The organism is Halorubrum sp. Atlit-26R (genome assembly GCF_003666015.1).
Classification (GTDB): domain Archaea; phylum Halobacteriota; class Halobacteria; order Halobacteriales; family Haloferacaceae; genus Halorubrum.
Genome location: NZ_QPLT01000002.1, coordinates 168,372 through 224,514, shown reverse-complemented (window position 1 = coordinate 224,514; position 56,143 = coordinate 168,372). Strand labels below are relative to the sequence as shown.

Sequence of the window (56,143 nt, the reverse complement as noted above, 5' to 3'; positions counted from 1 at the left end):
CCCGGACGACGCCGACCGGCTCGACCCGGAGTCGGTACTCGAACGCGACGAGCCCTCCCGGCTCGAGGTGCGTCGTCGGACTACGGACGGGTTGCGAGACTTCATCCTCCACGTGATCCCGGTCACGGAGCCTGACGAGACCGTCATCTACAGCGTCTACGCGGACATCGGCGAACAGAAGCGCGTTGAGCGGACGCTGCGTCGGCTCCACGAGACGACCCGCGAGATGTTCGGGGGCGAGGACCGCGAGGGGGTCGCGGCGGTGGCCACCCGAGCGGCGATCGACATCCTCGAGTTCCCGAGCAGCGGCGTCAGGCTGTACGACCCCGAGGCGAACGTCCTCCGCCCGACGGCGATAAGCGAGGAGGCGACCGCGGCGTTCGGCGACCGGCCGTCGTTCGGTCCGGGCGACGGACGCATCTGGGAGGCGTTCGACGACGGCGAGCCGATCGTGGTCGACGACCTCGACGCTGTCGACAGCCCGATCGGGTACGGAGACCACCGGAGCCTCCTCGTCGTGCCGCTCGGCGAGCACGGCGTGATGCCGCTCGGGTCGCGCCAACCGGACTTCTTCGACGAGACGGACCTCCAGCTGGCCCGCGTCCTCGCCGCGAACGTCACGGTCGCGCTCGACCACGCCGAGCGGACCGAGCAGCTCCGCGACCGCGACGCGGCGCTCCAGCGGGAGATCGATCGGCTGGAGAAGTTCGCGGGGTTCGTCTCCCACGACCTCCGGAATCCGCTCAACGTCGCCGCCGGGCGGACCGACCTGGCCCGGTCGCTGACGGACGACGCCGCCGTCATCGAAGAGCTCGACCGGGTCGAGGACGCGCACGACCGGATGACGCAGCTGATCGACGACCTCCTCGCGCTGGCTCGGCAGGGCCGGACGGCCGACGAGATCGAGTCCGTCCCGCTGGACGAGGCCGCCGAGCGCGCGTGGCGCACCGTCGACACCGACGACGCGACGCTCGACGTCTCCGAGGCGACGGCCGCGATCGAGGCGGACCCGGAGCGGCTCCGCACGTTGTTCGAGAATCTGTTTATAAATAGTGTGGAACACGGTTCCACGAACGGTCGGTCGGAGCCCGACGACAGCCTGGAACACGGCTCGGACACCGGCGCCGAAGGCGACACCGACGCCGCCGACCTCACCGTCTCCGTCGGGTCGCTCCCGGACGGATTCTACGTCGCCGACGACGGGGTCGGCTTCGACATCGACCCCGGGGAGGCGACGGAGTACGGCCGTTCGAGCGCGCCGAACGGGACGGGGTTCGGCCTCGCGATCGTGCGCGAGATCGCGGCCGCGCACGGCTGGGAGCTGTCGATCGACGGCGACGACGGCGCTCGGTTCGAGTTCCGCCAGCGAACCGGTATATAAAAAGCAGGTTGGCGTGCGCACCGGGCGCACAGGCGGGCCACGGTTATGCGCGATTCGCCCCTGTACGTAACGTATGGACGAAGGAACTCGCGAGCTGCTCGAACCGCTCCCGCCGAGCGCCAAGCTGGTCTACTACGTGCTCGACGCCGAGGGTCGGTTCGACCAGACCGGCCTCGCCGAGGAGACGCGCCTCTCGACGCGCACCGTCCGGTTCGCGGTCGAGAAGCTCACCGAGGTCGGCCTCGTCGAGGAGGGGCTGTGCCCCCGCGACGCCCGCCGCTCGGTCTACCAGGCCGTGCCGCCCGCCGAACGTGACCCCGTCGACGAGCCGGAGGCGACCGCCGAGTCCGCCTCCGAGGCCGACGCGCCGGCCGCCGCGGTCGCCGAGGACTGAGCCCCGCAGGCCGCCGAACTGACGCCCCGCCGACGAACCGACGCCCCGATCCGTCGCGCTTTTGCCCCCGGGACCGGTAGTAAGCGCACTCCGATGGCGACGTACCACATCGAAACGTACGGCTGTAGCTCGAACCGGGGAGAGAGCCGGGAGATCGAGCGCGCCCTCCGCGACGGGGGGCACCGCCCGGCCGACGGCCCCGAAGACGCGGACGTCGCCATCCTCAACACCTGTACCGTCGTCGAGAAGACCGAGCGAAACATGCTCCGCCGCGCCGAGGAGCTGTCGGATATGACGGCCGAGCTCGTCGTCACCGGCTGTATGGCGCTCGCGCAGGGCGAGATGTTCGCCGAGGCCGACGTCGACGCCGAGATCCTCCACTGGGACGAGGTCCCCTCCTACGTGCTCAACGGCGAGTGCCCGACGGTCACCCCCGACGCCGAACCGGTCCTCGACGGCGTCGTCGGCATCCTCCCCATCGCCCGCGGCTGTATGAGCAACTGCTCGTACTGCATCACCAAGTTCGCCACCGGCCGCGTCGACTCCCCGTCGGTCGAGGAGAACGTCGAGAAGGCCCGGGCCCTGGTCCACGCCGGCGCGAAGGAGATCCGCGTCACCGGTCAGGACACGGGCGTCTACGGCTGGGACGACGGCGACCGGAAGCTCCCCGAACTGCTCGACCGCATCTGCGACATCGACGGCGAGTTCCGGGTCCGGCTCGGGATGGCGAACCCCGGCGGTATTCACGGCATTCACGAGGATCTGGCCGACGTGTTCGCGGAGAACGAGGAGCTGTACGACTTCATCCACGCCCCCGTCCAGTCCGGCTCCGACGACGTGCTGGAGGACATGCGCCGGCAGCACCGGGTCGAGAAGTTCCGCGAGGTCGTCGAGACGTTCGACGACCGGCTCGACCACTGGACGCTCTCGACCGACTTCATCGTCGGCTTCCCCACCGAGGACGAGGCCGACCACGAGCTGTCGATGGACCTGCTCGCCGAAGTCCGCCCCGAGAAGATCAACGTCACCCGCTTCTCGAAGCGCCCCGGCACCGACGCCGCCGACATGAAGGGACTCGGCGGGACCGTCAAGAAGGAGCGCTCGAAGGCGATGTCCGAGCTGAAGATGGAGGTCGTCGGCGAGGCGTACGAGTCGATGGTCGGCGACCGGTTCGAGGTCCTCGTCGTCGAGGAGGGGACCGGCGACTCGGTGAAGTGCCGCGACGGCGCCTACCGACAGATCATCGTCCAGAACGCGAGCGACCGCGGCGTCGCGGTCGGCGACTTCCTCACCGTCGAGGTGACCGGGCACAACACGGTGTACGCGTTCGGCGACCCGGTCGACGAGGCGCGTTCCGACGCCGCCGGCGCCGACGGCGCCGACCCGGTGCCGAGCGACGACTGACTGAGCGGGAGGTCGCCCTCCCCAGACGCTCAGGACTCTTCGTATATCATCTCGACCTCGTCGGCGAACCGGTCCAAGATGTTCCGCCGCTTCTTCTTCATCGTCGGCGTGAGCAGGTCGTTGTCCTCGGTGAACTCCTCCTCGACGAGCCGGAACTGCTTGATCTTCTCGTACGATTCGAACTCCTCGTTCACGCGGTCGACCTCCGATTGAATCCGCTCGCGGACGCGGTCGTCCCGGCAGACCTCGGCGCGCTCGTCGGGCAGGTCGATACCCTCGGCGTCGGCCCACGCCGCGACCTTCTCGAAGCTGGGCACGATGAGCGCGGAGACGAACTTCCGGCCGTCCCCGAGGACGACGCACTGCTCGACGAACTCGTTGGCGGCGAAGCGGTCCTCGATCGGCCCGGGCGCGACGTTCTTCCCGGTCGAGAGCACGAGTAACTGCTTGGCGCGCTCGCGGAAGGCGACGTACCCGTCCGGTCGGAGCTGGACGATGTCGCCGGTGCGGAACCACGGGTCCGCGGCGGCCGCCGCCGCGTCGGCTTCTCGGGCGGTCTTGCCGTCGTCCGCGTCGTCGGTTCCGTCCCCGTCGACGCCGACGCGCTCGTCGGGCGGGGTCCCGGCGGTGACGGCGTCGTCCGGGAGGTCGTCTGCGTCGACGAACGCCTCCGCGGTCGCGTCCGGGCGGTTCCAGTAGCCGTCGGTCACCTGCGGCCCGCGGACGAGCAGCTCGCCGACGTCGCCCGCCAGGTCCGCGACCTCCTGGCCCACGACGGAGCCGTCGATCGCGATCTCGGTGTTCACGACCGGCGGGCCGATCGTGCCGACCTTCGGCGCCTCCGGCGGGTTGACGCTGATGACGGGCGAGGTCTCCGTGAGGCCGTACCCCTCCAAGATCGGGAGGTCCATCGCGTGGTACAGCGCGCACAGCTCCGCCGACAGCGACCCGCCGCCCGAGATGAAGAAGTCGACGTTGCCGCCGATCGCGTCCCGGACCGACGAGAAGACGAGGCGGTCGGCGACCGCGCGCTTGGCGTCGAGCAGGGCGCCGGGGTCGTCGGCCTCGTGGTGGGCGCGCCCCACGTCGACCGCCCACTCGAAGATGCGCTCCTTGACCGGCGACTCGCTCGCCTGCTCGCGGATCGCGTCGTACAGCTTCTCGTAGACGCGCGGGACGCTGGTCGTCGTCGTCGGGCGCACCAGCCCGAAGTCCTCCCGGAGCGTGTCGGGGCTCTCCGCGTACGCGACCGTCGCGCCCGCGGCGAACATCATGTAGTGGCCCGCCATCCGCTCGAAGACGTGCGCGAGCGGGAGGAACGAGAGGGTGGTCGTCTCCGCGGAGATCCCCGGCACGTCCGGGTCGCGGTCCGGTCGGTCCGCGAACCGCCGGTAACACTGCGAGACGTTGTCCCGGAAGTTCGCGTGCGTGAGCCGGACGCCCTTCGGCTTCCCGGTGGTCCCGGAGGTGTAGATGAGGCTGGCGAGGTCGCCGACGTCGGCCGCGTCGATCCACCCCTCGTAGGCCGCCTCGTCGAACGCGTCGGCGCCGCGCTCGTGGACCTCGCCGAGAGTGTACACGTCGTCGAGCGCGCCGTCGTCGAGCGCGTCGGCGTCGATCCCGACGTCCGCGGCCGAGATCTCGTCTGCGTCCACGTCGTCGACGGTCACGATCGCGTCGAGGTCGTGGTCGAGGTCGCCGCGCACCGCGAGCACGTCCTCGAGCATCTCGCGGCCCTCGGCGACGACGACGGTCGCCTCGGGGTCCTCCAGCAGGTAGCGCAACTGCCTCGGCGACGACGAGGCGTAGACGGTCGTCACGACGGCGCCCGCGGCCAGCGCCGCGAAGTCGGTCTGGGCCCACTCCATGCGCGTCCGTGAGTACATCGCCACCCGCGTGTCGTCGTCGACGCCGAGTTCGCGGAAGCCCGCGGCGAGGTTCCGGACGATCCCGCGCATCTCGGTATACGTCAGGTCGGCGTACTCGCCCGCGGGCGCCTCCGGAACGACCCCGGCGGCGACGAGCGACCGGTCGTGGATTCCCCCCTTGTACCGCTGCGCGATCCGGTCCGCGTGTCGCTCCGCGGTGCGTTCGAACATCTCGGGGAGCGTCTCCCGGGCGACCGCGTCGTCCGTGAACGCTCGTTCCGCCGCTTGCCAGCTCATACACGCTCAGTCCCGCCCTACCTTCATAAACAATCCGGTAGTTTTGAGTTTCTCTCCGCTCGGAGCGGCCGTTGGGCAGTCAGTAGGCGCTCAGCGGACGAACCGCGACTACCAGGCGGTCAGCGACCGCCGGCGATCCGCGTACTGACACGGTCTCTGTCCGCGCGGATCCCGTCGGCGACCTCCGCGATCTGCGCGAGGACCGGGTAGCGCGGCCCGTCGGTGGAGCCGTAGAGGTAGTCGTAGAACGGGCGCTCGTGGTCGCCGTCGAGCGCCGTTTCGGGGGTCAGCGGCGGGTCGTCGAGCGAGCGCTGCCGATCGGCGGCGAGGTCGTCGCACTCCCCTTCGAGTTCCGCTAACCGGTTCCAGACGTCGATCGCCGCGTCGGTCTCCCGGCCGGAACGGATCCCTTCCAAGTGACCGATCAGCCGGCGGCGGCGGCGGTCGATCGACGACAGCGTCGCCTCTCGGTCGCCCAGCTCGCCGATCTCTTCGTCTATCGCGTCGGCGAGTCGCTCGCGCGCCTCGGCTGCGCGGCGACTCCGGTCGACGAGCGCCGACCGCGCGCCGCTCGACAGCCCGCCGTCGGACGCCAGCGCGGTCGCGGTGTCCGGGCCGAGCTCCGCGGCCAGGCTCTCCGCGGCCGACTCGTCGTACTCGGCCCGGTAGTGGGGCAGCGACAACACCGTGTCGTGGTACGCGGCCATCACCCGCCTCAGCGTCGCGTTGTCGGCGGCCGGCCCGCCCCCGGGGCGTCGTCCGCCGGCGGGACCGTCGAGTCCGCGGAGCGCGCCGGCGGGCACGCCCGAGGGCGTCGCGTCCGTCGCGACGGAGACCGTGTCGATCCCCGCGACCCGATCGGCGAACGACTCGAACGCGTCCCGCTCGTCGAGGACGCGCCGTCGCTCGCGGCGGCAGGCCGACTCGGCGTCGCGGACGTACGCGAACGCGACCAGCGCGAGCACGCCGGCGAGCGCGACCGCCGTGATCGCTCCCGGTTCGGTCGCGACCGCCCACAGCTCGCACCAGCCGCTCGCGCAGTTCGCGCCCGTCACCCCCTGATCTGGAATCTGAAAGACCGCCGCCGAACCCGGATGCACGCTCATTGTACCCGTTAACACGGTACACGCACAAAGCGTTTTGGGCTACACGGAGTCGTTCGGCCGGCTACGCGGCGTTCGAGCGGGTACGACGGCGCTCGAGGAGTACGACGATAATCGGTGCGGCACGCGACTTGCCCGTGCCCCGCTCAGTTCCAGACGCCGTCGTCGGTGATCACGATGTCGATCATCCCGATCGGCGTGGCGTCGTAGCTGGGGTTCTCGATCTCCACGTCCTCGACCGGCTCGCGCATCACCTCGACGGCGTCGCGGAACTCGTTCTCGAAGCGGAACTCCTCGATTGTCTTCGCGCCCGAGCCGACTGCCGTGACGGGGACGCCGAGCTCGCGGGCGGTGACCACCAGCGGGAAGGTGCCGATCCGGTTGTAGTAGGTCCCGCCGGTGATACAGGTGATCCCGAGCAGCACGCGGTCGCAGTCGCGGAGGGCATACCCCATCGCGCTGTCGACGACCATCCGCGTCTCGACGCGGGATATCCCGGCGAGGACGCGCGCGGTCTTCCGGCCCAGCGTCCGCGGGCGCGCCTCGGTGACGTAGACGGTGAGGTGCGCGCCGTCGCGCGCGGCGTTCTCGATCGCCTCTAAGACCGTCGTCGAGTAGTCGTGGACGAGCAGCGTGTCGCCGTCCTCGATGCGCTCGGCGGCGTTGGCGGCCGCCTCGCCCTTCGCCGTCTCGATGTCGTCGACGACGCGGGCGATCACGTCCTCCAAGAGCTGCTTCGCGCCCTCGACGCTCGTCGCCTCGCCGACGATGGAGCGTTCCACGTCGCGCATCGCGTTGTGGAGCGCGGCGTGGGAGGGGTTCGACCGGCGCAACACGCCCGCGTTGTGTTCGAGGTCGCGCTCGAACTCGTCGACGGTCACGTACTCGCGGTCGAGGAGGTCCGCGAGCGACCGCGTCGCCTTCACGGCCACCGCCGACGTGCTGTGGGTCCGCATCGCCCGGATCTCGGCGACGGTCTCGTCGATCATGCCCGAACGGTCGACCGCGCCGGTAAAAGGGGTTCCGGGGGCGAGCCGGCGGTGGGGCGCTCCGAGGCGCCAGGGTGCGGTCGCCGCGCCGGCGAACTACTCGAACCCGAGTCGGTCGACCGCGCGGGGTAGGCATCCCTCTTCGGGCTCGACGTACGAGTAGTGGTCCGCGACGAGGTCGGTGACGTCGACGTCCGCGTAGTTCTCGGGGGCGGTCGCGGAGTCCGGGAGCCCGCCGTGCCCGACCGCGCGCGTTCGGTCCGACGCGCGGTACACCCAGCCGAGGACGCGGTCGTTCCGGCTGTGGAAGTTGTAGACCGGCGCGTCGAGCGCCGCGATCGCGGGGCCGTATCGGCCGTCGACGGCGGCGCTGTCGTGCGGGACCGCCCCGCCGAACAGCGAGACCGAGGCGAGGGCGTCCGTTCGCTCCCGGGCCGCGAGTTCGCGGAGCGTCTCCCCCGTCACGCGGGCGCCGAGCGAGTGGGCGAACAGGTGGACCGGCCGGCCGTCGCCGTCCGCCCAGGCGGTCAGCCAGTCGGCGAGCGGGACGGCGTTGGCGTCGGCGGTCTCCTTCGCCGGTCCCCAGTCGACGTTCGACGCCCACGAGTAGCCGATCACGGGGCGGTCGCTGGCCTCTCCGCCGGTTTCCATCGCCGCCGCCAGCCCAAGCCGAGCGGTGTACGCGAGGTCGCGGGCCGACTCGGCGTCCGCGCCGAGACCGTGAACGAACAGGATCACGGAGTCGGCCCCGTCGAACGCCCACGACCCCGACCGCTCCGCCGGTTCGTCGGCGTCGAGGCGGCCGCGCGTCGACACCATCGGCTGCGTCTCGGGCGCCTCGTACCCGCCGGCGTCGCCGTCGAGCGCGTTCGCGACGTAGAGGCCGCCGCCTCCGAGGAGACCGATTCCGCCCGCGACGCCGTACAGGAGTCGCCGTCGCGTGACGAGTCCGGAGGGATCGTCCGATGCGTCGGAATCGTCGGCAGTGGAGGTGTCCGGTGAGATGTCGAACCGTGGTCCCGAGCGATCAAATAGCTGACGCGTCGGCGACGGCTGTTTATAAACGGATCCCCTACGAGCGGTATGAGCTACCCGGTCACGTACTATTGTCCGCACTGCGGGACGCTCGTCGCGCTCGAACGTGAGGGATACCTCGCGGACAAGTCGGTGACGCCGTACCCGCTGGAGGGGTGGACCTACGTCGCGCCGACCGAGCCGTTCGACGCGGAGGGGGGAGGTGGGGGTGCGGACAGCGGCGAGGACGGCGACGCGGTCGACGCGGACGGCGTCCGGTTCGTCTGCGGCGAGAGCGACGGCGTCGACTGGGACCCCCACGACGGGGTTCGGGGGTCCGACGTCGGCGGCGACGAACCGTATCGGGAACCCGACGCCGGCGGCGTCGGCTGCGGCGAGCCCTTCTACCTCTCGTTCGTCCGCTACGAGGAGGGCCGCGAGGTCGACCCGCGAGCGGAGTCGGAGCCCGTCGAGATCAATCCCGACCCGCGACCGAGCGGTCCCCGTGGTCCGAGCGGACCGGGTGGTGGCGGCTCGGGCCGGAGCGGCGGGCCGGACGACTCCGACGGCGGCTTCTGGTGAGCGGTCGGAGCGACCCTCGTTCGGACGGCAGCATCCGGCACGCCGGAAGATATTTCAGTCGAACGTCGGGATCGCCGCGTATGCCCGGCAGCCGATCGAACTCCCCGCTCGGGAGGGCCGTCGGCGCGGCCGTCGCCCTCCTCGCGGTCGCCCTCCTCGCGTTGAACCGCTGGACCGATCTCCCCGTTCCGTACGGCTACGGCTCCGGCAGCACCGCGCTGTTCCTCGTCGGCGCGGCCGCCGCCCTGCTCGCGGTCGGCGCCGTCGGGTACCGGTACGCCACCCGGGAGTAGCCGGGCGTCGGCGCGGCGACCGCCGGTCCCGGCCTCGCCGACGTCCGCGGCGAACGCGGCGTGCGGCGTCAGTCGCGAGTCGGGTCCGACCCCCGCTCGTCGTAGCGGATCGGGAGCGATTCGACGCCGTAGATGAACGAGCTCCGGGTCGGCTGGAGGCGGTCCTCGGCGAGCTCCACGCGCTCCACGCGGTCGAGCAGCTCGGAGAGGCCGACCTCGGCTTCGAGCCGTGCCAGCGGCGCGCCCAGACAGTAGTGGGTGCCGTACCCGAACCCGAGGTGCTGGTTCGGCGAGCGGTCGGGCCGGAACTCCCCCGCCGACTCGAACTGCCGCTCGTCTCGGTTCGCGGAGCCCAGCCACGCGATCACGCGGTCGCCCGCCTCGACGGTCTCCCCGCCCAGCGTCACGTCCTCGGTGGCGACCCGCCCCATCGCCTGTACCGGCGAGCGGTACCGCAGCACCTCCTCGACCGCGCTCGCGAGCGCGCGCTCGTCTCCCCGGAGCTCGTCGAACAGGTCGGCGTCCGCCTCGACGAAACACCGGACCGCGTTCGCGATGAGGTTCGTCGTCGTGATGTTCCCCGCGACGAGCAGCAGCATACACGTCCCGAGCGCCTCCTCGCGGGAGAGGCGCCCGCCCGCCTCGGACTCGGCGGTGACAATGACCGAGAGCAGGTCGTCGCGGGGCTCCTCCCGGCGGGCCTCGATCATCTCCAGGAAGTACTGCGCCATCTCGACCTGCGTCTCCCGCTGGCGGTCCGCGTACGCGTCCGCGCTCTCCTCGGCGCCCGCGGCCTCGACGAGCGCGTCCGACCACGTCTTGAACCGGTCCCGGTCCGTCGGCGGGACGCCGAGCAGCTCGGCGATGACCGTCACCGGGAACGGCGACGCCAGGTCCGCGACGACGTCCATGCGCCCGTCCGCGCCGACGGCGTCCTCGAGGAGTCCGCCCGCTATCTCCCGGAAACGGGGCTCGCGGTCGGCGAGCCGCCGGGGCCGGAACCAGTCGTCCACGACGCCGCGGAGTTCGCCGTGTCGGGGCGGGTCCTCGAACAGCATCGTGTCGAGCATCAGCCCCTCGCCCGGCTCCTCGGGCTCGACGAAGTCGTTCGCCTCTCGGGGGTCGACCGAGAACGTCTCGTCGTCGTCCAACACGCGCTTCACGTCGGCGTACCGGAAGACGTCCCACGAGTGCCGCTCCTCGTCGTACCGGACCGGCGCGCTCTCGCGCATCCGGCGGTACCAGTCGAACGGGTCGAGCCACGACTCGCGGTCACGGAGCTCTTGGGGTACCGCCTGAATCCCCCGAGGACCTGCCGAACTCATATTAGTTGTGTTAGCCCCCAATACGGTAAAATTCACGGGATGGGCGACCTTCGATGACGCTGGCCTTTTTCCGAGACCGAGCGCGAGCCCGGGCGCGTCGAACAGCCAAACCCCTTAAACGGGGAGCGAGTACCCTGGCCCATGGAAAGCATCAACCGGACCGCGATCGAGCTGGTCGACGAGGCGCTCGACTTCGCCGGCGAGCTGGACGTCGTCGGCTACGAGCTGGACAACGGCGCCACCGTCGTCGACTTCGGAATCGACGCGGCCGGCGGCGTCGAGGCGGGACTGCTGCTTGCGGAGATCCAGACCGCCGGGCTGGCGAACCTCCAGACCCGGATGGGCGAGCTCGCGGGCGCGCCGCGCCAGTACGTCGAGCTGTCGACCGACCACCCCGCCGTGGCGCTGCTCTGCTCGCAGAAGGCCGGCTGGGAAGTGACGACCGAGGGCGGCTTCGAGGGGCTCGGCTCCGGCCCGGCCCGCGCGCTGGTCGGCCGCGAGACGGAGTTCGAGCGCGTCGGCTACTACGACTCCTCCGAGTTCGCCACGCTGGCGATCGAGTCGACGACGCTCCCCGACGAGGAGGTGGCCGAGCAGGTCGCCGACATGGCCGAGGTCGACACCGACGGCGTGTTCCTCCCGACGTTCGCCACCGGCTCGACCGCCGGCTCCGTCACCACCGCGGCCCGCGCCGCCGAGCTCGCCGTCTTCCGCCTGCTGGAGGTCGGCTACGAGCCCACCGACGTGCTCCACGCCTCCGGCTCGGCGCCGCTCGCGCCCGCGACCCGCGACGAGACCGAGGCGATGGGCCGGACGAACGACGCCCTCGCGTACGGCGGCGAGGTCCACCTCCAGGTCGCCCGGGACGACGACCGCTTCGACGAGATCGTCTCGACCGCCAGCGAGGAGTACGGCAGGCCCTTCGTCGAGGTGTTCGAGGACGCCGACTGGGACTTCTACGACGTGCCGGAGAGCGTGTTCGCCCCGGCTCAGGTCACCGTCGACGTCGTCGACGGCCCCGTCTACACCGTCGGCGAGACCGACGAGGAGCTGCTCGCGGAGTCGTTCGGCTACCGCTGAGCGCCGCGTAACCCCTCTCACGCTCCCGTGCGACTCAAACCCGTCCCCGAACCCCCGGCCGACCTCGACGCGCTTCGCGAGTACCAGCGCGCGGTGCCGCTCGTCCCCGGCGACACCGACGACTGCTGCGCCCGGCTCGTGCGTCGGTGCGACCTCCCCGACCGCCAGACCGCGAACGACTGGCTCGCGTTCCTCCGCGCGCTCGGCCTCGCCGAGGAGACCTCACGGGGGTTCGTGCGCGCGGACGCCGAACCGACCCCCGAGCGCGTCCGCGAGGGGCTTCGCGAGGGGGTCCTCCTCGTCCCGGAGGCGCTCGCGGCGCTCCGGGAGGCCTCGCCCGACGACCCCCTGACCGCCGCCGACCTCTTCGCGGCCACCCGCGACCGGGTCCCGCGCCACGACCGCGCTCGCGACCCCGACTGGGAGGCGACGTGGCGCGACCGCGCGGCCCGGCTGCTGGGGTGGCTCGCGCTCGTCGACCTCGCGGCGCCGGTCGCCGGTGAACCGAAATCCCCCGAGGAAGGACCGGGATACGCCGCCGGCGACGCGCTCTGAACCGGCCGTCGGGTCCGGACCCACCCGCTCACCGCTCCCGCAACAAGCCTTTTACTCGGTGCCGGAGAGGGAGTCGCATGGGACGCTTCGACGGGCGCACGGTCCGCTACGAGCCGACGAGCGTCAAGGACCTGCTCGTCGAGATGAAAGACACCGCGGAGCTGCTTATCGACCTGTCGTACTCCGCGGTCCTCCACGGGAGTCCGACGGTCGCCCACGAGGTCGTCGAGCTGGAACACCGGATGGACGTGCTCCAGCTTCGCGCCCGGATGAGCCTGATGCTCGCGGCGCGGAACCCGAACGAGGCGGAGACGCTCGCCCCCGTTCTCGGCGTCGTCGGCGCCGCGGAGAAGATCGCGGACGCGGCCGGCGACATCGCCCAGATCGTCACCGAGGAGATCGGGCTCCCCGACGCGATGCGCGGCGCGCTGTCGGCGGGCGTCGAGACGCTCGTTCGCGGGACCGTGGCCGCCGACTCCGCGTACGCCGGGCGGACGCTGAAGGCGATCGACCTCGAATCGGAGACGGGCGTCCGCGTCATCGCCGTCCGGCGCGACGAGGACTGGATCCTCAACCCCGGGCGCGACACCCGGCTGGAGGCGGGCGACGTGACGCTGTTGCGCGGCCCCGAGGCGGGCGTCGCCGACGTCTATCCCGAGCTGAGCGGCGAGGCGTTCGAGCCCGACCCGCCCGCGGAACCCGCGATCGACGACCTCGAACGCGCGGTCGACTCGATCGTGTTGATGAAGAACCTCTCGGAGCTCGCCGTCGACCTCGCCTACGGCTCGGTCCTCTTCGACAACGAGGAGCTGGCCGAGGAGGTGAGCAACCTCGAGATCGAGGTCGACGCGCTCCAGTCGCGCTTCGAGGCGTGGACGCTCCGGGCCGCGGCCGAGGCCGACGACCCCGTGTCGCTGCGCGGGCTCATCCACCTCGGCGTCGCGACCGAGGAGATATCCGACGCCGCGCTGGCGATCACCGAGGGGGTCCGCCGCGACCTCGACGTCCATCCCGTCGTGGAGATGGCGGTCCAGGAGTCCGACGAGATCATCACCCGGACCGAGGTCGCCGCCGGCAGCGACCTCGACGGGACCGCGGTCGTCGACGGCGTGCCCGCGACCGACATCTCGACGAGCGTCCTCGCGATCCGGCGCACGGGCGACGAGTGGCTGGTCGGCCCCGACATCGACACCACGCTCCGGGGCGGCGACGTGATCATCTCGAAGGGAACCCGCACCTCGGCCGAGGAGTTCGATGCCCTCGCGGCGTGAGGGAGGGGAGGGCGAGGCGGTGGCGCCAGCGGACGCGGACCCCGCCGCGCTCGCTCGGGCCTACTACGACGCGCTCGACGCCGGCGAGTACGACCGGCTGGCGTCGCTGCTCGCCCCCGACTTCGTCCAGCGGCGCCCCGACCGCACGTTCGAGGGCCGCGACCGCTTCGTCGCGTTCATGCGCGACGAGCGGCCGAACACCGACACGACGCACGTCGTCGAGAGGGTCTACCCGGCTGGACCCGGCGTGGCCGTCCGCGGCCGGCTGCTCGACGCGGACGGCGACGAGCTGTTCGCGTTCGTCGACGTGTTCTCGGTCGACCCGGAGGGCGGAAAGCTGACCGCGCTGGAGACGTACGCGGCGGAGTCGTCGACCGACTGACCCGCCGCCGCGCCTACCAGGCAGCCCGCAACACGCCGAGAATCCCCTCCGGAGTCGCGTCGAGGTCGGCCGGCGCGCGCTCCATCGGCGGGTCCTCGGCGACGAACTCGGCGATCGCCGGTAGGTCGTCCGCATCGGTCTCGGGGAGGTTCCGGAGCCGGCTCGGGGCGTCGAGCGCGTCGCGGACCTCGGCGATCGCCTCGACGACGTCTTCCGCGATCGCGTCGTCGTCGCGGCCGTCGGTCGGGACGCCCAGCCCGGCCGCCAGCGCCCGGCGGCTCGCGTCGACCTCGTCGAAGAGGTACGCCAGCGCGTGCGGCGCGACGACGGCGTGGATCGCGCCCTGCTGGACGTCGTAGCGCCGCGCGAACCCGTGACCGAACGCGTGGATCACGCTGATCTTGCGATCGAGCTGGACGAGGAGCGATCCCACCACCGCGCGGTCCGTCGCCTCCTCGCCGCCCGGTCGGTCGCCGGCCACGCGCGGGAGGGCGTCAGAGAGGAGGCGGAGCCCGTGGACCGCGGCCGCGTCGCTCACCGGGTCGGCGTCGCGGGCGTACGGCGTCTCGATCCCCTTGTCGAAGCCGTTCATCGCGGAGCCGGCCAGCACCGACTGCGGGGTCGTCTCGAACAGCGCCGGGTCGGCGACGTCCGCGATCGGCCACGCACCGCTCCCGCTGACGTTCACCGGTTGGCCGGTCGGCGACTCGTCGGCCGAGAATATCTCCAGCGAGCCGCCGGTCGAGACGTCCGCGCCGGCGAACGTCGTCGGCACGACGACGGACGGGAAGGCGGGGTCGCTCTCGGGCGCGAGGTCGCCAAGAGCGCCGGGCCCCGCCTCCGCGTCGGCACGGATCTCGCCGAGGTCGCGGCCGTCGGCCGCGAGCAGCGTCGCCTGCCTCGCGACGTCGAGGCTCGCGCCGCCGCCGACCGCGACGAGGGCGTCCGCGCCGACCTCGGCCCGCGCGTCGAGCAGGTCGAAGGCGGTCTCGACCCGCTTGTCGGGGGTGGTCCCGTCGAAGACGCCGGCGAGCCGGTTGCCGAGCCCCTCCCGGACCGGGCCCATCAGCGCGTCGTTCGCGCCCGTGTTCGAGCCGCAGACGACGAGCGCGTCGTCGAGGCCGCGCTCGCCGAGCCAGCCGCCGAGGTCGGCGATCCGCCCTCGTCCGTATCGGATCTCGCAGCCGCGGTGGACGTGTTCGAAGGAGTCCGCGATCGGTAGCATCGGGGAGGGGTACGCGGGGTCGCGGCTTGTAGCTGTGGGAGCTGTAGGCACGCGACTGACGGCGTCTCGTCTCTCACGCCCGCGCGCGTGCGCCGGCTTTATAACCCGACGGCGATTAGCGACGGTAAGTTCCTATGTCAGAGCAGAGCGAATACGGAGCCGGCCAGATTCAGGTCCTCGAGGGCCTGCAGGCCGTCCGTAAGCGACCGGCGATGTACATCGGGTCCACGGACGGTCGAGGGCTCCACCATCTCGTCTACGAGGTCGTCGACAACTCCATCGACGAGGCGCTCGCGGGATACTGCGAGGAGATCGAGGTGCGGATCCACGACGACGGCTCCGTCTCCGTCAGCGACGACGGGCGGGGAATTCCGGTCGACACGCACGAGGAGTACGACCGACCCGCGCTGGAGGTCATCCTGACCGTCCTCCACGCCGGCGGGAAGTTCGACTCCAAGTCGTACCAGGTCTCCGGCGGGCTCCACGGCGTCGGCGTCAGCGTCGTGAACGCCCTCTCCGAGCGTTTGGAGGTCGAGGTGAAGCGCGACGGCGGCGTCTTCCGCCACCGGTTCGCCGGGGGCGAGCCCGCGGAAGACGGCTTCGAGCGCGTCCGCGACATGGAATCGGGCGAGTCGACGGGCACTGAGATCCGCTTCTGGCCCGACGAGGAGATCTTCGAGACGACGGAGTTCAAGACGTCGACGCTCGCGAACCGGCTGCGCGAGCTCGCGTTCCTCAACTCCGGCGTCGAGATCCGGCTCGTCGACGACCGCGACGACACCGAGGAGACGTTCAAGTACGACGGCGGCATCCGCGAGTTCGTCGCGTACCTCAACGAGACGCGCTCGCCGATCCACGAGGAGGTCATCTACTTCGAGGACGAGACCGACGGCGTCCACGTCGAGGTCGCGATGCAGGCGACCGAGGAGCTTCAGGGCTCCGTCCACGCGTTCGCGAACAACATCAACACCCGCGAGGGCGGCACCCACCTCACCGGCTTCAAGACCGCGCTCACGCGCACCGTCAACGACTACGCCAACGAGCACGGGCTCGTCGACGACCTCGACGCGAACCTCAAGGGCGAGGACGTGCGCGAGGGGCTCACGGCGGTCGTCTCGGTGAAACACCCCGACCCGCAGTTCGAGGGGCAGACGAAGACGAAGCTCGGCAACAGCGAGGTCCGCGGCGTCGTCGAGTCCGCGACCCACCAGAAGCTCGGCACCTTCTTCGAGGAGAATCCGGACACCGCGGAGAAGGTCGTCCACAAGGCCGCGGAGGCCGCGCGCGCCCGGAAGGCCGCGAAGAAGGCCGAGGAGCTCACCCGCCGGAAGTCGGCGCTCGAATCCACCGCGCTCCCCGGTAAGCTGGCGGACTGCCAGACCCGGGACCCGACCGAGGCGGAGCTGTTCGTCGTCGAGGGCGACTCCGCGGGCGGCTCCGCGAAGCAGGGCCGGAACCGCGAGAACCAGGCGATCCTCCCGCTGAAGGGGAAGATCCTCAACGTCGAGAAGCACCGCCTCGACCGCATCCTCGAGAACGACGAGATCCGCGCGCTGATCACCGCCATCGGCGCCGGCATCGGCGAGGAGTTCGACATCGACGACGTCCGGTACAACAAGATCATCCTCATGACGGACGCCGACGTCGACGGCGCCCACATCCGGACGCTGCTCCTGACGCTCCTCTACCGCCACATGAAGCCCCTCTTGGAGGCGGGCTACGTGTACGCGGCCCAGCCGCCGCTGTACCGGGTCCGCTACCGCGGGAACACGTACGACGCGATGACCGAAGAAGAACGCGACCGGATCGTCGAGGAGGAGTGCGACGGCAACCCCACGCAGGTCCAGCGGTTCAAGGGGCTCGGCGAGATGAACCCGGACCAGCTGTGGGACACCACGATGGACCCGGAGAACCGCCGGCTCAAGCGGATCACCATCGACGACGCGGCCGCCGCGGACCGCATGTTCAACGTGCTGATGGGTGACGCGGTCGAGCCGCGCAAGCAGTTCATCAAGGAGCACGCGACCGAGGCGGAGTGGGTGGACATATGAGCTCGGAGAGTCCCGACCCGGACCCCGCGGACGTCCGCGCCGCGCAGGTGACGAACGCGCGCATCGAAGACGAGATGGAGCAGTCGTACATCGACTACGCGATGTCGGTCATCGCGGGGCGGGCGCTCCCCGACGTGCGCGACGGGCTCAAGCCCGTCCACCGGCGCATCCTCTTCGCGATGAACGAGGCGGGCGTGACGAGCAACTCCGCGCACCGCAAGTCCTCCTCCGTCGTCGGCGAGACGATGGGGGACTACCACCCGCACGGCGACAGCGCCATCTACGACACGCTCGCGCGGATGGCCCAGGACTTCTCGATGCGCTACCCGCTCGTCGACGGCCAGGGGAACTTCGGCTCCGTCGACGGCGACCCGCCGGCCGCGATGCGGTACACGGAGGCCCGGATGTCCCCCATCGCCGAGGAGCTCATGGCGGACATCGAGCGCGACACCGTCGACTTCCAAGCGAACTACGACGACCGCCTGGAGGAGCCGGAGGTGTTGCCCGCGGCGTTCCCGAACCTGCTCGTCAACGGCTCCTCGGGCATCGCCGTCGGGATGTCGACGAACATCCCGCCGCACAACCTCGGCGAGGTGATCGACGCCACCGTCGAGCTGATCGAGACCCCCGACGCGAGCGTCGAGGACCTGATGGAACACGTCAAGGGGCCGGACTTCCCGACCGGCGCGAACATCGTCGGACGGAACGCGGTCCACAAGGCGTACAAGACGGGGCGCGGGCGGATCCGGGTCCGCGCGGAGTTCGAGGTCGACGAAGAGGAGGGCCGGATCGTCATCAGCGAGCTCCCCTTCCAGCAGAACAAGTCGCGGCTCGTCGAGCGGATCGCCGAGGACGTCAACGAGGGCGCGATCGAGGGGATCCGCGACCTCCGCGACGAGTCCGACCGGGACGGGATCCGGATCGTCGTCGAGCTCAAGCGCGACGCGATGGCCGAGGTCGTCAAGAACCAGCTGTTGGAGAGCCACCTCGAGCGCACGTTCGGCGTCATCAACCTCGCCTTGGTCGACGGCTCGCCGCAGGTCCTCGACCTCAAGCAGACGCTCGAACACTACGTCGACCACCGCCGCGAGGTCGTGCGCCGCCGCTCCGAGCACGAGCTCGCGGAGCGCGAGGACCGCGCGCACATCCTCGAAGGGCGGCTGAAGGCGCTCGACAACGTGGACGACGTCGTCGAGACGATCCAGGACTCCGACGACCGCGACGCCGCGAAGGCCGCGCTGGAGTCGACGTTCGACTTCACCGAGGCGCAGGCGGCCCACATCGTCCGGATGCAGCTCGGCTCGCTCACCTCGATGGAGACGGCGGAAATCGAAGACGAGTACGAGGAAGTGAAAGCGCGGATCGAGCGGCTGGAGACGATCCTCTCGGACCCCGACGAGCTCGACCAGGTGATCGTCGACGAGCTCCGGGAGATCAAAGCCGAGTACGACGACGAGCGCCGCACGAGCTTCATCGAGGACGCGGGCGACGTGACCCACGAGGACCTCATCCCCGAAGAGGAGTGCGTCGTCGTGATGAGCGAGGACGACTACATCAAGCGGATGCCGCTCGACGAGTTCCGCGCGCAGAACCGCGGCGGCAAGGGGATCATCGGCACCGGACTCAAGGAGGGGGACCGCGTCTCCTCCGTGTTCGCGGCCAACTCCCACGACTACCTCCTCGCGTTCACGAACCGCGGGCAGATCTACGAGCTGAAGACCTACGAGATCCCGGAGATGTCCCGCACGGCCCGCGGGAAGTCCGCGGTCAACCTCCTCGACCTCGACGACGGCGAGGAGATCGAGTCGGTCGTCAACACCGAGGACTTGGACGACGACGAGTTCCTCACGATGGTCACCCGCGACGGGTACATCAAGCGGACCGCCGTCGGCGAGTTCAACAACATCCGGTCGACGGGGATCCGCGCGATCCGGCTGGAGGACGGCGACGAGCTCGTCGACGTCGAGGTGACCGACGGCGAGCGCGACATCGTCATCGGCAGCCGGAACGGGATGGCGATCCGCTTCGACGAGTCGGACGCCCGCGCGATGGGGCGCACGGCCCGCGGCGTGATCGGCATCGACCTCCGCGAGGGCGACGCCGTCGCCGGCGTCGCGGCCATCGACGAGGAGTACCACAACTGGGTGCTCACCGTCACCGAGAACGGGTACGGGAAGCGCTCCGACCTCGACGAGTACCGCCCGCAGTCGCGCAACGGGAAGGGGCTCGTCGATATCAAGACCGGCGACCGCAACGGCGAGGTCGTCGCCATCGAGGCGGTCACCCACGGCGACCACCTGATCGCCATGAGCGCGGCCGGCCAGATCATGCGGACCCGCGTCGAGGAGATCTCGACGGTGAGCCGCAACACGAAGGGGGTCATCGTGATGAACCTCGACCCCGACGACGAGGTCGCCTCCGTCGACATCGTCCCCGAGTCGGTTCACGCGGCCGCGGACGAGGACGAGTCGGCCGACGACGAGTAGCCGCCTCCCGCGCAGCCGACCCGTTTTCGCGTTCCCCGACGACCGCGAGCCGCGTGTTCGGGCTTGAAGTCCCGTCGCGACGAGCGACTGCCATGGACCGACGCAGACTCCTCGTCGCGGGGGCGACCGGTCGGCACGAGGCCGCGGTGACGGGCGCCGACTGGGAGGGACGACTCGCGTGGGACGCCGGGACCTGCGCGCTGTACGACGGGACTGTCGCGGTCGACGGCGAGACCGTCGCGGTCGCCGGCGAGTGCGTCGATCCGCGGTAGGTCGCGGAAACATTCAGGAAAATTACTTACGGTCACCGCGAAAACCTCCGGACGAGATGGACGAGTACGAGGGGATAGACGAGGTCGTACACGAGCCGAGCGAGGCGTTCGCCGAGTCGACGAACGTCGCCGCGTTCATGCGCGAGTACGGGATCGACGACTACGAGGCGCTCATCGAGCGGACCACCTCCGAGGTCGAGGGCGAGCCCGCGTCCGGCGTCGACTGGTTCTGGGACGAGATCGTCGACTACCTCGACATCGACTTTTATACGGAGTACGACGCCGTTCGCGACGACTCGAACGGTCCACAGTTCTCCGACTGGTACCCCGGGGGCGAGGTCAACGTCGCGCACAACGTCGTCGACCGCCACGCCGCGGTCGACTCGGCGAACCGAAACCGCGTCGCGCTGCTCTGGGAGGGAGAGCCGGGCGACATCCGGGAGATAACCTTCCACGAGCTCCGCCGGCAGAGCGACAGGGTCGCGAACTACCTGACGGAGGCCGGGATCGAGACCGGCGACACCGTCGGGCTCTACATGCCGATGGTGCCCGAGGTCGTCTCCATCCTCTACGGCTGCCTGAAGGTCGGCGCGATCGCCGTGCCGATCTTCTCCGGCTTCGGCCGCGAGGCGACCGCGACGCGGATCGACGACGCGGAGCCCGAGGTGCTTTTCACCGGCGACGGGTTCTACCGCCGGGGCGACGAGGTACGGCTGAAGGCGACCGCGGACGAGGCGGTCGCCGACGCCGGCCACGTCGAAGAGGTCGTCGTGTACGACCGGCTGGGGGCGACGCCCGCCGGCGACGAGGCAGGAACCGACACCGACGCCGACCCCGTCCCGTGGAACGACGACCGCGACAAGACGTGGGACGAGGCGGTCGGCTCGCAGCCGTCCGCGTACGAGACGAAGCGCCTCCCGAGCGACCAGGAGTCCATGCTGCTGTACTCCTCAGGAACCACCGGCGAGCCCAAGGGGATCGTCCACACCCACGCCGGCGTCCTCACGCAGTGCGCGAAGGAGATCCACTTCGGCTTCGACCGGAAGCCCGCGGACCGGTTCTTCTGGGTCTCCGACATCGGCTGGATGATGGGCCCGTGGACGCTGATCGGCAACCACGCGTTCGGCGGCACGGTGGTGATGTACGAGGGCGCCCCCGATCACCCCGAGCCGGACCGCTTCTGGGAGATGATCGACCGCCACGGGATCACGCAGTTCGGCATCTCCCCCACGGCGATCCGGGCGCTCCGCAAGCACGGCGACGAGTGGGTGGAGGGGCACGACCTCTCTTCGCTCCGAATCCTCGGATCGACCGGCGAGCCGTGGGACCCCGAGTCGTGGCGCTGGTTCTACGACGCGGTCGGCGGCGGGGAGTGCCCGATCGTCAACATCTCCGGGGGCACGGAGATCTGCGGCTGCTTCCTGATGCCGATGCCGAACCAGCCGCTGAAGCCCTGTACGCTCGGCGGGCCGGGCCTCGGGATGGACATCGACATCGTCGACGAGACCGGCGAGTCGGTGAAGGAGTCCGCCGAACGCGGCTACCTCGTCGCGCGCGACTCCTGTCCGTCGATGACGAAGTCGCTGTGGTCGGGCGACGAGCGCTACCTCGAGGAGTACTGGTCGACGTGGCCCGACCTGTGGGACCACGGCGACTTCGCGCAGAAGGACGAGGACGGCTTCTGGTTCCTCCACGGCCGCGCCGACGACGCCCTGAACGTCGCGGGGCGGAAGGTCGGCCCGGCCGAGATCGAGGGCGTGCTCATCGACCACGACGCCGTCAACCAGGCGGCGGCGGTGGGCGTCCCGGACGACACCACGGGCACCGCCGTCGTCGCGTACGTCGTCCTCGAACCCGACGCCGACCCGAGCGACGACCTCCGCGAGGAGCTGCGGGCGCTGGTCGGCGACGAACACGGCAAGCCGTTCCGGCCGCGAGAGCTGCTGTTCGTCGACGCGTTCCCCAAGACGCAGTCGGGGAAGATCATCCGGCGCGCGATCGAGTCGGTGTACGTCGGCGAGGACCCCGGCGACCTCTCCTCGATGGAGAACCCCGAGGCGCTCGACTCGCTCCGCGATCCGGCCTGAGCGGTGCGGCCCCGGGCGGTCGGTCGCGCCCGTCAGGCGGTCGCGTCCGCCACCGCCTCGTCGAGCGCTTCGTAGTCCGGCTCCTGTCCGGCGTTGTCCGCGAGCCAGCGGTACGTCACGGTCCCGTCCGCGTCGATCACGAAGACGGCGCGCTGCGCGACCGTCTCGACGCCGTAGCCCTCGAACGCCTCGATCACGTCGTACGCCTCGATCGCGCGGTGGTCCGGATCAGCGACCAAGGCGAACGGGAGGTCGTACTGGACGCGGTACGCGCCGAGCGCGTGCGGGAGGTCGGTGCTCACGCCGAACAGGGTGCAGTCGTCGCGGTCGAACCCGTCGCGGAGCGCCTCCATCTCGTCGGTACAGGTGTTCGAGAAGGCGGCGGGGAAGAAGGCGAGCACGATCGGCTCCTCACCGATGTGGTCGGCGAGGTCGAAGGGCTCGATGTCGCCGTCTACGAGCGATCCGGTGAAGTCGGGGGCGTCGTCGCCGACGTCTGGCATATCAGACGTCTCGTCGGCCGCGGGTATCACGGTTTCGACGGCGGAACTCCGCCGGACGCTCACCCGTCGAACCGTATCGCGGGGCGACGGGAGCCGGCCCGGTCGGCGGTCCGGGGAGAGAACCAAGTGCCCCGAAGACGAAGGGCCGGTGATGTCCCGCCCTCCACGCCGCCTCTCTCGTCGACGAACGGTACTGCTCACGGCGACCGCGTCACTAACTGCGCTGTCGGGCTGTTTCACGAACGACCAAGCGGACGGCGCCCGCGCGGAGACGGTGCTCCGGCTCGACGAGGCCTCGCCGGTCGGCGTCTCCAACGAGTTCAGCACGCCGGTCGACGCCGTCGGCCACGCGGGACGGGCGGCCGTCCGGACCGCGATCGACGGCGGGGAAGGGACCGTCGACGGGTACTACGGCCCCGGCGTCTCGGCGCCGTACGTCGTCACCGACGGCGCCGAGTACTACCGCGTCGAGACCGAAAGGATCGATTCCGTCGCGGCACCGGGCTACGCGTACACGGTCGAGGTCGATTCCGTCGACTCGTTCCTCCTCGGTCCCCCGTCGAGCGTCCCGTTCGCCGACCTCCCGGAGCACGACCGGAACGCCGTTCGGGACGCCCTCGGCGACGCGTCGCTGATCCACGCGCCGCACTACCCGCCGTTCGGAGTCACGTTCGCGTACGCGTCCGCCGAGCGGCGGGAGCGCTCGCGATTCGTGCCGGAGAACGACGGCCAACGGATCGAGTGGGACGGCGAACTGTTCCGGTTCGCGTTCGAGGGGGAACGGTCGGTCGACGTCGAGACGGTCGCCGTCCGCGCCGACCGCGTCGCCTCGTCGCAGCGCGAGTTCCGTCGGGCCGTCGGCGAGGAGCGCGGCCGGTCGATCGACGATCCGAGCGCGGACCAGCGAGCGGTCCTCGACGAGGCCGTCGATTCGGAGTACGCCGAGTCCCCGCCACACTCGGAGGCGTTCACCACGGTCCTCGACGCGCTCTCGGCCGACGGGGAGGTCGTCCCGCTCGTCCGCTACGACGGCAGCTGGTACTTCACGCATTTTTCCCGGGCGGACTGACTCGGGCGGCCCGCGCGTCGAATCGGACGAGGCAAAAAGACTATAATCGACACAGGGCTACTGCGAGACAGAGATGGTAAGTGCGACACCACTAATCGGCGGCATTCCGGCGGGGCCGGAGCTCCTCATCATCCTGCTCGTGTTGGTCCTGCTGTTCGGGGCGAACAAGATCCCGAAGCTCGCTCGGTCGACCGGGCAGGCGATGGGAGAGTTCAAGAAGGGCCGCGAACAGGTCGAAGAGGAGCTGAAAGACATGCAAGACGGTGAGACGGCGGACTCGACGCTCGACGACGAGGACGACGACCTCGACGAGCTCGAGACCGAGACCGACAAGGAAACCAGCACGTAAGCCGGCCCCCTCCGCCGACCGATCCCCGTAGTTCCGTTTTCTCCATCCGTTCTGGGCGCGTGGCCTAGCGGACAGGGCGAGAGGTTCCTAACCTCTCGATCGCGGGTTCAAATCCCGCCGCGCCCGCTATCTGCGAGCGAAGCGAGCAGTAGCGGCGCAAGCGGGATTTGAAGCAGGGAACGGAGCGAGCGGTCGAGGTGCGAGCAGAGCGAGCACCTCGACGCGAGTGGAGTGACTGAGGTTCGAATCCCGTCGCGCCCGTTCCCTCACTGCGTTCGGTCACGGGCGCGACTGGCTCCACGCTCGCTCACTGCGTTCGCTCGCGTGGATCCCGTCGCGCCCTTTTATTATGTTTAACTGGCGTTCGGCGGAGCTGTTGAGGCTATTTAACTGGCGTTCGGCGGAGCTGTTGAGGCTATTTAACTGGCGTTCGGCGGAGCTGTTGAGGCTATTTAACTGGCGTTCGGCGGAGCTGTTGAGGCTATTTAACTGGCGTTCGGCGGAGTCGACCCTTCCGAGCGAGACTCAGTCAGTACCCTCCCCTAACCGCGGGAACGAGCGCGACGCGAGTGCGACCGACCCAACCGCGATGGCGAGCGTCGCGCCCGCAAGCAGCGGGCCCGGCTCGTACAACAGCGGCGGGTGATAGCCGAACCCGTAGTCGATGACGACGTTCGCGACGCCGAGCGCCAGCGCGGTCGCGAGCGCCCCTCGAGTCGTGCGTCCGAACGCCGGGAACAGCAGCGCGAGCCCGACGAACAGCAGGTGCGTGCCGATCACGCCCCAGTAGTAGATCCAGGCGTCGGGCGCGGCGACGTACTCGCCGAACGCGAGGTTGAGCGAGACCAGCGGCCAGACGCCGAACTGGACCAGCCAGACGAACGCGAGCGTGTGGAGGTACGCCAACGGCCGCGACGCGGGGGCGTCCGCGGTGACGTCGCCGCCGCGTCGCACGGTCGCGACGAGGGTCGCGAGGACTGCGCCGCCGAGCGCGACCGCGACCGCCGAGTCCGCGTACAGCGGCCAGAGCGCGACCGGCACCTCGCCCGCGGTCGGCGCGTAGTACCCGATCCCCACCGCGAGCATGAACGCGGTGAACGCGCAGACGACGGCGAGGCTCCGCGGCGTCCCGAGCAGCTCCTCGGCGATCGCCGCCCGGACCCGCCGCCTGACCGACGGCCGGCGGAGTCGCCGAAGCCGTCGGAGCCGCTCGGTGCGTGACACGGACGACGATCGGTGCGCGGGGACCTAAAATCCGCCCGTCCGCGACGATTATCAATCGCGGTGTTTTGCGAGACACCTTTTTCAACGGACCCGCCGTTCCCCCGACCATGGCCAACGAGGACGCCGAGCGGTCCGCCCCCCGATCCGACCCCGAGGGCGATCGATCGGCGTCCGACGCAGCGGTGTCCGACGCGGCGGAGTCCGAGGCGTACGCAGCGGACCCGGACGCAGAGGGAAACTCGGCCGGAACGGACGCGGACACGGCAGAGGCAGATGCGGTGGAGGAAGATACGGCAGACGCGGACGCAACCGAACCAGACACGGATACGACCGAACCGGAAGCGACTGACCCGGACGTGGCGGACGCGGAGTCGGGAGACCGAGAGGAGAAGGACGGTTCCGACACCGGTGCGTCCGTCCCCCGGGAGTCCGACGAGCGGGACGGAACGAGCGACGGCGCGCCGGTCGTCACCGACCGGTACACCTGGCGATCGCTGCTGGCGGAACGAGGACGCGAGGACGCCGCCGAGCGCGTGTACGCCGACGTACCGGACGCGCCGGTCGTCCCGGCGGACGCGGTCGCCTTCCACCTGCCGAACGGCGTCGACCGGGTCGTCCGCGCCCCGGGCGTCGAGGAGCCCTTCGAGGCGGACGGCGAGACCGACGTCTCCGGCCACGGAACCCCCGATCGGGGGACGCTCGTGCTCGGCACCGACGCCGTCGTCCTCGACGGGGCCGCCGTCGTGCCGACCGGCGAGCGGGTGGCGGCGCCGGCGACGCCCGAACCCGCCGACAAGGACGAGCGCGAGAAAGACACCGCTGACGAGGAGAAATCCGAAAAAAACGCGGACGCCGAGACCGTCGAAGACGCTGCGCCGGACGAGGCGGGATCCGACGCCGACGAGACAGGCTCGGACGAAGTGGGAGATACGGACGAGACGGACTCGGACGAGGCCGAACGCGTTGATACCGGCCCCGAGACGGTCTTCGACGCCCCGGTCGGCCGCGGCGGCGTCTCGGGCGTCGTCGTCGCGTCCGGCGGCGACGTCGAGTCGGTCCCGTCGCGCGCGCCGACTCCGGACGAGTGGGACCGGGTCGAGTTCGACCCGGCGACGCTCCTCGGGTTCGACCCGAGCGAGACCGACTACCGGTTCCGCGCGGCGGCCGCGGTCGGGGACGTCCTCTGGGACCTGTGCGCGGCCCGGTACGACCCCTATTCCGTCCCGGTGTTGAAGGGGTACTACACGTGGGACGACTACCACGAGGAGTTCTTCCTCGACGAGGACGGGAACCCGCCGACCGAGGAGAACGAGGAGGGAGAGGCGGTGCCGCTGGAGTTCACCCACGAGGACAAGACCGAGGCGCTCGGCTTCGACCCGGACCGCACCGAGGAGCTGCTCGGCGCGGGCGGGACCGCCGCGGCCGACCTCGCCGACCTCGTCGACGAGCGGACCGTGGACGTCAACCCCGAGGTCGACGAGGACGCGTTCTTCTCGACCGACGAGGGCCACACCACGCTGACGAACCGGTACGACTTAGAGAAGGCGGTGCCGATGCCGAAGAAGACGCACTTCCAGGAAGAGGAGCGCTACTGGGTGAACAAGCCGTACGCGTTCGTCATCGTCTTCCGGTCGCGCAAGGAGAACGAGGCGAAGTACTACGCCGTCCAGCCGTACCGGACGGAGATCGAGACGGACCTCACGGAGTTCCTCACCGGGAAGCTCCGGACGTCGATCAAGTACGCCGACGAGTCGATCGCGGGCGGCGACGAGGCGTTCCGCGAGGAGGTGATCGTCGAGGAGGCGCGCTCGCTGCTCGACCGCTACGGGCTCTACGAGAACGAGGGCGACGAGCGCGGTATCGCGGACACGCTGGTCGACCGGTTCGGTATCGACCCGACGGAGGGGATCGCCGGGCGGATCGCGGAGTCGCTCGGGTACGAGCCCCCGACTGAGGAGCCGGCCGACCTGCCAAAGATCAGCGCCCGCCCGGAGCCCGCGGTGCTCGCGGAGGACTCTCGGACCCTGTCGGCCCACCAGGTCGAGAAGCTGATCTACTACCTCAAGCGGGACTTCGTCGGCTACGAGCGGATCGACCCGATCAAGTACGACATCAACGTCGAGGACATCTCCTGTGACGGGTACGACTCTCCCGTCTTCGTCTACCACTCCGAGTACGAGCAGATCATCACCAACGTCTACCACGGCACCGACGAGCTCGACGACTTCGTCGTGAAGCTCGCGCAGCGCTCCGGGAAGGGGATCTCGAAGCGCCGGCCGCAGGTGGACGCCACCCTCCCCGACGGCTCGCGGGCCCAGCTCACGCTGGGCCGCGAGGTCTCGGACCACGGGACCAACTACACGATCCGCCAGTTCAACGACGTCCCCTTCACCCCGATCGACCTGATCAACTGGAAGACGTTCTCGCTCGACGAGATGGCCTTTTTGTGGCTCTCCATCGAGAACCACAAGAGCCTGATCTTCGCGGGCGGTACCGCCTCCGGGAAGACGACCAGCCTGAACGCCGTCTCCCTCTTTATCCCCTCGAACGCGAAGATCGTCTCCATCGAGGACACGCGCGAGGTCGAACTCCCGCAGCGCAACTGGATCGCCTCCGTCACGCGCCCCTCGTTCTCCGACGACGACAAGGGCGACATCGACGAGTTCGACTTACTGGAGGCCGCGCTCCGCCAGCGCCCCGACTACATCGTCATGGGCGAGATCCGCGGCGAGGAGGGTCGCACCGCCTTCCAAGTGATGTCCACCGGTCACACCACCTACACGACGTTCCACGCCGACTCCGTCGGCGAGGTGCTCAAGCGGTTCACCACCGACCCGATCAACGTCTCGAAGACGATGTTCACGGCGCTGGACCTGGTCTCCATCCAGACCTCCACCCGCGTCCAGGGCAAAAAGGTGCGACGCAACAAGTCGATCACCGAGATCAACCACTACGACGCCGAGAACGACGAGATCAACGTCCAGGACGTGTTCCAGTGGCAGGCGGAGACGGACGAGTTCCTCCAGATGGGCGACTCGAACACCCTCGAGGACATCATGTTCGACCGCGGCTGGAGCCGGGCGACCCTCGACGAGGAGCTGCGGAAGCGCCGGGTCGTGTTGGCGTACCTCATCGACCGCGGGCTCAACAGCTACGCGCAGGTGGCGGCGACGTTCCAGGCGTTCATCAACGACCCGGAGACGGTGCTCGCGCTGATGGCCAACGAGGAGTTAGAGCGCTCGCTGGAGGACCTCCGGGAGATGGAGTCGGTGCTGATCAACGTCGACCGCGAGAAGGAGGCGCTGGTCCCCCGGCCGAAGCCGGACGCGGACGGCGAGGCGGAGGCCGCGGAGATACTCGACGGCGCCGACGACCTCTTCGAGACGTACCGCGGCGAGGTGCCCGACTCGGTCGCCGACGCCCTCTTAGAGATGGACTACGCGGGCGACGTCGAGGCCGCCCCGAGCGACCGCGAGGCGCTCGCCGAGACGGCTCGGGAGGCCAAAGCGGCCTACGACGAGCCGGCCGGCCCGGACCCGGCGCCCGCAGCGACGGACCAAGACGACCGGGACGGCGACGTCACAGACGCGCCTCCGACCGGCTCCGACCCCTCGACCGGCCCGTCACCGGACCCCTCTCACGGCGACTTCGAGGGCGTTTCCGAGGCGGGGGCGACCCCGGCCGGAGACGGCTCGGGCGACCCGGACGGGATCGACTTCGGGGAGCCGTTCGAGGAGGGGGTCGACGTGCTCTCGTCGCCGGGGGAACCATCGACTGGAGACGCGGCGCCCGACCGAGACTCGGCACCCGATACGAACGGGACATCCGACGAGACGGAGTCCAACTCGACGGCCCCCGACGTGAGCGAGGGATTCAGCACCGCGGACCGCGTCGCAGGCGAGCCGGCCGGCGAAGTCGACGACGGAGAGACGGACGGGGACGGCGGAGAGTCTGAGGGGGAAGCGGGCGAGCCCGACGACACCGTGGACGAAGAAGCGAGCGACGACGGCTCGGGCGACGACATCGACGACTGGGGGTTCGACGCCGTCGAGCCCGCGGAGGACGGGTGATCCCATGCCCGTAGCGAGGGCAGCGCCGTGAGCCTCGACGTGGACGCGGGCGACGGCGGCGTCGACGCGAACGTCCTCGCGGAGTTATGTTACCCCGTCTTCGAGCTGCTGTTCGACCCCGAGGGCGACTTCGTCGGGGACGTCGAGCGCAAGCTGGCGGAGGCGCGGATGCCCGACCAGGTCGAGATGTACGTCTCGCTGGCGCTGGCGGTCGGACTGCTGGTCGGCGGGTCGCTCTGGGCGCTCGGCACGCTGGTCGGCTACGGGGTGTTCTCGCTCGGGCTGATCGCCCCCGAGGCGCTCTCGCTCGGACTCCCCGCCCCGACGCCTGCGATTAGGGAACTGCTCCGGTCGCTCGTCGTGCCGACGGCAGTGCTTCTCAGCGGGCTCGTCTTCGGGTCGATCGGGTTCGCGATCGGGTTCGGCGGCCTCGTCGCGGTCCCGTACTCGCGGGCCTCCGCGCGGAAGCGGGAGATCAACCTCCTGCTTGCGGACTCGGTGTCGTTCATGTACGCGCTCTCCGTCGGCGGGCTCAATCAGCTGGAGATCCTGCGCGCGATGGCGACCGCCGAGGACACCTACGGCGAGGTGTCCCGCGAGTTCCAGAGCATCGTCAACGAGACGGAGTACTTCGGGACCGACTACCGGAACGCGATCCGCCAGCAGTCGATGGAGACTCCCTCAGACGAGCTCTCGCAGTTCCTCGCCGACATGCTCTCGATCGTCAACTCCGGCGGCGACATGGAGGGTTTCCTGAAGGACAAAAAGGAGAAACACCTCCGCACGTCGAAACAGGAGCGCGAGATGACCTTGGAGACCTTAGAGCTGTTCGGCGAGATGTACATGACGCTCTCTCTGTTCCCCCTCCTTCTCATCATCATCCTCGTCATCATGGGGATGATGGGCGAGGCCGACGACCGGCTGCTGTACGCGACCGTGTACGTCCTCATTCCCCTGGTCGGCGCCGGGTTCCTTGTGCTGGTCTCGACGGTGAAACAGGACGAGCCCGGCGACGGCTACCTCCAGCCGGACGGCGGCAGCGAACGGCTCCGACAGACGAGCCAAGAGGGGCTCTTCCACTTCGGGCTCGTGGAGGCGTTCGTCGGGAGCTTCTCCGTCTTCGACCGCATCCGCGACCGCGAGGGCACCCACAAGACGATGCGGATCCTCTCGGCGCCGCACCTCTTCCTCCGCGAGAACCCGCTGTACACCCTCGCGTTGACCGTGCCCGCGGCGCTCGCGCTCGTCGTCGTCGCGGTCGCGGCCGGCTCGGCGCCGACGACGTTCGACGGCTGGGTCGGCCGCCCGGTGTGGTCGGCGTTCGTCTGGCTCTACGTGCCGCTGTACGTCGTGTTGATCCCGCTCGGGATCTTCTACGAGTGGCACCAGCGCTCGCGGCGGGCGGTGACCGGGAAGCTCTCGGAGACGCTCCGGAAGCTCTCCTCCGCGAACGACACCGGACAGACGCTGCTGGAGTCCGTCCAGACGGTCTCGGAGACGTCGACCGGGAAGCTCGCCGAGGAGTTCGAGGTGATCCACGCGAAGGTGAACTACGGGATGAGCCTGCGGGACGCCCTCGTGGAGTTCAACAACTCGTACGCCGTCCCGCGGCTCGCGCGGACGGTGAAGCTGATCACCGAGGCGCAGGAGGCCTCCTCGCAGATCACGGACGTGCTGACGACGGCCGCGCAGGCCTCCGAGAACCAGGACGACATCGAGCGCGAGCGCAAGTCCCGCACCCGGATGCAGGTCGCGATCATCGTGATGACGTACGTCACGCTGCTGGGCGTGATGGCCATCCTCCAGACGCAGTTCATCGACGTGATGGGCGACCTGGTGAGCCAGAGCGACGGGGGCGGCGGGGCGGGGTTCGGCGGCGGCGGGGGCGGCGTCGACCCCGACGTGCTCTCGTTGCTGTTCTTCCACGCCGTGACGATTCAGGCGATCCTCTCGGGCTTTATCAGTGGCTACATCCGCGACGCGGCGCTGATATCGGGCGTCAAGTACGCCGTGATCCTGATGACGCTGGCGCTGGGGGTGTGGATCTATGTCGGATGACCGCGGCCAGACCGTACTCGATTTCGTCGTCGGGATGTCGGTCGACGTGGACTGTACGCGGAGATCGGCCGCTCTGCGGCCGATATCCCCGGTTATCTGTGGCATCTCTTTGAGCAAGTCGATCGTCGTGCGGTACGACGTATCGAGGTGAATCCGGAGACAATGGAGCGAAACGAGTGCGTAGTCGGCGAATCCGCTACTCGCCGCTCCGCAAACTTCTCACCGACGTGAGATTGTCCCCGAGAGCGTGGGTCAGAATTTATCAGAGCTGATATTTTAAGAGCAGTTTTTATACGTCGGCTCTCTCTGAGTATCATGTAATGTTCTATTTCGTACGGAATCACTCTCTCCAAAGCCGGTCCTCCGTTCGACCGAACTCAGATGTATAACGGTAGCGACCATCCCGCGGAACGCGTACACCCTCCGTAACGATCGTAAGGTAACTCGAAGTGACACCACCTCGCCCATCGAAGCGACTCACGTCGGATCGTCGCGGCCAGACGCTCCAAGACTACGTCATCGGGGTGTCGATATTTCTCCTCACGACTGCGTTCGTCGTGGGATTCATTCCGACTCTCTTCACACCGTTTACAGCGCCTGTCGACGCTTCACAGACCGCACAGGCCGACAGGTACGCCGCCGAAGTGCTCTCGGAGGTCACCCAACCCGACTCGAAGAACGTGCTCGACGGCGCTGAAACTGACTCGTTTTTCGCGAACGAGTCTAATTTGGACGGAATACCGACGGCCGAACAGAGCGACGTGAACGTGACGCTCGTGGACGGAAACGGGACGGTCCAACACACGGTCGGCCCGCCGTATCAGGGCGAGTCCACGGCCGCCGCGACACGCGTCGTCGTCCCGGAGTCGGGCTACGTGGGTAACCACACCTGTACCGCTACCTGTCGTATCGAGGTGCGACTATGGTAACCGGTCCGCCGAAACGGCGACCGCCGTCCGACGCGGATCGCGGGCAAGCGTACACTCTCGAAGGCGTTATTTCCGCAGTCGTGATCCTCACGGCGCTACTGTTAGCGACGACTGCGGTGGTGATTACGCCCACCACGGCCGGAACGATCGATCGGGAAACGATGGCGCAGTTGGGGACGCAGACAGACGACGTTCTCGCGGCCGCTCACGAGCGGGGCGCGCTTCGTGAAGCCGCACTGTATTGGGACTCCCAGGACGGACAATCGGGGTGGCCGACCGCGTACCAGCCCGGCGATGCCTGCCCCGAAACGATAGCGGACGAGCCGCTCACGCTGTGTATTCTCCTCGAAGAGACGTTCACTTCCCGGTTCTATCGGTACAACGTCTATCTGGATTATCAGACGCAGGGGAAGACGACGGAGACGGAGCCGCTGTTCGTCCAAGGGGCCCCCGGTCGAAACGCGGTCACCGCGACCCGTTCGATAGCGCTTCACGACGGGATGGAGTTGACACACGCACCCGGCGGTACCCTCGGAGGGAACGTCTCGGAGTTCTACGCCGCGGACCTCGACGACCCGACGCTGGTAAACGTGGTCGAAGTACGGGTGGTCGTCTGGTGATCCCGAAGCTCGACGACCGCGGTCAACTGATGCTCGTGGGGGCGGTCGTGATGGCGGCGAGTCTCTTGGCACTCGTCGTCGTGCTGAACTCTACGATCTACACCCAAAACACCAACCCCGGAAGTTCCCTCGGGGAGATGAACGAGGTGGAGCGACAGTTGGAAGTCGTTCGAACGGACGTGGACCGCCTCACCGACCGACTTGGACAACGAGACGGCTACGTCGACATCCACGAATTGAACGCGACGTTGACCGTTTACGGCGATCGGAAGGCGGAGCAGATCGTCGACCGGCGGCCGGCGTATCTCGATGTGACGCTGAACGAGAGCGCGTCCGAGCTCGAAAGAGAGGCTCTTCGGCAGAGCAACCGCTCGCGAGCCGTCCTCTCGCGGTCGAACCAAAGCGACTGGACCCTCGTGGAGAACGCGACGTTCAACGAATCCACCCCGTTCGAGCTCGTCATCGAACCGCGGAGCCCGACGCCGACGACGTTCATCGCCGAGGGCGAGGACGGCGGCGATTGGCGCCTCAACGTTAGCCAAGGCCCGTCGAATACCGTCAGCGTCGAGGTCACGTACGACAACGGAACCACGGTCAGCGAGTCGGTCTCGGGGAACGCGACTCGGGTGAACGTCACCGGCGGAGCGATCAACGGAACCCAGCGCTTCTCGTTCGCTCCGGGACTGGACGCCCCGTACGACCTCCGCGTGGAAAACGGTCACCGGTCCGACGGTGCGTATCATATCCTCGTCGACGAGGCCAGCGACGTCGACACCGGGAACTTCCACACCGACCCTGGTGACGGTCAGCCGTACGTCGGCCGCGAGCTGTCGACCGCCGTCGTCGACGTCGAATACGCGAGCGACAAAGTGTCCGCGGAGTCGCAGATCACGGTCCGGATCGGGGGAGATTCGGAATGAAAGGCCTCGGTGTAACAGACCGGCTTCGGGGCGACCGGCGGGGGGTTTCGGTCGCGTTGACACACGTACTCACGATGGGGATTACCTCCGTGCTGATCGCCGGGCTCATCATCACTGCGGGCGGCGCGGTCGAAACGCAACGCGAGCGGGCGGTAGAGGGCGAACTCACGACGATCGGAGAACGGATCGGGACGGAACTCACGGCACTGGACCGCGTCGCCGACCCGACGAACTCGACGATGACCGTCGAGACGTCACACCCCGAGCGGGTCGTGAACTCACGCTACCGAGTGCGACTGACATCGAATTACGGAGACTGTCGGACGGACGCCTGCCTCGTGCTCGAATCGCGGGCGATCGAAACCCCGGTCGTGATCCCCGTCCGCGACGACATCGACACCGTCGAGTCGACCGCCTTCGGAGGGGCGATCAGACTCGTTCACAACGGGACCGCGGTCCGCGTGGAGCGTGCGCAGCCATGACTGCGAACGAGCGCGCCGTAAGCGACATGGTCGGATTCGTCCTCTCGTTTTCACTCATCCTACTCGCTGTCAGCGCCGTGTACACCGGCGGATTCGCCGCTATCACCGAGCAACAGCAGGAGGAACAGATACACAACACCGAGCGCGCGATGTCGGTGCTCGCGGAGAACTTTCACGACATCGAGCGGGGAAACGCGCCGACACGGGCGGGCGAGTTCCGACTATCGGGAGGCACGCTATCGCTGGACCGCACCGCGAGGTTCACCGTGTCTGTTGGACTCGATAACGGGACGTTCGCGGAGACCGTCCGAACCGGGTCACTCTCGTACGCGAAAGACGAGACCGAGATAAGCTACGAGAACGGAGCGGTCCTGCGGACGAACGACGACTACGGATTCGTGTCACGCCCACCGACCGTGACGTGTCGAGACGGGAAGGCGATCATCTCGTTGGTCGAGATCGATCCGCGCGGTAACGTCACGTCGACGAGTGGGGACGGATCGGTACTGGTCACGGTCGCGAAGCAGGACTCCGGAATGTACTACCCGAGGCGGGAAAACGGGACCGTCGTCAACGAGGCCGACGTGGCTCGAAACGTGACGATCCGGGTCGAGGAGTCACGTCACGAGAAAGCTTGGGAAGGGTGGTTCGCCGACCGCGAGGGATGGAACCAGACGGCAGCGGGCTACACGTGCGAGGCCGATACCGTGTACGTTCGGACGACCAAGGTGACGGTAGGGTTCCTGCCGTAACAGGCCCGTGACGGCAAGGCCCGGGCGAGGCCGAGACGAGCGGCTCGATTTCGATCGGCTGAGCGATTCGCTCACTCGTTGGTGGTCTCGATGATGACCTCGTTCGTCGTCAGTCTGATCTCGAACCCACCGGCGACCTCCTTGCCCTCCTGGTCTTCTATCTCCAACAGTACGATCGCGTCGTTGTAATTGGGATCGCCGATATCGTCTTTCGCGCTCTCCCACGTAGCGTCCGGGTCGGTGATCTCGAAGAGGAACACCACTTGGTTGTCCTCAAGCTGTAGGTGTCCCGTCTCGTTGAGCAGCGGGCCGAGAACTTCTTCGGCGTTGCGCTGCCGGTACCTCGTCTCTATCACCGGCATCTCGTCGCCGTTCTTGAGCACTCTGACGTTCTCCGGATTCTCACCCGCGGACGCGTCCGTCCGGAGATTCACCGAGCCGAGATCGTCGCAGTTGTAGTGATACCACGTCGCTCCGTCGTACGTGTCCGCCCCGGCGTAGTCGTAATCTGCACACGACCACTGCGTCGCTCGGACCGACACTGTCGCTCCCGCCTCGACTTCGAACTCGTGAGTCCACTCGGAGAGTTGAGTCTCTCGGTCGTTGAGGTTCTGCTCGGCGGTGACGGGGTCACCCGGATCGTACGGTCCGTCGGGCCACGGTCGCATCTGCTCGTCGTCGGTCACGACTCCCATCGTAACCGGGGCCCAGTATTTTCGCATGCCGCCCCACCAGATGGGCGTCTGACTGGACACCTCCGTTCCCAGGACCGTCGTCGAGACAGTCGCGTTCTCCGAGACGCTGATCTCGCTTTCGTTCCCCCCGACGCCGAAGTCCACGCCCTCGGAGATCGTTACCGTCACCGAGTCGTCGTCGGGATCGGCGTTGTCGAGGTCGTACGTCGAATTCGTCGAGACTTCACTTTCGAGGTATCTGCCCCACACGTCGGCGTAGCGGCTCTCGACGGTAACGGTCATCTGCGACGCGTTCGAGCAGTTCGCCATAAGCTGGGAGTACTCGCGAGAGCGTTCACGAGAGTATTCGAGGTTCTTCGTCGCCTGGAGCGTCTCCACCTGTCCGCCGGCGCTGCCGTTGATGTTCACGGACGGGAACGTCAGCGTTCCGTCCTTGTACTCCATATCGGGAGGCGAAACCATCTCGTTGCCGCTCGGCGTCGCTCTCCAGATCCCACCGCCCTGATAGGTGACGGTCGAGTGACCGTCGCTCTCGTAGTGAAGCGATCCCATCGGAATCACGAACGGGGTACAGCTTGGGCCGCCGTCGAGTTCGATCACCATCTCCGCGTTGTCGGCGATGCGTACCGATTGGCCCTCGCTGGGGTCGAAAGCGAGCGTGTGTTGGAGGTTGTCGCTGAACGCGACCTCACTCAGCCGGGAGTCGATCTCCCGCATCGTCTGTTCCGCGTCTTGCCCCTGAATTTCGCCCCTGAGGTCGCCCATCATGGCGGTTCCGAAGTAGAGGGTCACCGACGCTGCTACGACAATCATCCCGATCAACAGGACGAACCCGATGAGGGTCGACTGCCCTCGTTCCCGGCTTCGAGGTGTCGTGGGCGGTGTCATGAGTATTCTCGACGAAGCAGCATCAAGTGCCCCGGCAGGCCGCTACGAACACGTCGTCAATCTGAAACCGATAAGCTTTCGGTCAAAGTATTGGGTATGATAACCACCGCTGTCGATCAGGCCTCAGTGGCCTGTGAAGATCGAACTGAAGTCTCCGGCTTCAACTCCTTTGATTTAGCGGCCCACCTCGCTGCTGTATAACGATTCAACACAGCCGTTCGGAGACGTGAGGGCGCCCGACTCTGCCGCCGCGGGATAGCTTTCCGGCCGGTGCGCCCCGAAGCGGTCGCGGCGAGCCGTGGATATATCTCGCCGGCGCCCCTTCCGGCACCCGTGACAGAGCGACTCTACCTCGCCGACGACGCGGTGACGGCGTTCGAGGCGACCGTCGAGCGCGTCCTGTCGGACCCGGACCGGATCGTCCTCGACCGGACTCACTTCTACCCGACCGGCGGCGGCCAGCCGCACGACGCCGGAACGATCCGGGTCGTCGGCGACGGCGGAACCGCCCGCTGGCGCGTCGTCGACGTCGAGATGCGGGACACGGTGTACCACGAGATCGAACCGGTCAACGCGGCGGCCGATCCCGACGACGGGGCGGTCGACGCGGACGAACCGCCCGCGCTCCCGGAACCCGGTACCGAGGTCGCCTGCGAGATCGACGCCGACCGCCGCGCGGCGCACTCGCGGTATCACACCGCACAGCACCTGCTGTCGGCGCTGCTGCTCGACGAGTTCGACGCGCGGACGACCGGGAACCAGCTGTATCACGACCGCGCGCGCCTCGACGCCGAGTACGACCGGTTCGCCGACGCCGACCTCGACCGGATCGAGGCGCGGCTCAACGAACTCGTCGCGGACGGGCGAGCGGTGTCGAGCTACACGATGGACCGCGAGACCGCGGAGGCGACGCTGGACACCGACCGCACGCGGATCGACCTCCTCCCCGACTCGATCGAGGAGCTCCGGATCGTCGAGATCGCGGGCGCGGACGACGCGAACGAGCCGTACGACCGCACCGCCTGCGCCGGGACCCACGTCTCGAACACGGCCGACATCGGCGAGGTCGTCGTCACCGGGCGGGAGACGAAGGGCCCCGACGAGGAGCGCGTCCGGTTCGCGCTCGCCGAACACGTCGACGCGGACTGACGGCGGCGTCGGCGCCGCGAGGGCCGGTTCGGCGCTCGTCCGCGATCCCGCCGTTTAAATACGATCCGCGGTAGGTTCGGGCATGAAGTTCTGCGACGAGTGCGGATCCATGATGAAGTCCGGCGAGGGCGAGGACCACTGGGTGTGCGACTCCTGCGGCCACGAGATCGGGCGCGAGGACGGCGACGACGAGTGGACCACCGAGTCGCAGGTCGAGTCCGAAATCGTCGACGTGAGCGACGCCGAGGACAAGGGGCTCCCGACGACGACCGCCCAGTGTCCCGAGTGCGACAACGACCAGGCGTACTGGTACATGCAGCAGATCCGCGCGGCCGACGAGTCCGAAACCCGCTTTTTCGTCTGTACCGAGTGCGAACACAAGTGGCGCGAGGACGACCACTGACCGCGTTTTCGCCCGCACGGATCCTCCTCACGCCGCCGATATGACTCCTCGACCGTCGCCGGTCTGACCTCTCTCCCGCCGCCCGTCCGTTTTATTCCCGTCCGGAGAGAGGCGGGACCATGGAGCCACCGGCCGTCCCCGGCGACCGCCTCGACGGCTGGACGCTCGTCGCGGAGGCGACGGAGCGCCCCTTCGAGGCCGGCCCGGTCTCGGTCACGGCCGGGACGACGCGCTACGAGCGCGAGACCCCGTCACCGCGGCCGTTCTTCTTCGCGAGCCGGCTCCGGGTCACGCCGGAGGCCGGACCGAACCCCGCCCTGACCCGGCTCGTCGAGTCACGGGCCCGAGAGGGGTTCCGCGATCGCCTCGCCGACCGCGACATCACCGACCTCGCGCGCCGCGACGAGCGACGCCTCGACGTCGACGACCCGGACGCGTCGCGCGCGACGCTCACCGTGTTTCACGGCCGCTGTGCGGTCGACGGCGAACGGGTTCCCGTAGAGGCCCTGCTCGCGGTGTGGGAGGCCGGCGAGTACCTGCTCGCGGGCGGCGCCTATCCGATCGATGACGGCTTCGAGGCGACGAGACAGGACGTGCTGTCGCTGGTGCGCGGCGTTCGGCCGCCGGACGCCGAGGGCGGTGCCGTCGAGCACTCGGAATAGCCGGTCAGCAGTCGACCGCGCCGGCGCTCGACTCGATCGGCGACCCGTCGTCTTCGTAGCCGGCGTCGCCGACCGAGCCGGCGAACATCGGAAGCTGGAGTTCGTAGGTGTACAGCACGTCGAACGCCGCGAACGGGTCGATTCCGTCGGCGATCGCCTGCCGGGCGGTCAGCCTGACGCCCGCGGCGAGGGTCACGATCGGTTCGCCGTCGAGTCGCCCGGCGGTCTCGACGCCGAACTCGTTGCCCGCGCCGGGGTCGGTCAACACGGAGAGGTGGACCACCGTCTCCATCGTCGCCCCACCCTCGCCGTCGCCGATCGAGATCGGGTACCCGCTGCCGGTGAAACACCGCGTGATCGGGGCGACCTCAGTCCGGTCCGCGTCGACGCCGGGCCCCGCGGTCGCTGGACCGACGACGGGACTTTCAACCGCCGGCTGCGTCGCCGTCGCCCCCGTCGTCACGGGCTGGCCCGCGACCGCGCCGGCGCCGAGGCTCGCGGCGAGGAGCAGCAGCGCGAGCGCGAGGGCGCGTGTCCGTTGCGGGCGCGTCATCGGCCGTCCCTTCGTCGGCCCGGTTTAAATCACCGCGGTCGACGGTATCAGTCGAGAGAATCGCCGCCGAGCAGGCCCTCGACCAGCAGCTCCGCGGACGCGACGTTCGTCGCCAGCGGCACGTCCTTCACGTCGCAGACGCGCAGCAGCGCCGAGATGTCGGGCTCGTGCGCCTGCGCGGTCAGCGGGTCCCGGAGGAAGACGACGCCGTCGATCCGGTCGCTCGCGATCATCGCCCCGATCTGGAGGTCGCCGCCGAACGGCCCCGAGGCCTGCCGGTTCACGGAGAGCCCGGTGGCGTCCGCGATCCGTTTCCCCGTCGTCCCGGTGGTCACCAGTTCGCACTCGTCGAGGACGTCCGTGTGCGACTCGACGAACGCGACCATCTCGTCTTTCAGTTCGTCGTGAGCGATGAGCGCGATGCGCATACGGGGCGGTCGCTCCGGCGTCGCTTAAGTACTCGCCTCCCCGTCGCTTTCGTCGACCTCGTCGCCGCCGAGCCCCCGCCGCGCCCCGAACCGGCCGAGCGCGACGCGGGTTAGCGTCCCGGGGCTGTGTCGGCGGATCACCGACAGGGCGTTTGTCGCGAAAACGGCGACGCCGAGCGTCACCAGGGACGTCCCGGCGAGCGCCGGTCCCCGGGCTCCGCCCCCGAGCGTCGTCCCCGACGCGCCCGCGAGGAGGTCGGCGGCGACGACGAGCGCGGTCCCGGCGAACAGCAAGGCCCCGTCGGCGGCCGCGAGGCGGTCGTCGTAGAGGTCGTCGACCATCGGCACCGCCTCGAACCCGAGGCGGTCGCTGTACCGCTCGACCCAGACGACGAACGGGACGACGTGGTACAGCGTCCCGAGGATCACGGACCCGACGACGCCGAGCAGCAGCAGCGGGGCGCTGCCGGGCCCGCCGAGGACGTGTTCCGGGGCTGTCGGCGACCGCAGCCACGCCGGCGCGGCGGTCGCGACCCAAGCGGCGAGCGCGAGCGCCACGACGGCGTACCGCGTGTGCATCGGCGTGCGCTCGACGCGCATCTCGGAGAGCCGGCGGGCGAGGACGACCGCGAACCCGAGCGCGGCGACGAGGATCAGGCTCGCGCCGACGCGGGCGAGGGTCGGCGCGCCGACCAGCCGCCCCGCCGCGAGCGCGACGACGCCGACCGGGTGGCCGACCTCCTCGACCGCGCGGAAGCGATGGTCGATCCCGCGGAGCTCCGTCTGCGTGAACATCGTGCCGAGCTGGTAGAGGGCGCCGTATATCGTCGTGAGCACCGCGCCGAAGACGGCGAGGGTGACGTGGGCGCCGCGGACGCCCGCGTGCGAGACCCCGACCCGCGCGAGGAGGGCGGATCCGAGGTCCGCCGCGAGGAGGACGCCGAGGACGGTCAGAACGACGAAGAACCCGAGCGCGACGGCGAAACGGCGCTCGGTCACGTCGAACTCCTCGACCGTGGCGAGCGTTCGGCCGACGTTGTAGACGAACGCCCAGAAGCCGCAGAGCATGACGGCGCCGAACCCCGCGAGCCAGTGGAGCCGGCCCAGCGCGAGCGCGGCCGCGAACCCGACCAGTCCCCCCACGACGAGCGCGAGCTGGGCGCTCGCGAGCCGCCGCGAGCGGAGCGTCGTCCCGGACCACACCGGGACGAACTGCGTCATCGCGCCCATGATCGTCACGCACACCCATCCGACTAACAGCAGGTGGACGTGGACGAGCCCGCCCAGCCCCGGCACCGCGTCGACGACCAAGCCGATCCCGACGAGCAGCGCACCGCCGAGGAGGGTCAGCCCCACGAGGAAATGTCGAAGCGGGACCGTCATCGGCGGCCCCCGCGCCGTGTCAATGTCGCCCGGAACTGCTCCCATGGTCGGATCACGGACCGCCGCCGCCCTCCGACTGTTCCCGAAGATGTTCGCGCCCTCGTCGGGTCGCGGGGACGCGGCTCCCGGCCGGCGGGCACCGGGGCGCGCGAGGCGGCCGCACCCCCGGACGGGGCGGTCTTAAGTCCGTCCGGTCACGAGGGGGCTCCATGCCACGCGACCGAGACACCGCGCCGCTCGGCGTCCGGAGCTTCCGCGACGCCGCGGGGGTGTCGTAGATGGACGGGGATTCGGCGGACGGGAATTCGACGGACGACCGAACGGCAGGCGGCCGAGCGATCGGCGTCGACGTCGGGGGGACGTTCACCGACGTGGCGCTCTCCGTGGACGGCGACCTCGTCACCGCGAAGGTACCGAGCACCGACGACCAGAGCGAGGGCGTCGCGGCCGGCATCGAGAAGGCCTGCGAGGCGGCCGGGGTCGACCCCGAGAGCGTGACAGAGTTCTCCCACGCGATGACCGTCTCCGTCAACGCCCTGCTGGAGAACGACGGCGCGCGGACCGCGCTCGTGACGACCGAGGGGTTCCGCGACGTGTTGGAGATCGGCCGACAGACCCGGCCGTCGCTGTACGACCTCGACGCCGAGAAGCCGACGCCGCTCGTCCCCAGGCGCCGCCGGTTCGAAGTCCCGGAGCGGGCGACCGTCGACGGGGTCGAGCGCCCCGTCGAAGACGAGGCGATCGACTCGCTCGTCGCCGACCTCCGCGACGCGGACGTCGAGTCCGTCGCGGTGTGCCTGCTCCACGCGTACGCGCACCCGGAGAACGAGGAGCGCGTCGCGGAGGTGCTGCGCGACGCGCTCGACGTGCCGGTGTCCGCCTCCCACGAGGTGCTCCCGGAGTTCCGCGAGTACGAGCGCACCTCGACGACGGTGGTCGACGCGTACGTCCGCCCGGCGATCGACGGCTACGTCGGTCGCCTCACCGAGCGCGCACGGGACTTAGGCCTCCCGCAGCCGAAGATCATGCAGGCCAACGGCGGCGTCACCGACGCCGGCACGGTCAGGCGGAACGCCGTGACGACCGTCCTCTCGGGGCCCGCGGCGGGCGTCGTGGGCGCGAGCGCGACGGCCGGGGCCGACGCCGACCGCGAGGGGCTGATCACCTTCGACATGGGCGGCACGTCGAGCGACGTGAGCCTCGTCCGCGACGGCGAGGTCGAGCGCACGACGGAGTCGGCGATCGCCGACCGACCGATCGGCACGCCGATGGTCGACGTCGAGACGGTGGGCGCGGGCGGCGGGTCGATCGCGTGGGTCGACGCCGGCGGCGCGCTCCGGATCGGTCCGCGCTCGGCCGGCGCAGACCCCGGCCCGGCCTGCTACGGGAAGGGCGGCACGGAGCCGACCGTCACGGACGCGGACCTCGTGCTGGGCTACGTCGGCGCCGACACCGACCTCGGCGGCGACCTGTCCCTCGACGCGGCGGCCGCCCGCGACGCCCTCGCCGACCTCGCCGACGAGGCGGGGATGGAGGGCCCGATCGAAGCCGCGCTCGGCGTCCACCGCGTCGCGAACGCCGACATGACCCGCGCGATCCGCTCCGTCACCGTCGAGCGCGGCCACGACCCGCGGGCGTTCGGGCTCGTCGCCTTCGGCGGCGCCGGCCCGATGCACGCCGTCTCCATCGCGGACGCCCTCGACGTCGAACGCGTTATCATTCCGCACGCCTCCGGCGTCCTGTCGGCGTACGGCCTGCTCGCGGCCGACGAGACCCGAGACGCCGTGCGGACCCGTCAGGGACCGCTCGCAGAGGTCGACACGGAAGCGGTCGACGCGCTCTACGGAGAGTTGGCCGACGACCTGTTGGACGAGGTCAGCGACCCGGACGCCGCGCGCGTCGAGTACGCCGCGGACCTGCGGTACGCCGGGCAGAGCTTCGAGCTTACCGTCGACGTCGAGCGGCCGTTCGACCCCGCGGACGCCGGCGAGCGGTTCGCGGCGGCCCACGAGTCGGCGTACGGCTACCGGGCGGACGAGCCCGTCGAATTAGTGAACTGCCGCGCGAGGGCGACCGTGTCGCGGCGCCCGCCGGCGCTCGGCGTCGACCCTCCCGCCGACCCCGGGCCGCGGACCACGCGCGAGGCGGTGTTCCCCGACGGGGCCCGCGAGACCCCCGTCTACGACCGCGATCGGTTCCCGGCCGACGAGGGCGTCGAGGGACCCGTCGTTATCGAGGGCCCGGAGAGCACGGTCGTCGTCCCGCCCGCGTGGGGCGTCCGACTGCGCGGCGACGGCGCGCTGGTGGCGGAGGTGAGCGACGCGTGAGCGACGCGGGGCCCGACCCGGACGTCGACCCGGTCACGCTGGAGATCCTCCGGAACCAGCTGGAGAGCGTCGCGAGCGAGATGGGCCACGTGCTGATCCGCGGCGCGTACTCGCCGAACATCAAGGAGCGACAGGACTGCTCGACGGCGCTGTTCGACGCCGACGGCCGGATGGTCGCGCAGGCCGAACACATCCCGGTCCACCTCGGCGCGATGCCGGACGCGGTCGACGCCGTCCTCGAGAAGGACCCGAAGCCGGGCGACGTGTTCGTCGTCAACGACCCGTTCGCCGGCGGGACCCACCTCCCGGACGTGACGCTCGTCTCGCCTGTCGCGCCCGACGGCGAGGTCGTCGGGTACGCCGTGTCGCGCGCGCACCACGCCGACGTCGGCGGGAGCGCACCGGGGAGCATGCCGCCCGGCGCGCGGGAGATCTACGAGGAGGGGCTCCGCATGCCGGCGGTCCGGCTCGTCGACGGCGGCGAGCCGAACGAGGCGGTCCGCGACCTCATCCTCGCGAACGTCCGCACGCCGGACGAGCGCGAGGCGGACCTCCGCGCGCAGCGCGCCGCGAACGCGCGCGCCGAGGAGCGGGTCGGTGAACTGCTCGACGAACACGGCGACGCGCTCCTCGACGCGTTCGACGCCGTCATCGACTACTCGCGCGAGCGCGTCGAGAGCGAGATACGCGAGCTCCCGGACGGAACGTATCGAGCGCGAGACGTCCTCGAAGGCGACGGCGTCACCGACGCGGACGTCCCCGTCGAGGTGGCGGTCACCGTCGACGGCGCAGCGATCGACGTCGACTTCGCGGGCACCGCGAGCCAAGTGGAGGGCAACCTGAACGCGCCGTTCTCGGTCGCGAAGAGCGCGGTGTACTTCGTCGTCCGCGCGGTCACCGACCCGAATATCCCGCCGAACCACGGCTGCTACGAGCCGGTTTCGATCTCGGCGCCGGAAGGGTCGCTGCTCGACCCGCGCCCCCCGGCCGCGGTCGTCGGCGGGAACGTCGAGACGAGCCAGCGCGTCACGGACGTGACGCTGGAGGCGCTCGCGGCGGCGGTGCCGGACGCCGTCCCCGCCGGCGGACAGGGGACGATGAACAACCTGATAATCGGCGACCGCGGCGGCGAGTTCACCTACTACGAGACGATCGCCGGCGGGTTCGGCGCCCGGCCGACCAAGGACGGGATGGACGGCGTTCAGGTCGGGATGACCAACACGCTCAACACGCCGGTCGAGGCGTTGGAGACGGCGTACCCGCTGCGGGTCGAGCGATACGCGCTGCGCCCGTCGAGCGGCGGCGACGGCCGCCACCGCGGCGGTCTCGGCATCGAGCGGACGCTCACCGTCGAGACGGACGCGACCGTCTCGCTGCTGACCGAGCGCCGGCGGACCGCGCCGCGGGGACTCGACGGCGGTGAGGACGGGGCGCTCGGCGAGAACCTGATCGGCGGCGAAGCGGTCCCGGCGAAGGCGTCCGTCGACGTGGCGGCCGGAACGACGGTCTCGATTCGGACGCCGGGGGGCGGCGGGCACGGCGACCCGGCGGAGCGCGACCCGGAGGACCGGGAGCGAGACAGGCGCGACGGGAAGGAGACCGAGCGGGAACGCGGGACGGACAGCGGTCAGGAAGGCGGGACCGATAGCGATCGACCGGACGAGTGCGGCAACGAGTAAAAGAGATTTCCCGCGATTCAGGCCTTCAGTCGGCGGCGTCTTCGAACGTGACGACGAGCCGATCGGCGGCGAGCGCGTACACCGTCATCTCCGTTCCCTTTTCGGAATACCACGTCTCGGTCGGCGTGATCAGTTCGGCGTCACAGAGACGATCGAGGTGGTACGAGACGTTCTGGACCGACTGATCGACCGACTTGGCGATCTCCGAGGCCGTCTTCGGTTTCGCCTTCAGCGTGCTCAGTATCTGCTGTGCCGACTCGGAGGAGAGGACCTGTAACACGTCGGTCGTCTCGTTTTGGTCGACGACGACGTTCGTCTGTTCGCGGGGAGCGTGAGTGACTGGCGGCTGGTGGGGAAAGGCGCTGGGCATGGGTTCGGTGAGTCGCGATCGAGTTATTCTGTTTGTTCGGCTCACTCCGAACGAACGAATCAAACAATTTAATACTTACGCAATCTATGGCCGAAACATGACTCAACACGGGTTCCATCACGTCGCGCGGACGACAGACAGCTATGAGTGAGGACGACCGTAGCGTCGCCCGCGAGCGCGTCATCGAGTCGATGGAGCAGTCGGCGGAAGTCTACGGTCTCAGCCGAAGCGCGGGTCGGATCTACGGCGTGTTATACTTCTCCGAAGCGCCCCTCTCGATACCGGAACTCGTCGAGGAAACGGGCTACGCGAAATCGACGATCAGCAACGTCACGCGGACGCTGACGCGGATCGGACTGATCTACCGCCGCTCCTCGGAAGGCGGCGGACGGCGCGTTCACTACACGGCCGAGCGGGAGATCTGGTTCAGCCTTCAAGACGTCTTTCAACAGTACGTCCACCGAGAGATACAGACGACGTTGCGTGCGATCCAGCGCGCGGAGGCGCAGCTCCCCGACGACGCCGGCACCGAGGCGGAACGGATCGAGGAGCTCCGAGAAACCTACGAGGATCTCCGGGAGATCGTCACGCTCGCGTCGGACTTCACCGCCGCGGAGCTCAGGGACGCGCTCGAATCCTACGACCGGTAGTCACCAGTACACCGCGTACGTACAGGCGTCGTCGCCGTCACGCCGACACGTCTCTCCGGTCTCTTCGATGAAGACGAACGCGTCCACGGACGCGTACTGCTTGGCGACGCCGCGGACGAGGCCCCGATCGAACGGACAGGGGTAGGGGTTGTGACAGGTGAGTTCGCAGCTCCGATCCCCCGTCCGTTCGAACTCGTAGTACCCGATCTCGCCGCCGCGGTGGTTCTGTTGATAGGCGTCGTCGATCGACCGAAGTCCCGCGGCGACGGTCTCGAAGTCGTTCGGCCACGCGGCGATCTCGGGGACTTGTTCCCCGAGCCGGTCGAGGACGTGCGGCTGTAGCTCCTCGGCGATAGTCTCGAAGGCGTTCAACCAAGTCTGCTGCGGGTACCACTCCTCGGGGTCCGGGTCGGTGACCCCTTCCGCGGCGAGCGCCCGTAGCGCCCGCTCCCGATACGCGTCGGAGAAGCGTCCCATCGCTTCTTCGACGATCGTCAGCACGGTCTGCCCGTTCACCTCGACGCCTCGGTCGAACGCCTCATAGGCGGCCATTACCGAACCGACCGTTCGGATCGTAAAAGTAACTTCGATGTCATAGTCGTCGATCCGCCGATTCCCCTTGGGTCGGCGGACGACGGCACGACGGAGCGCCACGCGAGGTGTCGCGCGCCTACTTGAACCGGAACGTCTCCAGGTTCTTCGGCGCGAACGTCCGCATGTTGTAGTCGTGGTACAACGCGGACGAGAGGTCCTGAACGGAACTCTCGTCCCCGTGGACGCACAGCACCTTCTCCGGGCGCGGATTCATCGTCTTCACGAAGTTCTCTAACCCCTGTCGGTCGGCGTGGCCGGAGAAGCCGTCGACGACCTCGGTGCCCATCTCCAGGGTGAGCGTGTCGCCGCGGCTCCCGCCGCCCCAGCCGTCGACCGGGATCTCGTCCCAGCCGTTCTGGATCCGGCGCCCGAGCGTCCCCTGGGCCTGATAACCGACGAAGACGAGGTTCGAGTCCGGGTCGGGGCCGATGTGGCGGAGCCACGACATGATCGGCCCGCCCTCGATCATCCCGGAGGTGGAGATGACGATACACTCGTCGCCGTCGGCGACCTCCTGCCGCTCGTCCTCGCCGGCGTCGATGTGGTTGAACTGGTCGGCGAGGAACGGGTTCTCGTCCTCGTGGAAGATGCGGTCGCGGAGGTCGTCGCGGAGGTACTCGGGATAGGTGGTGTGGATCGCGGTCGCCTCCCAGATCATCCCGTCGAGGTGGACGGGCATCTCCGGGATCTCGCCCTCGCGCATCGCCTCCTCCAAGACGAGCATGATCTCTTGGGAGCGACCAACGGCGAAGGCGGGGATGACGACCTTCCCGCCCTGCTCGTACGTCTCGTTGATGACCTCCTTGAGCGCCTCCTCGGAGTCCTCCTGGTCGGTCTGGTAGTCGTTGCGGCCGCCGTAGGTGGACTCCAGTACGAGCGTCTCGACGCGCGGGAAGTCGTTGACGGCGCCGTTGAACAGGCGGGTGTCCTCGTAGTGGATGTCCCCCGAGAACGCGACGTTGTAGAGGCCGTCGCCGATGTGGAAGTGGGTGACCGCGCTGCCGAGGATGTGGCCCGCGTTGTGGAAGGTGAGCTTCACGTCCGGCGCCACGTCGGTCACGTCGCCGTACTCCAGCGGGATGGTGTGTTTGATCGCGTCGCGGACCTGCGCGGACTCGTAGGGGGGCGTCCGCCCGTCCTTCGCGGCGACGTCGAGGTAGTCGAGCGTGAGCAGGCCCATCAGGTCGCGGGTCGGCTCCGTCGTGTAAATCGGGCCGTCGTAGCCGTACTTGAAGAGGAGCGGGACCAGCGCCGAGTGGTCGAGGTGGGCGTGGGTCAACACGACCGCGTCGAGGGTCGCGGCGCCCGCGCCGAGCGCCTCGGGCACCTGGAGGTACGGCACCTCGCCCTCGGCGCCGGGCTTGTCGCCGCAGTCGATGAGGATCCGCGTCTCGGGCGTCGAGAGGATGAAGGCCGCGCGGCCGACCTCGCGGCAGCAGCCGAGCGTCGTGATCCGGACCCACTCGTCGTCGGACATCTCCTCGCGGTGGATCTGCCGGCCGACGCGCTCGAGGATGTCGCGGCGCTCCTCGCGCTCGTTCTTCAGGAAGCCGCGGACGTTCGAGACGGTGGAGGACTCGATCGGCGGCGTCCGGACGACCTCGGGGGTCCAGCCGACCTCTTGGGTGATCTCGCGGAGCGTCGAGCCGCGGCGGCCGATCACCATGCCGGGCTTCTCGGCCTCGATGACGACCTCGCCGGTGTCCTCGTGGAAGTCGAGGTCCGTGACGCCGGCCTCCTCCGGGATCACCTCGCGGACCTGCTCTTCGGCCCGCGCCGGCGGCGAGAGGGCGCTCGGGTCCGGGCGGACGGTGATCCGCTTGCGGAGCTTCGACGCGAGCCGTCGGATGAGATCGCCGTCGCCCGCGAACCGCTTCGGGTCGCGCGTGTACACGACGAGCTCCGGCCCCTCGTATTTCACGTCGGTGACCGTGATGTCGTTCGGAATCTCCTGTTCGATCTCGGATTTCAACGTATCGAGTTGCTTGTCGACTTGACTCATATCTCACTGCGGGTCGTCGAGGCCGTCGTCGTCGTCGAATCGCGTCGCGCGTCGCGCGGCGACTCGCCGCCGATCGATCGACCGTGACGGGGTAGGCATAGTGGAAGTACTGTCCGTACTGGTTCCGTGCGCGGGAACAGCCAGCGAAAACCCGCTTGGATCGGACTACTGCCCCGCCGTTATAAAAGCCTTCGCAAAGGGCAAGCCGCAGGCGGCACAATCCGGTCCATGCGCGTCACGCCGCAGACGGTCCGCGACGAACGCGACTGGGTCCGCGACCGCGCGGACGTGATCGTCCCGATACTCAACGACACCCGCGACCGCCTCGGCCGGCTCTTCGAGACGGAGGTCGACCCGGTGGCGCCCGACGCGTACCGCCGGGAGGTCGACGCCGTCTTCGCCGACGGCGAGGTCGCGGTCAACGTCGCGGCCTGCGTCGGGCTCCTGCGCGATCTCGACGTCGAGGGCGACTACCCCGGCTTCGTCGTCGACGAGGTCCTCGGTCGAGAACTGGCCGCGACGATAGCGGGCGGGCGCCCGCTCTCGCTGCTCGCGCAGGCGACGTTCCACGTCGCCGACCTCTACGTGGACCGGGACGCGACCGCGACCGAGGTCGACGGGGACGAGCGCGGCGCCGGGACCGCCGGCGCTGACGACCTCGACGCCGCGCTCGCCGCCGGGTTTCAGACGCGGCTCCCGGGCTGGGACTGGCGGGAGGGAGAGAGCCCGTTCGCGGTCGACGCCGGGGGCCTCGGCGACGCTGAGTAGCCGGCCGCTTAGGACGTGAAGTTCCTGACGACCCCGTACGCCTTGTCGAGCAGCGCGTCGGGGAGGAACCGCGCGAGGACGCCGACGCGCGCGACGGTGCCGGGCTGGACGCGCGCCGGGGGTTGCGTCGCGCTCGCGGCGTCGTAGATGGCGTCCGCGACGAGTTCCGGCTCGACCGCGCCGGGCCCATCGCCGCCGATCAGCTTCGCGTCCTCGAACATCGCGTAGAACTCGTCGTACGCGTCGGTCCGATCGATCCCCTCGCGCTCGTCGGGGTCGGCCTCCCGCTCCGCACGCTTCGAGAAGTTCGTCTTCACGGGGCCGGGCTCGACGACGACCACGTCGATCCCGAGGTCCGCGACCTCGTTGCGGAGCGCGTCCGACATCGCTTCGAGGGCGAACTTCGACCCGCTGTACACGCCGCCGCCGGGCATCGACACCCGGCCCGCGACCGACGAGACGTTGACGATGGTGCCGTCGCGCTCGCGGCGCATCGCGGGGAGGACCGCGCGGATCAGCCGGTGCGGGCCGTACACGTTCACGTCGAACTGGTCGCGGACGCGGTCCGTGGTGACGTCCTCGACCGGTCCGAACTGGCCGTAGCCGGCGTTGTTGATCAGCGCGTCGATCGCGCCCTCCTCGTCTAAGACGCGGTCCACGACGCGGTCGACGTCGTCCTGATCGGTGACGTCGAGCGTGGCGAGCTCACAGCCCGCCTCGCCGAGCGCCTCGACGTCCGCGGGGTTCCGCGCGGTGGCGTACACGGTCCATCCCTCGTCGAGGAACGCGTGCGCCGCGGCGCGGCCGATGCCCGAGGAACAGCCGGTGATGAGTGCCGTCTTCTGCACGCCTCTCCGGTCAGTCTCCGAGGGCATAACTCTCCCGACCGGCGGCGAAACGTCGCCGTCGACCGAGAGCGAACGGACGCGTTATTCCTCGCCGTCCGTGGCGTCGTCGTCCGCCGCCTCCTCGTCTTCGTCGGCCGGGAGGAGGTCTCGCTCGTCGAGGATCGCCTCGATCTCGTCAGCGGGGCGCTCGCTGTACTGCGGGTCGTCGACGGTGATCGTCGCGACGCCGACGCCGTCGGGGGACAGCTCGCCGTCGTTCGACTGGGCGAGGGTGTCGAGCGCGAGCCCGACCGCCTCGTCCGTGGAGATACCCTCCTCGTACTCCTCTTCGAGGTAGTCGCGGAGGTCGCTGCGGTCCGACCCGATCGAGAGCGCCTGCCACTCGTAGGGGGTGCCGGAGGGGTCCGTCTCGAACAGGCGCGGCTCGCCGTTCTCGACGCCGCCGACGATGAGCGCGACGCCGAAGGGGCGCGCGCCGCCGACCTGCGTGTACTGCTGGATGTGGTCGGTGATGTTCTTCGTCAGCGTCTCGATCCCGACCGGCTCGCCGTAGCGGAGCTGGTTGATCTGCGCCTGTCGGCGCGCGAAGTCGATGAGCTGGCGGGCGTCCGCGACGTGGCCCGCGCTCGCGACGCCGACGTGGTCGTCGGCCTTGTGGAGCTTCTCGATGCTCTCCGGCTCCATCAGGGGGGACCGGGCGCGCTTGTCGGCCGCGAGGACGACCCCGTCCTCGGCGCGGATCCCGACGCTCGCCGTCCCTCGTTTCACCGCCTCCCGGGCGTACTCGACCTGGTAGAGTCGGCCGTCCGGAGAGAAGATTGTGATGCCGCGGTCGTACGCCTGCTGTTGGGATTGGCCCTGCATGATATCACTCGGTGTCGAACGTCGTCGCGCCGACGCGACCCGACTCGGCCCGCACGTCGCACGCGTCACCGCGCACGGTCGCGGACCGCTCGGCGCCCTCGAACGCGACGTCTCGCTGTGTCGAACTGGGGGTCGCGCGACCCATATATCTTTCCTCACAGGCGCGCACCGTCCCCGAAATCCCTCTGACGCGGATTCCGACCGGCTCGCCGTCGACCTCGCTCACGCAGGCGATCGCGGCGCGCGCGTCGTCGACGTGCCCGTGCCTGACGCGGACGACGGCCTCGCCGGTCCCGTCCGCGTGCGCGAACGAGAGCAGCGTCAGGTCGGCGTCCGCGCTCCCCGCGTCGCCGAGGAGGTTGCCGGCGCTGTACCACAGCGCGCGCTGGAACGCCCGCCGGCCGATCTCCGCGTCGGACCACGTCTCGATTCCGACCGCGACGTACCGCCAGCGCGGTCGGAGGTGCTTGGGGAGGTGTTTCACGACAGGGCCCTCACGCCGGCAGCTCGCGGATCCGCTCGGCGACGATCACCGCCACCTGGTCGTGGACGCGCTCGACCGCGGTCACGGCGAACCCCTCCTCGGTGAACGCCTCGACCAGCGTCCCGACCGTCGCGGGGTCGTCGACCTCGGGGCTGTAGAACGGGGCGTCCGGGTCCGGCTCCTCGAAGAACGCCACGTCGCCGAGGACTATCCGGCGCGCGCCCGTCTCGGCCATCACGCCGATCGCCTCGCGCTTCTCGTCGTCCGCGAGGTGGTGGAGCGCGAAGTTCGACGTGACGACGTCGACCCGCCTGTCCGGGTCGAGCCCGGGGTCGCGGAACTCGCCGTACGCGAACTCGACGTCGTCGAGCCCGCGCTCCTCCGCCTTCCGGCGCCCCTCCTCCATCATCCCCTCGCTGATGTCGCGCGCGAGGACGCGCTCTGCGTCCTCGGCGACCGCGAGCGCGATGGCGCCCGTGCCCGCGCCCAAGTCGAGGACGACGTCGTCCGGCTCGGGCGCGGCGTGCTCGATCACGAGGCTCGCGCAGGCGTGGTACTCGTCGCTCTTCGAGTCGTCGTACGCCGCCGCCTTCTCGGAGAACCGCTCGGCGTGCTCAGCAACCGTCTTCTTCATACCTCCCACGTCGGACCCCCGGCTCTATGAAGGCCTCGGAGCGGCGCTCCCGGTTGCGCTCGACGAGGTCGCCCCACGCCCGGAGCCCCTCGCGGACGGCCTCGGCGTCGAATCCGATCGCCTCGCCGACCGCGACCAGCTTGCGGGGCGCGCGGAGTTCGAGGTGCGAGCGCGCGTTCGCGCTCACGACGTACGGCGCGTCGTAGTGGCCGACGATCTCGCGGAGCTTCCGGAGGTCGGCGAGCGCGCGGACGCGCTTCCCGCCCGTCGCGCGCAGAACCGGTCCGAAGTCGAACTCGACGCGGACGCCGTTGTCGCGCGCCGCCTTCGCGAGGACGTGGTTGAAGTCGCCGCCGTCCGCCGTCGGGCGGACGAGCACGTCGACGCGCGCCTGCTCGACCGCGAAGCGGTTCAGGGCGTCGTCGCCCCCGACGACGCAGACCACGGTCCGGTCGGAGCGGTAGTTCCCGACCGCGCCCGATGCGCTCGTCGGGTCGTCGGCGTCGATCTCGACCGCGTCGACGACGTCGATCCCGTACTCCTCGCGGAGCGCGTCCGGATCGCGGACGGGGCTCTCGTCGCGGTCCGCCGCGATCGAGCCGCGGTCTCCGGGGGATTTCCCTCCGTTGCCGGCCGGATCCAGCGCGTCGCGCGACCGCACCACAATCCCGTCGTAGCCGTGCCGCGCGGCGGTCGCGGCGTGGCGCGCGACGGTCGCCTCCCCGTCGGGGTAGGCGTGAACGGCCTCGTACATGGCCCTTCGTTTCGCGGCCGGGCGTATCGGCGTTGCGCTTCGGGCGCCGCGCGCCGAGCCCTCCCGTCACCAGTCGCCGGCGGACTCCTCTTCCTTTTTCCACTCCCGTCGAGGGTCCTCGCCCGTGAACCACGTCGCGATTCCGTCGGGGTCGGACTCGTGGAACGCCCGCCGCCGACTCCACTCGACGGTCGCCTTCGCGAACGCGATCGGGAGGAGGTACGGGAGGAGGATCGCCCCGGGACCGACGACCGCGGCGACCGCGTCGAACGCGCCCGACCCCGCGAGCGCTTGGACCGCGAGCAGTGCGACCGTGACGGCGGGGACGGCCAGCATCCCGATGACGATATAGAAGAAGACGACGCGCTGTGCGGCCTCGACGACCATGTACGGCGACTGCTCCTCGTACGCGCGTTCGGCGAAGAACTCGCGGCGCACCTCCGCGATCTGCGCCAGACAGACGCCGACGGCGGCGAACCCGACGGTGGGCGTGACGTACGAGACGGCGTCGAGGCCCACGCCGAGAAGCGGGAAGGCGACGAAGTAGAAGACGCCGAGCGAGCGGACGACCACCCCGACGTTCCGGCGGTAGATCGGCGGGAGCCACGAGACGAGGCGGATCGGCTCCGGGTCGGCTTCCCACCGCTCCTCGTCGAGCTCCGTGTTCTCCGAGTAGCCGACGACGTAGAACGAGCGGTCGTCCAGGTCGATCGGCCGCTCCGCGAACAGCGCGGCGACGCTGTACGCCAACACCATCACGACGACCTCGATCCAGTACACCGCGAGCAGCTCGCCGACCCGCCAGTCGAACGCGACGACGCCGGCGAGCGGGAGGAGGTTCGTCGCGACCACGAGCGCGAGCGCCCCGCGACCGGTGGGGTCCAGCGGGCGCGACGGGCTGGGGTCGACCTCGGGCGATCCATCGGAGGGCATCGTCTCGTGTCCCGGCCGCGTCGAACATAAACCTCGCTACCCGACGACCTTTTTGTTCGCTCGCGGGAAGCACGTCGCATGCCCGCCGACTTGGAGGAGAAGACGGACCGCTACGAGCGGATGCTCGCGGACGCCCTCTCCGTCGCCGAGCCGCGCCCGCCGGCCGACACGCCGCTCGGCGAGGCCGCGGCCGACGTGACCGAGATGGCCGAGTCGTACCTCGACGACGGCCGCCACTTCCGCGCGGACGGCGACTCGGTGAACGCGCTCGCGTCCTACTCGTACGGATACGGGTGGCTCGACGCTGGCGTCCGACTGGGACTGTTCGCCGTGCCCGACGACACCGAACTGTTCACGACCTGAGGCGGGCTCGCGCCCCGCCCGCTTCGCCGCGAGGGACGCGCTTAAGCGGTGACGCCCGCCACTGGTGGCATGGACGAACTCGCGGACCTGACCGAGCGGCTCGTCTCGATCCCCTCCCACGAGGACGAGACGGCCGCGGGCGACGCGATCGAGGAGTGGCTGCGCGCGGAGACGGACGCGAGGGTCGAGCGCGACGACGCCGGCAACGTGCTCGCGCTCAAGGGCGCGACCGGCGACCCGGACGCCGACTCGCTCGCGCTGGTCGGTCACCACGACGTGGTCCCGCCGGCGCCCGAACAGACGACCGGCGACGGGCTCAACGGTGAGTACGTGGTCGAGCGCCGCGACGGCCGTATCTACGGCCGCGGAACCGCCGACATGAAGGGGTCGGTCGCGGCCGCGATGTGCGCGTTCAGGGACGCGACGCCGCCCGCGGACCGGGAACTGATATTCGCCTCGTTCGTCGGCGAGGAGGTCGGCGGAGAGGGGGCGCGCCACGCCATCGACGCCGGGTTCGCGCCCGATCGGGCGGTCGTCGCGGAGGGGTCGACGAACTACTCGAAGCCGGGCGTCACGGACGTCGTCGTCGCGCACCGCGGGCGCCGCGGGTCGCGGCTCGTCGCGCGCGGGGAGGCCGCGCACGCCTCGGAGCCGGAGGCGGGCGTGAACGCCATCTACCGCGCCTGCGACGCCATCGACGCGGTCCGCGACCTCGAAGTCCCGGAGGCGACTGTCCTCGGAAACGACGTGTCGGGGTCGCTCGCGGTCACGATCGTCGACGGCGGCGAGACGTGGAACGTCATCCCCGAGCGCTGCGAGGCGACGATCGACGAGCGCACCGTGCCGGGCGGCCGCGCCGACCTCGCGGGCGTCGCCGACGCGACGTCGGGCGTCGAGCTCGTCGTCGACCAGGACCTCCCGCCGATGGCCTGCGGCGACGCGGCGTTCGCCGACGCCGCCCTCGACGTCGCCCGCGGGGTCCACGACGAGCGCGGCCCCGACGCGCCCGAACACGTCACCAAGCCGCACGCGACCGACGCGGGATGGCTCGCGGAGGCCGGCACCGACTGCCTCGTCTGCGGCGCCTCCGAGCCCGGGGAGGCGCACACGGACACCGAGAGCGCGAGCCTCGACGTCCTCGACCGCTGTTACCGGATTTATACCGGGATCGCCGAGCGGGAACTGTAGCAGTCGGAAGTTGGGTTCCTGCGCGCGCAGCGCGGCGGCCGAGCGACGGTTCGCGGCCGCCTCGCGCGACCCCGTATGGAAGGGGTTTTATGCGCTCCGTGGAAAGTGTGCGCCACTATGGGAGACAAGTCGAAGGCTCAAAAGAAGCGTCTGGCGAAGGCGGAGCGCCAGAACACCCGCGTCCCCGCGTGGGTCATGATGAAGACGGACATGAACGTGACGCGAAACCCCAAGCGGCGCAACTGGCGCCGGAACGACCTGGACGAGTAAATGTCGACGAACGACTTCGAGGAGCGCGTCGTCACCGTCCCGCTCCGCGACGCCAAGGAGAAGCCCGTCCAGCAGCGCGCCGACTACGCCATGAAGATCACGCGACAGCACCTCGCCAAGCACTTCTCCGTCGACGAGGACGACGTGATCATCGACGGCTCCGTCAACGAGGCCGTCTGGGAGAACGGGCGACAGAACCCGCCCAGCACGGTGCGGGTC

At 69.6% G+C, this 56,143-nt stretch carries 54 protein-coding genes, 1 tRNA gene and 1 pseudogene (2 of these 56 only partly in view); 34 read left to right on the top strand and 22 right to left on the bottom strand.

Features of this window, described 5'->3' with window-relative positions:
• The 3 genes from DVK07_RS03540 to DVK07_RS03530 form a co-directional block, all read left to right on the top strand.
• Positions 1-1,381: the 3' portion of a GAF domain-containing protein gene (locus DVK07_RS03540; protein ID WP_121595766.1), read on the top strand. Its footprint begins 1,196 nt before the window's first position; only the last 1,381 of its 2,577 coding nucleotides appear in the window; the start codon falls outside the window, past its left edge; its stop codon occupies positions 1,379-1,381.
• A 73-nt stretch (positions 1,382-1,454) separates the two neighbouring features.
• Positions 1,455-1,775, top strand: a complete 321-nt coding sequence (locus tag DVK07_RS03535) for an ArsR family transcriptional regulator (protein WP_096392973.1) — start codon at positions 1,455-1,457, stop codon at positions 1,773-1,775.
• A 93-nt stretch (positions 1,776-1,868) separates the two neighbouring features.
• The gene (locus DVK07_RS03530; protein WP_121595765.1) at positions 1,869-3,179 is read left to right on the top strand and encodes a tRNA (N(6)-L-threonylcarbamoyladenosine(37)-C(2))-methylthiotransferase; all 1,311 of its coding nucleotides are present in this window, start codon (positions 1,869-1,871) and stop codon (positions 3,177-3,179) included.
• Positions 3,180-3,208: 29 nt separating this feature from the next.
• On the opposite strand, the gene DVK07_RS03525 is transcribed toward DVK07_RS03530, so the two are convergent.
• From DVK07_RS03525 to DVK07_RS03510, 4 genes are all read right to left on the bottom strand, one after another.
• The gene (locus tag DVK07_RS03525; RefSeq protein WP_121595764.1) at positions 3,209-5,344 is read right to left on the bottom strand and encodes a long-chain fatty acid--CoA ligase; all 2,136 of its coding nucleotides are present in this window, start codon (positions 5,342-5,344) and stop codon (positions 3,209-3,211) included.
• A 119-nt stretch (positions 5,345-5,463) separates the two neighbouring features.
• On the bottom strand, positions 5,464-6,450 hold the full coding sequence (locus DVK07_RS03520; protein WP_121595763.1) for a hypothetical protein: 987 nt from the start codon (positions 6,448-6,450) through the stop codon (positions 5,464-5,466).
• A 143-nt stretch (positions 6,451-6,593) separates the two neighbouring features.
• Positions 6,594-7,436, bottom strand: coding sequence for a translation initiation factor eIF-2B (locus DVK07_RS03515; RefSeq protein ID WP_121595762.1), 843 nt, complete (start codon positions 7,434-7,436; stop codon positions 6,594-6,596).
• A gap of 96 nt (positions 7,437-7,532) precedes the next feature.
• Complete coding sequence (locus DVK07_RS03510; protein ID WP_121595761.1) at positions 7,533-8,255, bottom strand: DUF726 domain-containing protein; 723 nt, start codon at positions 8,253-8,255, stop codon at positions 7,533-7,535.
• Between the two features lie 264 nt (positions 8,256-8,519).
• On the opposite strand from DVK07_RS03510, the gene DVK07_RS03505 reads away from it, so the two are divergent.
• Positions 8,520-9,032 carry a hypothetical protein gene (locus DVK07_RS03505; protein ID WP_121595760.1) on the top strand — a complete coding sequence of 171 codons (513 nt, stop codon included), beginning with the start codon at positions 8,520-8,522 and terminating at the stop codon, positions 9,030-9,032.
• Positions 9,033-9,112: 80 nt separating this feature from the next.
• Positions 9,113-9,325, top strand: a complete 213-nt coding sequence (locus DVK07_RS03500) for a hypothetical protein (protein WP_121595759.1) — start codon at positions 9,113-9,115, stop codon at positions 9,323-9,325.
• A 68-nt stretch (positions 9,326-9,393) separates the two neighbouring features.
• On the opposite strand, the gene DVK07_RS03495 is transcribed toward DVK07_RS03500, so the two are convergent.
• Positions 9,394-10,650, bottom strand: a complete 1,257-nt coding sequence (locus DVK07_RS03495) for a cytochrome P450 (RefSeq protein WP_121595758.1) — start codon at positions 10,648-10,650, stop codon at positions 9,394-9,396.
• A gap of 141 nt (positions 10,651-10,791) precedes the next feature.
• Between DVK07_RS03495 and mch the strand changes: the two genes are divergently transcribed.
• From mch to DVK07_RS03475, 4 genes are all read left to right on the top strand, one after another.
• Positions 10,792-11,730, top strand: coding sequence for a methenyltetrahydromethanopterin cyclohydrolase (gene mch / locus DVK07_RS03490; protein WP_121595757.1), 939 nt, complete (start codon positions 10,792-10,794; stop codon positions 11,728-11,730).
• Between the two features lie 27 nt (positions 11,731-11,757).
• Positions 11,758-12,285 carry a hypothetical protein gene (locus DVK07_RS03485; RefSeq protein ID WP_121595756.1) on the top strand — a complete coding sequence of 176 codons (528 nt, stop codon included), beginning with the start codon at positions 11,758-11,760 and terminating at the stop codon, positions 12,283-12,285.
• A 77-nt stretch (positions 12,286-12,362) separates the two neighbouring features.
• Positions 12,363-13,556 carry a potassium channel family protein gene (locus tag DVK07_RS03480; protein WP_121595755.1) on the top strand — a complete coding sequence of 398 codons (1,194 nt, stop codon included), beginning with the start codon at positions 12,363-12,365 and terminating at the stop codon, positions 13,554-13,556.
• Positions 13,540-13,938: a nuclear transport factor 2 family protein gene (locus DVK07_RS03475; RefSeq protein ID WP_121595754.1), complete on the top strand. Its 399-nt coding sequence runs from the start codon at positions 13,540-13,542 to the stop codon at positions 13,936-13,938. The genes DVK07_RS03480 and DVK07_RS03475 overlap by 17 nt, the downstream gene beginning before the upstream one ends.
• Before the next feature lie 13 nt (positions 13,939-13,951).
• Here the strand turns inward: DVK07_RS03475 and DVK07_RS03470 are convergent, their stop codons facing one another.
• A complete protein-coding gene (locus DVK07_RS03470) occupies positions 13,952-15,163 on the bottom strand; it encodes an iron-containing alcohol dehydrogenase family protein (RefSeq protein WP_121595753.1) in 1,212 nt (403 codons plus the stop codon).
• Positions 15,164-15,297: 134 nt separating this feature from the next.
• Between DVK07_RS03470 and gyrB the strand changes: the two genes are divergently transcribed.
• The 4 genes from gyrB (at position 15,298) to DVK07_RS03450 (ending at position 22,059) form a co-directional block, all read left to right on the top strand.
• On the top strand, positions 15,298-17,214 hold the full coding sequence (gyrB, locus tag DVK07_RS03465) for a DNA topoisomerase (ATP-hydrolyzing) subunit B (protein WP_121595752.1): 1,917 nt from the start codon (positions 15,298-15,300) through the stop codon (positions 17,212-17,214).
• A complete protein-coding gene (gyrA, locus tag DVK07_RS03460; protein WP_121595751.1) occupies positions 17,211-19,700 on the top strand; it encodes a DNA gyrase subunit A in 2,490 nt (829 codons plus the stop codon). Before gyrB ends, gyrA begins: the two co-directional genes overlap by 4 nt.
• 92 nt (positions 19,701-19,792) lie before the next feature.
• Complete coding sequence (locus DVK07_RS03455; protein WP_121595750.1) at positions 19,793-19,972, top strand: hypothetical protein; 180 nt, start codon at positions 19,793-19,795, stop codon at positions 19,970-19,972.
• 56 nt (positions 19,973-20,028) lie between these two features.
• Positions 20,029-22,059, top strand: a complete 2,031-nt coding sequence (locus DVK07_RS03450; RefSeq protein ID WP_121595749.1) for an AMP-binding protein — start codon at positions 20,029-20,031, stop codon at positions 22,057-22,059.
• A gap of 32 nt (positions 22,060-22,091) precedes the next feature.
• Here DVK07_RS03450 and DVK07_RS03445 read toward each other — a convergent pair whose 3' ends face one another.
• Positions 22,092-22,562, bottom strand: a complete 471-nt coding sequence (locus DVK07_RS03445; protein ID WP_121595919.1) for a redoxin domain-containing protein — start codon at positions 22,560-22,562, stop codon at positions 22,092-22,094.
• A 151-nt stretch (positions 22,563-22,713) separates the two neighbouring features.
• On the opposite strand from DVK07_RS03445, the gene DVK07_RS03440 reads away from it, so the two are divergent.
• The 3 genes from DVK07_RS03440 (at position 22,714) to DVK07_RS03430 (ending at position 24,106) form a co-directional block, all read left to right on the top strand.
• Positions 22,714-23,631, top strand: a complete 918-nt coding sequence (locus tag DVK07_RS03440) for a hypothetical protein (protein WP_121595748.1) — start codon at positions 22,714-22,716, stop codon at positions 23,629-23,631.
• A gap of 73 nt (positions 23,632-23,704) precedes the next feature.
• Entirely contained in the window at positions 23,705-23,980 is a 276-nt protein-coding gene (locus DVK07_RS03435) for a twin-arginine translocase TatA/TatE family subunit (RefSeq protein WP_121595747.1), read from the top strand.
• Between the two features lie 53 nt (positions 23,981-24,033).
• A tRNA-Arg gene (locus tag DVK07_RS03430) sits at positions 24,034-24,106 on the top strand.
• A gap of 399 nt (positions 24,107-24,505) precedes the next feature.
• On the opposite strand, the gene DVK07_RS03425 is transcribed toward DVK07_RS03430, so the two are convergent.
• The gene (locus tag DVK07_RS03425) at positions 24,506-25,204 is read right to left on the bottom strand and encodes a DUF1405 domain-containing protein (RefSeq protein ID WP_121595746.1); all 699 of its coding nucleotides are present in this window, start codon (positions 25,202-25,204) and stop codon (positions 24,506-24,508) included.
• Between the two features lie 107 nt (positions 25,205-25,311).
• On the opposite strand from DVK07_RS03425, the gene DVK07_RS03420 reads away from it, so the two are divergent.
• On the top strand, positions 25,312-29,274 hold the full coding sequence (locus tag DVK07_RS03420) for an ATPase, T2SS/T4P/T4SS family (protein ID WP_121595745.1): 3,963 nt from the start codon (positions 25,312-25,314) through the stop codon (positions 29,272-29,274).
• Between the two features lie 27 nt (positions 29,275-29,301).
• Positions 29,302-31,332, top strand: coding sequence for a type II secretion system F family protein (locus DVK07_RS03415; protein ID WP_121595744.1), 2,031 nt, complete (start codon positions 29,302-29,304; stop codon positions 31,330-31,332).
• A gap of 45 nt (positions 31,333-31,377) precedes the next feature.
• Here DVK07_RS03415 and DVK07_RS03410 read toward each other — a convergent pair.
• Positions 31,378-31,527: pseudogene (locus DVK07_RS03410) on the bottom strand (IS5/IS1182 family transposase); the annotation flags it as partial.
• A gap of 254 nt (positions 31,528-31,781) precedes the next feature.
• On the opposite strand from DVK07_RS03410, the gene DVK07_RS23555 reads away from it, so the two are divergent.
• The 5 genes from DVK07_RS23555 (at position 31,782) to DVK07_RS03385 (ending at position 35,035) form a co-directional block, all read left to right on the top strand.
• Positions 31,782-32,261 carry a hypothetical protein gene (locus DVK07_RS23555; protein ID WP_147441073.1) on the top strand — a complete coding sequence of 160 codons (480 nt, stop codon included), beginning with the start codon at positions 31,782-31,784 and terminating at the stop codon, positions 32,259-32,261.
• Positions 32,262-32,380: 119 nt separating this feature from the next.
• Positions 32,381-32,881, top strand: a complete 501-nt coding sequence (locus tag DVK07_RS03400; RefSeq protein ID WP_147441072.1) for a hypothetical protein — start codon at positions 32,381-32,383, stop codon at positions 32,879-32,881.
• On the top strand, positions 32,878-33,801 hold the full coding sequence (locus DVK07_RS03395) for a hypothetical protein (RefSeq protein ID WP_121595741.1): 924 nt from the start codon (positions 32,878-32,880) through the stop codon (positions 33,799-33,801). The genes DVK07_RS03400 and DVK07_RS03395 overlap by 4 nt, the downstream gene beginning before the upstream one ends.
• Positions 33,802-33,875: 74 nt before the next feature.
• Complete coding sequence (locus DVK07_RS03390; protein ID WP_199719409.1) at positions 33,876-34,283, top strand: hypothetical protein; 408 nt, start codon at positions 33,876-33,878, stop codon at positions 34,281-34,283.
• The gene (locus DVK07_RS03385) at positions 34,280-35,035 is read left to right on the top strand and encodes a hypothetical protein (RefSeq protein ID WP_147441071.1); all 756 of its coding nucleotides are present in this window, start codon (positions 34,280-34,282) and stop codon (positions 35,033-35,035) included. The genes DVK07_RS03390 and DVK07_RS03385 overlap by 4 nt, the downstream gene beginning before the upstream one ends.
• A 71-nt stretch (positions 35,036-35,106) precedes the next feature.
• Here the strand turns inward: DVK07_RS03385 and DVK07_RS03380 are convergent, their stop codons facing one another.
• Positions 35,107-36,618, bottom strand: coding sequence for a hypothetical protein (locus DVK07_RS03380; protein WP_147441070.1), 1,512 nt, complete (start codon positions 36,616-36,618; stop codon positions 35,107-35,109).
• Between the two features lie 333 nt (positions 36,619-36,951).
• On the opposite strand from DVK07_RS03380, the gene DVK07_RS03375 reads away from it, so the two are divergent.
• From DVK07_RS03375 to DVK07_RS03365, 3 genes are all read left to right on the top strand, one after another.
• Positions 36,952-37,767: an alanyl-tRNA editing protein gene (locus DVK07_RS03375; RefSeq protein ID WP_121595737.1), complete on the top strand. Its 816-nt coding sequence runs from the start codon at positions 36,952-36,954 to the stop codon at positions 37,765-37,767.
• Positions 37,768-37,849: 82 nt separating this feature from the next.
• Positions 37,850-38,170 (top strand): transcription factor S, encoded by a 321-nt coding sequence (locus DVK07_RS03370; RefSeq protein WP_121595736.1) that lies wholly within the window; start codon positions 37,850-37,852, stop codon positions 38,168-38,170.
• Between the two features lie 119 nt (positions 38,171-38,289).
• On the top strand, positions 38,290-38,832 hold the full coding sequence (locus DVK07_RS03365; protein ID WP_121595735.1) for a DUF6517 family protein: 543 nt from the start codon (positions 38,290-38,292) through the stop codon (positions 38,830-38,832).
• Between the two features lie 4 nt (positions 38,833-38,836).
• Here the strand turns inward: DVK07_RS03365 and DVK07_RS03360 are convergent, their stop codons facing one another.
• Genes DVK07_RS03360 through DVK07_RS03350 form a run of 3 tightly spaced genes read right to left on the bottom strand, consistent with a single transcriptional unit; the run spans position 38,837 to position 41,196 of the window.
• Positions 38,837-39,385: a hypothetical protein gene (locus tag DVK07_RS03360; protein WP_121595734.1), complete on the bottom strand. Its 549-nt coding sequence runs from the start codon at positions 39,383-39,385 to the stop codon at positions 38,837-38,839.
• Between the two features lie 47 nt (positions 39,386-39,432).
• Complete coding sequence (locus DVK07_RS03355) at positions 39,433-39,813, bottom strand: methylglyoxal synthase (RefSeq protein WP_121595733.1); 381 nt, start codon at positions 39,811-39,813, stop codon at positions 39,433-39,435.
• A gap of 24 nt (positions 39,814-39,837) precedes the next feature.
• Positions 39,838-41,196 (bottom strand): hypothetical protein, encoded by a 1,359-nt coding sequence (locus DVK07_RS03350; protein WP_233565378.1) that lies wholly within the window; start codon positions 41,194-41,196, stop codon positions 39,838-39,840.
• Between the two features lie 278 nt (positions 41,197-41,474).
• Here DVK07_RS03350 and DVK07_RS03345 point away from each other — a divergent pair, with 278 nt between their 5' ends.
• Positions 41,475-43,523 (top strand): hydantoinase/oxoprolinase family protein, encoded by a 2,049-nt coding sequence (locus DVK07_RS03345; RefSeq protein WP_121595731.1) that lies wholly within the window; start codon positions 41,475-41,477, stop codon positions 43,521-43,523.
• On the top strand, positions 43,520-45,202 hold the full coding sequence (locus tag DVK07_RS03340) for a hydantoinase B/oxoprolinase family protein (RefSeq protein ID WP_121595730.1): 1,683 nt from the start codon (positions 43,520-43,522) through the stop codon (positions 45,200-45,202). Before DVK07_RS03345 ends, DVK07_RS03340 begins: the two co-directional genes overlap by 4 nt.
• A gap of 25 nt (positions 45,203-45,227) precedes the next feature.
• Here the strand turns inward: DVK07_RS03340 and DVK07_RS03335 are convergent, their stop codons facing one another.
• Positions 45,228-45,572: a winged helix-turn-helix domain-containing protein gene (locus DVK07_RS03335; protein WP_121595729.1), complete on the bottom strand. Its 345-nt coding sequence runs from the start codon at positions 45,570-45,572 to the stop codon at positions 45,228-45,230.
• Between the two features lie 143 nt (positions 45,573-45,715).
• On the opposite strand from DVK07_RS03335, the gene DVK07_RS03330 reads away from it, so the two are divergent.
• Entirely contained in the window at positions 45,716-46,222 is a 507-nt protein-coding gene (locus DVK07_RS03330) for a GbsR/MarR family transcriptional regulator (RefSeq protein ID WP_121595728.1), read from the top strand.
• Here DVK07_RS03330 and DVK07_RS03325 read toward each other — a convergent pair whose 3' ends face one another.
• Positions 46,223-46,774, bottom strand: a complete 552-nt coding sequence (locus DVK07_RS03325) for a hypothetical protein (RefSeq protein ID WP_121595727.1) — start codon at positions 46,772-46,774, stop codon at positions 46,223-46,225.
• A gap of 118 nt (positions 46,775-46,892) precedes the next feature.
• The gene (locus DVK07_RS03320) at positions 46,893-48,818 is read right to left on the bottom strand and encodes a beta-CASP ribonuclease aCPSF1 (protein WP_121595726.1); all 1,926 of its coding nucleotides are present in this window, start codon (positions 48,816-48,818) and stop codon (positions 46,893-46,895) included.
• Between the two features lie 228 nt (positions 48,819-49,046).
• On the opposite strand from DVK07_RS03320, the gene DVK07_RS03315 reads away from it, so the two are divergent.
• Positions 49,047-49,586: a hypothetical protein gene (locus tag DVK07_RS03315; RefSeq protein ID WP_121595725.1), complete on the top strand. Its 540-nt coding sequence runs from the start codon at positions 49,047-49,049 to the stop codon at positions 49,584-49,586.
• Positions 49,587-49,594: 8 nt separating this feature from the next.
• Here DVK07_RS03315 and DVK07_RS03310 read toward each other — a convergent pair whose 3' ends face one another.
• The 6 genes from DVK07_RS03310 to DVK07_RS03285 form a co-directional block, all read right to left on the bottom strand.
• Positions 49,595-50,461, bottom strand: a complete 867-nt coding sequence (locus DVK07_RS03310; RefSeq protein WP_121595724.1) for an SDR family oxidoreductase — start codon at positions 50,459-50,461, stop codon at positions 49,595-49,597.
• Between the two features lie 54 nt (positions 50,462-50,515).
• Positions 50,516-51,298 (bottom strand): archaeal proteasome endopeptidase complex subunit alpha, encoded by a 783-nt coding sequence (gene psmA, locus DVK07_RS03305; protein ID WP_017343302.1) that lies wholly within the window; start codon positions 51,296-51,298, stop codon positions 50,516-50,518.
• Between the two features lie 4 nt (positions 51,299-51,302).
• The gene (locus tag DVK07_RS03300) at positions 51,303-51,782 is read right to left on the bottom strand and encodes an Rpp14/Pop5 family protein (RefSeq protein WP_121595723.1); all 480 of its coding nucleotides are present in this window, start codon (positions 51,780-51,782) and stop codon (positions 51,303-51,305) included.
• Positions 51,783-51,792: 10 nt separating this feature from the next.
• Positions 51,793-52,416, bottom strand: coding sequence for a class I SAM-dependent methyltransferase (locus tag DVK07_RS03295; protein ID WP_121595722.1), 624 nt, complete (start codon positions 52,414-52,416; stop codon positions 51,793-51,795).
• Positions 52,397-53,170, bottom strand: a complete 774-nt coding sequence (locus DVK07_RS03290; protein WP_121595721.1) for an RNase P subunit p30 family protein — start codon at positions 53,168-53,170, stop codon at positions 52,397-52,399. Before DVK07_RS03290 ends, DVK07_RS03295 begins: the two co-directional genes overlap by 20 nt.
• A 66-nt stretch (positions 53,171-53,236) precedes the next feature.
• The gene (locus DVK07_RS03285; protein ID WP_121595720.1) at positions 53,237-54,103 is read right to left on the bottom strand and encodes a DUF6498-containing protein; all 867 of its coding nucleotides are present in this window, start codon (positions 54,101-54,103) and stop codon (positions 53,237-53,239) included.
• 78 nt (positions 54,104-54,181) lie between these two features.
• Here DVK07_RS03285 and DVK07_RS03280 point away from each other — a divergent pair, with 78 nt between their 5' ends.
• The 4 genes from DVK07_RS03280 to DVK07_RS03265 all read left to right on the top strand — a co-directional run.
• On the top strand, positions 54,182-54,466 hold the full coding sequence (locus DVK07_RS03280; RefSeq protein WP_121595719.1) for a DUF357 domain-containing protein: 285 nt from the start codon (positions 54,182-54,184) through the stop codon (positions 54,464-54,466).
• 69 nt (positions 54,467-54,535) lie between these two features.
• The gene (locus DVK07_RS03275) at positions 54,536-55,654 is read left to right on the top strand and encodes a M20 family metallopeptidase (RefSeq protein WP_121595718.1); all 1,119 of its coding nucleotides are present in this window, start codon (positions 54,536-54,538) and stop codon (positions 55,652-55,654) included.
• A 117-nt stretch (positions 55,655-55,771) separates the two neighbouring features.
• The gene (locus DVK07_RS03270) at positions 55,772-55,924 is read left to right on the top strand and encodes a 50S ribosomal protein L39e (protein WP_004050128.1); all 153 of its coding nucleotides are present in this window, start codon (positions 55,772-55,774) and stop codon (positions 55,922-55,924) included.
• Positions 55,925-56,143 carry the 5' portion of a 50S ribosomal protein L31e gene (locus DVK07_RS03265; protein WP_096393014.1) on the top strand. Its footprint extends 60 nt past the window's final position, so 219 of the gene's 279 nt are visible here — the first part of the coding sequence; it begins with the start codon at positions 55,925-55,927; its stop codon lies off the right edge, out of view.

Coding starts and splice junctions, on each gene's coding strand:
- DVK07_RS03445 (WP_121595919.1), bottom strand. CDS start 22,562: ATGCCAGACGTCGGCGACGACGCCCCCGACTTCACCGGATCGCTCGTA.
- gyrB (WP_121595752.1), top strand. CDS start 15,298: ATGTCAGAGCAGAGCGAATACGGAGCCGGCCAGATTCAGGTCCTCGAG.
- DVK07_RS03510 (WP_121595761.1), bottom strand. CDS start 8,255: ATGGTGTCGACGCGCGGCCGCCTCGACGCCGACGAACCGGCGGAGCGG.
- DVK07_RS03350 (WP_233565378.1), bottom strand. CDS start 41,196: ATGACGGTCCCGCTTCGACATTTCCTCGTGGGGCTGACCCTCCTCGGC.
- DVK07_RS03500 (WP_121595759.1), top strand. CDS start 9,113: ATGCCCGGCAGCCGATCGAACTCCCCGCTCGGGAGGGCCGTCGGCGCG.
- DVK07_RS03370 (WP_121595736.1), top strand. CDS start 37,850: ATGAAGTTCTGCGACGAGTGCGGATCCATGATGAAGTCCGGCGAGGGC.
- DVK07_RS03295 (WP_121595722.1), bottom strand. CDS start 52,416: ATGAAGAAGACGGTTGCTGAGCACGCCGAGCGGTTCTCCGAGAAGGCG.
- DVK07_RS03285 (WP_121595720.1), bottom strand. CDS start 54,103: ATGCCCTCCGATGGATCGCCCGAGGTCGACCCCAGCCCGTCGCGCCCG.
- DVK07_RS03320 (WP_121595726.1), bottom strand. CDS start 48,818: ATGAGTCAAGTCGACAAGCAACTCGATACGTTGAAATCCGAGATCGAA.
- DVK07_RS03450 (WP_121595749.1), top strand. CDS start 20,029: ATGGACGAGTACGAGGGGATAGACGAGGTCGTACACGAGCCGAGCGAG.
- DVK07_RS03475 (WP_121595754.1), top strand. CDS start 13,540: ATGCCCTCGCGGCGTGAGGGAGGGGAGGGCGAGGCGGTGGCGCCAGCG.
- DVK07_RS03480 (WP_121595755.1), top strand. CDS start 12,363: ATGGGACGCTTCGACGGGCGCACGGTCCGCTACGAGCCGACGAGCGTC.
- DVK07_RS03495 (WP_121595758.1), bottom strand. CDS start 10,650: ATGAGTTCGGCAGGTCCTCGGGGGATTCAGGCGGTACCCCAAGAGCTC.
- DVK07_RS03435 (WP_121595747.1), top strand. CDS start 23,705: ATGGTAAGTGCGACACCACTAATCGGCGGCATTCCGGCGGGGCCGGAG.
- DVK07_RS03530 (WP_121595765.1), top strand. CDS start 1,869: ATGGCGACGTACCACATCGAAACGTACGGCTGTAGCTCGAACCGGGGA.
- DVK07_RS03365 (WP_121595735.1), top strand. CDS start 38,290: ATGGAGCCACCGGCCGTCCCCGGCGACCGCCTCGACGGCTGGACGCTC.
- DVK07_RS03360 (WP_121595734.1), bottom strand. CDS start 39,385: ATGACGCGCCCGCAACGGACACGCGCCCTCGCGCTCGCGCTGCTGCTC.
- DVK07_RS03280 (WP_121595719.1), top strand. CDS start 54,182: ATGCCCGCCGACTTGGAGGAGAAGACGGACCGCTACGAGCGGATGCTC.
- DVK07_RS03505 (WP_121595760.1), top strand. CDS start 8,520: ATGAGCTACCCGGTCACGTACTATTGTCCGCACTGCGGGACGCTCGTC.
- DVK07_RS03470 (WP_121595753.1), bottom strand. CDS start 15,163: ATGCTACCGATCGCGGACTCCTTCGAACACGTCCACCGCGGCTGCGAG.
- DVK07_RS03420 (WP_121595745.1), top strand. CDS start 25,312: ATGGCCAACGAGGACGCCGAGCGGTCCGCCCCCCGATCCGACCCCGAG.
- gyrA (WP_121595751.1), top strand. CDS start 17,211: ATGAGCTCGGAGAGTCCCGACCCGGACCCCGCGGACGTCCGCGCCGCG.
- DVK07_RS03290 (WP_121595721.1), bottom strand. CDS start 53,170: ATGTACGAGGCCGTTCACGCCTACCCCGACGGGGAGGCGACCGTCGCG.
- DVK07_RS03310 (WP_121595724.1), bottom strand. CDS start 50,461: ATGCCCTCGGAGACTGACCGGAGAGGCGTGCAGAAGACGGCACTCATC.
- DVK07_RS03455 (WP_121595750.1), top strand. CDS start 19,793: ATGGACCGACGCAGACTCCTCGTCGCGGGGGCGACCGGTCGGCACGAG.
- DVK07_RS03515 (WP_121595762.1), bottom strand. CDS start 7,436: ATGATCGACGAGACCGTCGCCGAGATCCGGGCGATGCGGACCCACAGC.
- DVK07_RS03355 (WP_121595733.1), bottom strand. CDS start 39,813: ATGCGCATCGCGCTCATCGCTCACGACGAACTGAAAGACGAGATGGTC.
- DVK07_RS03335 (WP_121595729.1), bottom strand. CDS start 45,572: ATGCCCAGCGCCTTTCCCCACCAGCCGCCAGTCACTCACGCTCCCCGC.
- DVK07_RS03345 (WP_121595731.1), top strand. CDS start 41,475: ATGGACGGGGATTCGGCGGACGGGAATTCGACGGACGACCGAACGGCA.
- DVK07_RS03330 (WP_121595728.1), top strand. CDS start 45,716: ATGAGTGAGGACGACCGTAGCGTCGCCCGCGAGCGCGTCATCGAGTCG.
- DVK07_RS03535 (WP_096392973.1), top strand. CDS start 1,455: ATGGACGAAGGAACTCGCGAGCTGCTCGAACCGCTCCCGCCGAGCGCC.
- DVK07_RS03390 (WP_199719409.1), top strand. CDS start 33,876: ATGGGGATTACCTCCGTGCTGATCGCCGGGCTCATCATCACTGCGGGC.
- DVK07_RS03385 (WP_147441071.1), top strand. CDS start 34,280: ATGACTGCGAACGAGCGCGCCGTAAGCGACATGGTCGGATTCGTCCTC.
- DVK07_RS03275 (WP_121595718.1), top strand. CDS start 54,536: ATGGACGAACTCGCGGACCTGACCGAGCGGCTCGTCTCGATCCCCTCC.
- psmA (WP_017343302.1), bottom strand. CDS start 51,298: ATGCAGGGCCAATCCCAACAGCAGGCGTACGACCGCGGCATCACAATC.
- DVK07_RS03315 (WP_121595725.1), top strand. CDS start 49,047: ATGCGCGTCACGCCGCAGACGGTCCGCGACGAACGCGACTGGGTCCGC.
- DVK07_RS03520 (WP_121595763.1), bottom strand. CDS start 6,450: ATGAGCGTGCATCCGGGTTCGGCGGCGGTCTTTCAGATTCCAGATCAG.
- DVK07_RS03525 (WP_121595764.1), bottom strand. CDS start 5,344: ATGAGCTGGCAAGCGGCGGAACGAGCGTTCACGGACGACGCGGTCGCC.
- DVK07_RS03325 (WP_121595727.1), bottom strand. CDS start 46,774: ATGGCCGCCTATGAGGCGTTCGACCGAGGCGTCGAGGTGAACGGGCAG.
- mch (WP_121595757.1), top strand. CDS start 10,792: ATGGAAAGCATCAACCGGACCGCGATCGAGCTGGTCGACGAGGCGCTC.
- DVK07_RS03380 (WP_147441070.1), bottom strand. CDS start 36,618: ATGACACCGCCCACGACACCTCGAAGCCGGGAACGAGGGCAGTCGACC.
- DVK07_RS03440 (WP_121595748.1), top strand. CDS start 22,714: ATGTCCCGCCCTCCACGCCGCCTCTCTCGTCGACGAACGGTACTGCTC.
- DVK07_RS03270 (WP_004050128.1), top strand. CDS start 55,772: ATGGGAGACAAGTCGAAGGCTCAAAAGAAGCGTCTGGCGAAGGCGGAG.